Consider the following 54,915-nt stretch of genomic DNA (forward strand, 5'->3'; position numbering starts at 1 on the left):
GTCCAGCACCACGGCGCCAAAGGGGTGTTGCAGTAGGTGGTCCCAGTCGTTGCGCAACGCGGCGTACGACATGATCGCGTAGTCGGGGTTGGTCAGGCCGGCGTACTCCCACTGCCGGGCGCGTTGCGAGGCGTCACCATTGACCACCATGCACATCTCCTCGATCGGCACGGTGATCTCGACTCCGCGCAGGTCGAGTCGGCGCGTGTCGACATCGGTGAACCGGGCAAGGGACTGCGCCCACTGCCACTTCAGTGAGGCCGGCACAACGATGAGCGCGTTGTTGATCGCGCCGGTGCCGAGCATCTCCTCCAGGGCGGCGATGGTGAGGACCGTCTTGCCGGTGCCCATGGAGTATGCGACCAGGACTCTTCTTCGGGCGAGGACGTCGGCTACCGCTTCCTCTTGGTAGGGGTAGAGCTTTCCGGTGAACACGCGAGCTCCTTGTGTCTGGTGAAGGGGAGGTAGGCGTTGTCGACGGCGCGTCTGATCTCTTCGTCGGCCATGTCGCCGGGGTCCTTGGCGGTGATGCCGGCGTAGTCGAGGAACCGCATGCGGACTCCCCGGGGGCGCCAGATGCGGTAGATCTGGTCGCGGGCCTTGCGGCCGGTGGTGTCGTTGTCGAGGGCGAGGATCAGAACGCCGGGGCGCCGCCGTAGAAGGCGCATCTGCGCGGCGGAGACGTACGCGCCGTAGGAGGCCACCGCGCCGGTGATGCCGAGCGAGGCCAGGCGCACCGCATCGAGGGGGGACTCCACGAGGATGCTGGTGTGCGCGTGGGGGGTGTGGTAGCCGAACAGCGTGGTGGACTTGGCAACGCCGTCCGGGTAGTTGAGGAAGTGGTGGCCGCCCTTCTCCTGCCAGCCGAGGAGGGTGCCGGTGTCCGGGTCGCGGATCGGGATGATCCAGCGCTTCTCGCGGGGGCTCCACAAGACCCCGTACGCCGCTGCCGCCTCGGCCGTCAGGTGCCTGGTGGCGAGGGCGTCGGCCGGCGGTTCGGTGAACAGCGCCAGCGACGCCTCGGTGACCGTCACCGGCTCCGGCGCGGGTTCGCTCGGCGGCTCTTCGGCCGCGCGTAGCCGGTAGAGGCCCTGCCGGGCGATCCAGCGCAGGGCCTCCTCCCGGGTGGAGGCCTGAACGTCGGCCACCAGCTGGACGAAGAGCCCGCTATAGCCGCAGGAGAAGCACAGGAAGCGCCCGGTCGACGCGTTGACCCAGAAGCTCGGGTGCCGGTCGGGGCGGCCGGTGTTGGCCAGGTGCATGGGGCAGCGGGTCTGGAGCTCGTCGCCGGCATCGCGCAGGAGGTCGAGGCCGAGTCGCCGCAGCGCTTCGGGGACGTCGGCGGGGACCGGGTTCGAGTAGGCCGCGAGGAAGTCCCAGTTGCTACCCATCGCGCTTCTGCTTGCGCTTGTAGTACTCGCGCAGCTTCTGCGCCCGGCTCTTCTCGGGGTCCTTCCAGTACGCGTCGCGGCTCTTCTTGTTGAGCCTCTCGCGGTTCTGCTCGCGGTACCTCTGATCCTGCTCCTTGCGCTTCTTCGGATTCCGGAGCCAGTAGCCCCGCATGTACGCGGCGCAGCATTCCCTGCAACGGCTGTCGAGCCCGTCGCGGGCACTGGGCTTTCGGTAGAAGGCTGTGAGCGGCTTGACCTCCTGGCACAGCCGGCAGGCCTTCGTCCGGGGCTCCTGGGCGCCCTCCGGTGGCTCAGTAGGGGAGGGCATACGCGGTCTCTTCCGGTGCTTCCTCGAACCTCGGCGGGTCGTAGTGCACGGCCAGGAGCGTCTCCTGGGGGAAGGGGGCATGGCGGGCGATGAGCAGCTTCATGCGGGAGGCGGACTCGTCCTCGGTGGGCTCCAGGCCGATCAGGAAGTCGGCGTCCATGGCCCACGCGCTCGTGTATCCCAGTGAGTACGGGCCCAGGCCGTCTTTGCCCAGTTTGTGGGGAAGGCTCTGTGTCGTGTACACCACGGGAAGGTCGTTGTTGAGCGCCAGCGACTTGAGGCCGTGGGAGATGTTGGTCAGCGCCAGCGGTGTGTTGCTCTCCCGGGTGATCTCATCGAAGAGGAAGTACGCGCCGTCCAGGAAGACGATGTCCGGACCTATCTTGTCGATCTTGGCCTGGATTCCCGAGAGTGTCATGGAGCCGGCGCGGTCCTCGGTGAGGATCAGGGATTTCTCGCCCTGATCGGCGAGCAGCGCCCTCTCCAGGCGGCGCCAGTCCCTGTCCGAGGTCTGGCCGGTCAACAGGTCCTGGGGATTGATCTGGACCGTGAAGCCGTCCAGCCGCCTGGCGATCTCCTGGTGCGGCATCTCGAAGCTCAACACGATCGGCTTGGCGCCGAACTCGAACGCGGTCCGCGCCATGCCGAGCATCACCGTCGTCTTGTAGCTCTTGGCCAGCCCCGTGAGCCCGAGTACGCGACCGCGCTGGTGGCCCTGGGTGATCCTGTCGAGGAAGCGGAAGCCGGTCGGGATACCGAGGAGCTGGGACGGGTTCTCGCGCGCCTGCCGGTAGACCTCAAGGCGCTGCGGGCCGGTCTTCGCGAAGTCGATCTCCTGGGAGGTGGCGGTGGCCAAGGTTGCCTGGGTCTGCACCACCCGCAGGACGTCGAGGGCAGCTTGCGGTCCGCTCTCCTCCAGGGCGTCTCCGGCAGCACCCAGGCCCAGCTCGACCATCAGCCGGGCCCGTTCCGTGTGCAGCTCACGGATCAGGTACTCGATGGGTCCCGAACTCTCCTCGGTGAAGGTGAAGTTGGGGTGGTCGCGCAGGATGACGTCGGCGGTGGGTGCCTCGCCGAAATCGGTCCGGAAGGCCAGGATGGTCGTGAAGACGTTCTTCGTGTCCGGGTCGAGGAAATGGTCCGGGGTGATCCCGCTGTCGATGACGGTGGCGAGGTCGCCGGTGGCGGCGATGTAGGAGATGACCTCCTCCTCGATGGTGCTCACAGCACCTCCAGCAGGCTCAGCGCCTCGCCTTCGGCCAGCAGGTCGCCGAGGGCTATCGGGCCGTGGCAGTCGTCCTCCACGACCGGCTCGATGGTCAGCTGCGGAAACGGCGTCTCGCCGATGGTCAGGACGACGGCCCAGCCGATGATGGGCAGTGCCTGGTTCTCGCCCGCGTACTCGATCAGGGCCTGGTGGTCGACGGTGGAGGGGTGGAGCTGGACGGTGATGCGCTCGGGCATGCGTGTTCTCCCTGCGATCAGCGGTTCTTGCGGCCCGCTCGTTTCAGTGCGCGCCGGGCGGCGCGGTTGGGCTTGGCGGCGACCTCGGGCTCGGGGGTGTCGTCCGGGACGACCCGCTCGGCGGTGACGACGCGCGTGTGCCAGGTGACGCCGGGGCCGGGCGCGTGCTCGGGCCTGACGCTCACAGGAGGCGTCCGATGAGGGCGGCGTCGTGCGCGGCGATGTAGCGGCCCATGGAGCCGTAGGTGAGGCGGCGCAGCGGTTCGGGGTCCACGACGTGCAGCACGTCCGGCTCGCTCGCGACGTGGGAGGCGAGGTGGCTGACGGTGGTGGCGATCAGGCGTGCGCAGGGCACCGCGTCATCGGCCAGGCGCTCGGCCAGGGCGGGTGCGACACGTTCGCCGAGGAAGGTGACGACGGCGACCTGCTGGTCCTCCGCCCACAGGCGCCAGAGCTGGTCCACGGCCAGGTCGTTGGTCTTGTACAGCTCCAGGGCCCGGGTGGGGTTGCGGAACCGCAGGCGCCGCCGGAACCGCGTGGCGGTGTACCGCTCGGTGGGGACCGCGAGAAGTCCCTCCCACACCACGTAGATCAGCTTGCCCTCGGGGATGTTGGAGATGTCGCCGTCACGCATGGCCGCCGCCTCGCAGGTCGTCGCCGAGGAATCCGATGAGCCGGGTGGCCTCGGTGATGAAGGACCGGAGGGCGGCGCTGTACCGGCCGCGCCACTGGTCGCCGCTCAGGTTGGTCGTGATGATGGTCGGCAGGCCGGTGGAGAAACGATTCCGCAGGATGCTCTCCAGGGTGTCCTCCGCGAAGCGGCTGCCGGCGGCCAGGTGCTCGTGGCCGACGTCGTCCAGGACGAGGAGGGTGGCGTCCTCGGCGCGGGAGATGGTGCTGTGGGCCCGTGCTATGTAGGCCTGGTCGGCGTCCTCGCCGACGCGTTTCACGAGGCGCTCGGCGTCCACGTAGTTGGGGTATCGGACGAAGAAGATCCGGTAGCCGAGGCGCCGGATGTCGCATGCCACGGCGGCGGCCAAGGTCGTCTTACCGGTGCCCGGCGCGCCGGCCAGCAGCAGGCCCTGGCCGTGGATGCGCGGGTGGGCCGGCAGACCGTCGGGCGTCTTGCGCTGCCGTTCGGTGAAGCCCTTCACCCACTCGATCGCGGCGCGGACTTCGTCGGTGTTGCGCTCGGAGAACATCGGGTGGGCCAGGCTCAGCGCGCGGTGGCGCGGGTCGAGCCCGGTGCCTGCCCACAGGGCGCGCTCGGGGTCCATGTCCGTCGTGATCCGCATCAGGACTCCGGGGTGGGGGGCAGGCCCCAGGAGGCGGCGAAGGCCTCGCGCTCGCTCTGCGAGGCCTGGGGCTGGCTGGACCAGTCCGCGTAGTCGGCCGGGGTGGTGGTGGCGCCGGTGTCGGTGAGCGAGCGCAACAGTTCGTGGCGCTGCCACTTGAAGTCCCAGCAGTACGCCTTGTTCGGGGTGCGGCCGTCCAGGCGCTGGAAGTAGAGCCGGGTCATGGCGCGGCAGACATCAGGGGTGACGCCCACGCGCAGCAACTCACTGAAGATCCCGACGATCGAGGTGAAGTTGCTGAGCTCCAGGCCGCCGGTCCACGAGTAGGTCGGGCACTGGCCGAGGAAGTCGTTGGCCAGCCCGGTCGCCGAGTCCGGGCGCGGGGTGCGGCCCTTGGTGAGGCGCTGGCGGACCTGATAGGCGCTCAGGCGGCGCGGAGTGCGCGCGTTGTCGTCCGCGTCGGCTGAGGGGCTGTCCTGGTCGCCTGCGGGGCGGCCCATGAGGGAGTGGGCGATGGCGGTCTGGTCGAGTCCGGCGTCGGGGTCCTCGAAATTCCTGCGCTTCACGATCTTTCCTCGCGGGTCTCGGGTCTGCTTTTGATCTGCAACCGTCAAGGTTGCAGGATGTAAAGAGACGTAGTCTCTTTACTCCCCAAGCTCTAGCTAGAGCTTGTGCTTTAGCGCGGGCGCTCGAAGGGCCAGTTGAGGTGCCAGTTGCGGTGACACCCGTGCTGTGGCCTCAGTCGTCGGATCGACCTCGAAGGAGTTCCGCGTCGAATTCGGCCCACTGGTCGCGCAGCAACTGCACCGCGAACGTGTCGAGTTGCTCGGGCGGAAGGGACGCGAGAAACGCCTGCATAGGGCCGAAAACGGAGTCGACGCGGACGTCCGTCACCCGCACCACGACTTCCGTCGTGGCCCCGGCCCACGCCAACACCTTCGCTACGCCGAGCTCTTGAAGGTCGGCGACGGCGCGTTTCACGGTGCGCAGTGAACAGCCCATTTCCACGGCGAGGGCGTCCTGGGTGATGTACGCGCAGGAGCAGCCGGTGAGGGGGTCGAATTTGGAGGCGGGATGGGTGATCAGGGTGGTGTAGGCCAGGCGCGCGCGTTCGGGCACGCGGGCCAGGATCCGGTGTACGGGCACCTCGTAGGGCATGCCGCCTCACCGTTCAGTTGTGGGGGACGAGCCGGGTCTGGACGCCCTTGCGGGGTCGGCCGCGTCCGGCCGGCTTCCAGGTGCCGGTCTCGGGGTCGAAGACCTCCAGGTGCGCTTTCCCGGGGCGCTTTTCGACCGGCTCGGGCTTGGGCGCGAGGGCCGCCCGAGCGGCCAGGACGGCTCTGGAGACCTCGTTCGCGTAGGCCAGCACGTCGGTCGTGATCAGTCCGAGGAGGGAGTCCGTGATGGTGAGGGCCTGCTGGACGGCCTGGACGTCCTGGGCGGTGAGCGTCACCTCGGGGCCCGGATCGAGGACGAGTCCGAGCTGGCCGCCGGTGTCCTCCGCGATCTCGGCGGGCGCCGAGTGGTTGGGCAGGTCGCGCCAGTCCAGCTCCAGCAGCGCGCGGGACAGGTCCAGGACCGGAATGCCGGCCTGGAGCGCCCCGGCCGCGACCTCCTGGGCCTCGTCGTCCAGCTCGCCCTCGGCGCTGAGGACCAGGAGCAGGGGGTTCTCCGCGCCGGCGAGGGTCTCGATGAGTTCCTCGGCGATGCCGGAGACGGTACGGACGTCCTCGGGCTCCAGGACGCTGTCCAGGATGTCCTGGGTGCGCTCGCCCACCGTCTCGTCGTGAAGGGCCGTGAAATGCAGGTCCGCCCGCATCGCCCAGTCCCAGACCTCGATCAGGGACTCGGTCTCGTACCGCTCGCCGACAGGCAGGACGGGGCGGATCTCGTAGCGGGCGGAGGGGGCGTAGCAGCCCTCCTCGTCGGCCGGCCCGAGGTCGAAATGGTCGCACAACGCGTCATGGATGAGTGCGCCGTTGGCGGTGCCGGTGCCTATGACGCCGATGGTGACGTGACGCAGTCCGGTCATCTGATCCTCCAATGTGCTCGGCGGGTCGTGGCTCTGATCGTGGCCCGTTTGAGGGCCGGGAAATCGCACGGCGCGCGACGAGTTCTCGATTCACTCGAATGGCCTAGCGGCCCGGATTGTGGGCCATTCGTGTCACCGGCCAGGCGCCCCTAGGGCCGGGGGAAGGGCGGGGTCGATCGAACGGCGGTACGCCGCAGCTGAACGGCCTGGGCTTCGCGTTCACTCGAATGGCGCAACGCGCTGACCGTGTGCTCGATCACGCCGACGACGGCGCCGAGCGCGAGAGGGACAGCGAGTGCGACGGGCAGGTAGTGGTAGCCGGCCCAGGCCAGCGCGAAGACGCCCGCGCAGCGGACCGGGGCCTTGGCCGGATCGGGAATGTAGAGCGTGGCCATGGCCAGGAGCATCCGGCCGAGGGAATCCCAGACGAAGAACACGGCGAGCCCGAGGACGAGAAACTGCGGCATCAGCACAACACCTGTCTAGGGTGCGGGCGTGTACACGAGCTGGTACTGGGCGCCCAGGGGAAGCGACCGCTGCACGGCGGTGTCCAGACGGTATTGGGTGACGGTTTTCCCCCGGTAATAGTGGCTGCGGGTGTCGCCGACGGCCGTGCCGGCGGGCACCGGCTCCCACATGTAGTCCAGGCTCGGGGAGTTCCCGTCGAAGTAGGGCATGAGCTGCCGGCTGGTCTCCACCAGGACGTTGTCGACGTAGAACTCCAACGGGCCGACACTCGCCCACGTCCCGTTCTGGACGGCCGCCTGGTAGTTCAGCCCGTCGGTGTACGTGACGATGTCCCCGGCGCTGTAGCCCGTGGTGGCGCTCCAGGCGCCGCGTGTGGCCGCCGAGGTGGTCACGGACCATACCGTCGGGTTGGCGGCCGGTGGGACGCCTCCGGAGGGCGGGAAAAGCGCGCCGAGATCGCTGGCGGCGTAGCCGAAGTTCAGCACGGTCGTGCCGCCGTAGATCTCGTTCGTCAGCATGGTGACGGACAGCCGGGTGTACGGCGCGGTGCCGGTGAGCATGGGGGTGGAGGTTCCCCGTACGAGGTAGTCGCCGTTGTGCGCCCAGATCGTGACGGGAACGGGCCCCTGGACGGGACGGACGTACGCGCTGAGGGTCACCCAGGTATTGGCCGGGATGCCCGTGATGGCGACGCCCTGGAACGCGTCCGTGCCCACCCCGCACCAGGTGGGCGCGCCGGAGCCGGTGAGCGCGGCCGTGGGCAGGCTCGGGATGAGGAGGTCGCCGCAGGCGCCTCCGTTGAAGCCGCCGGTGAGGTTGCGTGTGAAGGTCGCGCTGACGCTCAAGGGCATGCGCGTGTAGTAGCCCCAGGCGCTGTTGTAGAACCCGGGGTTCTGGCAGTAGTTGAGCCTGGTCGCACGCAGTTTGATGATCAGTTGCTTCGGTGGCTGCCAGGGGCGGGCGGGGGTGGTGCCGGGTGCGGACTGGGCCAGGGCACTGGGGACGTAGATTCGGTGTTCGTCCGCGAAGAAGGTCATGGTGTTGACGGCGGTGGCGGTGGTGACGACCGGCGCGACGGCGGCCCACACGGTGGTGGATCCGAGGACGGTGTGAAAGCGCAGCGTCGTGAAGGTGCCGGTGCCCAGCAGTGTGGTGGCCGGCCCCGTGGTGGTCCGGATGAGGTTGTAGCTGGAGTCGTACTCGTACAGGCGCACCGCGCCCTGGGCGTTGGTGGGACCGGCGATCGCGATGCTGGTGACGACCGTCGTGCCGGAGCTGACCGAGGTGTAGGCCTGGGGGATGGGCAGGACCGCGAAGGTGGAGTAGCCGCTGCCGGCGGCGGCCGGTGCGCCGGGCGGGGCGTTGTAGGCGAGGTCGGCGTAGGTGGCTCGCTGGGTGGCGGCGATCCGGTAGGTGCCCCAGTACTGGACGGTCTGGTAGGTGTTGGTCGGTGGGGTGTTGTAGACGTACATGCCGCTGTAGAGGCCGCAGGAGGCGGTCTCGTTGGTGCGGGTGTAGGTGGCGCCGACCGGGATGGCCGAGAAGTCGGGCGTGTAGAAGACGCGGCCCTCGTAGCTGCTCTGCTCGATGTCCAGCAGGTTGATGCCGGGGCGGTCCACGTTGATGTCGTAGGAGCCGCCCGGTGGGGTTTTCTCCAGCTGGGCGTAGGCGATCTGCTGGGTGGAGTTGGTGGGCATCGCATCCGAGATGACCCGTATACCCGCGTACGCGGCGCGGTTGTAGAGGGTGCCTCCCTGGGCCGGGTAGGTCCGGGGGGCGGAGGCGGTGACCGACAGGCGGACCCACTGGTTCACCGGGTCGCTGGGCGCGTTGCGGATGATGGTGCCGGTGACGTGGGTGAGGGCGGGGTCGGCGTAGCCGGCGCCGCTGGTCAGCCAGGGCGTGACGGCGAAGTCGGCTATCGCTCCGGCGACCGAGCTCGTGGTGAGGGTGATGGTGCCGCTGGAGGTCGAGTTCCCCGATACCGACAGTGGGGAGATCTGGAGCTCGGTCGGGTTGAGGGTCCCGCTGGAGGTCGAATTCCCCGTCAGGGTCAGCGGGGTGTAGGAGGTGGGGGTGCTCACGCCCGGATCCTTTCGAGGAAGCCGATGCCGTTGTTGGTGTTGTTGGTCGTGTTCCCGGTGATGTTGGCGAGTTGGGTCCAGGTGCCGGGCGCGGCGCTGGTCATGGCCTCCACGATGATGGTGGCGGTGTTGACCCTCACGCGCATGCGCGAGCCGTTGGCGAGCGGGGTCCAGGTCGCCAGGGTCGAGAAGTTGGCGCCGCTCAGGGTGCCGGTCGGCTGGTTGTTGGCGTCGTAGGTGAGCTTGGCCCAGGTGAGCCGGTCGCGGGAGGCGAGGAAGTACTGGCCGCCGCCGTAGCGGAAGACGATCCCGTGCTCCATCGTGTACGGGCCGCCGCTCGCGCCGCTGGTGTCGACGGGCTGGCTGGCGAAGGTGACGTAGATCGAGTCGGCGTTGGCACCCGAGTAGACCCAGTTCCGTTGGAAGAACACGGCGCGGCCGGCGCGCATGATGGAGACGTTGGTGGCGGTCGAGGTGCCGGTGGCCACCGTCCAGCCGGTGGGCATGGCGAGGCCGTCGAGTGCGTTCCAGCTGCCCCAGTCGCAGACCCAGGGGATGCCGGTGCCCTGCTGCCAGGCGGCGGGAGTGGACCAGCCGGTCGGCGCGCTGCCGGTGTTCGCCGGGTAGGAGATGCCGTCGATCTCGAAGCGGTCGAGGAGGAGCTGGCGGCTGTCCGCGACGACCGCGTTGGTGATGTAGGCGCCGCTCTGGTCGAACCAGTCGATCTCCATGCGCACGTACTGGTTCGCGGCCGTGGCGGTCCGGTAGTGGTAGACCGTGAACGTGTAGCTGGTGGTGTCCGGGCCGAGCCAGCGCCACCAGGCGTTGTCGGTGTCGTAGCCCGTCGGCGCGTTGTACTGCGTGGGCTGGGCGGCCTGGTAGATGTGGCCGTTCCAGGCGACGACGTCCAGGAACGCGTAGCTGGCGAACGGGTAGTAGACCTGGGGGCGCGTGAGCGGGACGCATTGGCGCTGGACCACGCTGGGCTCGGGAACGGTGTTGGCCAGCGACGTCTGCTGCCATTTCGTCGGGGAGCTCAGGGGGTAGTCGTCGCGCGTGTAGGTCAGCGCGGTGAACACGGCGTTCGGCTCGCCGTAGTACTCGCCGAGTGACGCGGGCTGGCCCGCCTGGTAGCTCTGGGCGATGGCCGGCCCGGAGCCGCTGTCCCATTCGGTGGCCTGGATTCCGCCGCCGGTGTACAGCTGGACGGAGGCCGAGCCGGTGGCCCCGCTCGGGAGGGTGTAGGCGCTGGAGTTGCCGGGGCCTGGGCTGGTGGATCCGCCGAGCGTGGCGCCGAAGGGGACGGTGCCCCAGAGCATCGAGGTCGCGGAACCTCGCGGGTTGTCGGGGCGCGCGTTGATGACTCCCGAGGGGTCCTGCAAGTTCCAGTTGGCCTGCCCGTCGGTGAGCATGTTGCGCAGGGTGTCGCCGTCGGTGAGGGAGCCGACGGTGATCGGCGTCCAGAACTTCGTTGAAGTGCCGGGCGTGATACCGAGGTTGACGCCGTCGCCGGGCACGACGAGGAAGTGGGCGAGGAAGACGTCGTAGCCCGTGGACACCCCGTCCCTACCCGTGACGGTCAGGGCGATGGTCTGCCCGGTACCGGCCCCGAGGAGTACGGGGACCTCGATGAGGGGGCTGAGCTGACGGGTCGGCGAGTACAGGTCGATGGTGAAGTCGGGGACCGGCGTGCCGCCGACCGACATCGTCACACTGCCGCTGGACGGGTCGGTGTAGAACTGCATGAGGAGGGTCGCGGTCCAGGCCACGAGCGGACCGAATCCGCCGCCGGACGGCGGCTGCGTCACGTTGAAGGTGATGGTCTGCGTGTCGCCGACGCTCGGGTTCTGCCACCAGGCGTACCCCACGTCCGTATGGCCCAGGGCCGGGTCACGCACGTAGAGCATCGTGCCCGAGCCGGTGATGGCCACCGAGGACTGCATGTTGTACAGGGAGTACTGCACGGTCCCGTTGGTGGCCTCGTAGAGGACCCCGTTGTAGGTGACCAGGTCCCCGACCCCGACATATGCCGAGAAGTACTGCACGCCCGCATTCCAGGGCAGCGCGCGGGTGCTGCTGAACGCGGCCGTGTCGATGTTCCCCAGTTCGTTGTAGCCCACACTGACATCGGCGTGCCAGCCGGAGACATCGGTGACCAGCTCGGCGACGGTGGCGGCACTCCCCGAGCCTCGCTGGATCGCCATGGCGTCGCGCACGTAGGCCCGGCGCAGCTCCGGCAGTCCGGGAAGGCGGTCCAAAATGCCCACCTGCTGCGCGATCAAAGCGAGTTGCCGATCGGAGCAGCCCAGGATGTCGTTCAGGCGCAGCAGCGCGTCGTTCTCCGACTTCATGACGTCGAAGTGGAACCCGAAGATCGACACGAAGTTGTAGAGGTCATCGTTGAGTGGGACCGAGGTGGCGGTGGTCTCCACCACGGCGACCTTGTACGGCCTGGGGATCAGGTCGTAGATCGTCTGGGTGTACTGGGCGTTCGCCACGGCCAGGCCCACGACGCCGGATCCGCACCGGTACCAGGGTGTCGTGATCGATGTCAGCTCCCACTGCGCCACACCGGCCCCCGGGGTGACTCCGAGCGTGTTCGCGCCCAGGCACTCCCACGTCTGTCCGCCGGAGCTGGCGAGGTCGCCGGGCTGGTAGACCGTCGTCGCCGAATACGCGGCGACGGTAGCGGCCACGAACACCGCGTAGTAGTAGAGATGGCCCGGCTGAACGGTCGCGTCCAGGAAGGAGTTGGTGAGCTGCGGGGGGTTCGTCGTCGTCCCGTCGCCCGCGCTCAGGTCCAGGCATATCCAGCCGTCGTCCTCCGCGCCCGGCACGCCCCATGAGTTGCGCACCAGCCGCAGCCGGGACCAGGTGAGCGGGGTGCTGCCGCTGAAGGCCTGCTGCGGGGTCGACCAGGTCACCTGGAGGGCCCCGTAGCCGGTCTGGGAGGCGAGCATGGGGCTCGCGTCGAAGACGACTTGCCCCGGTGCGCCGTACAGGGTCTTGCCGTAGAGGTCGAGTCCGTAGATCGCCATGCGCGGGCCTCAGTTGACGGGGCGCTGGTAGGTCAGCGAGATGGACGCGCTGATCAGCACCTGGTCGTTGTTCGCGTCGGCCGGGGCCTGCACGAAGTGGGCCTGGATCGTCTGGCCGGCGGTCCAGGCTCCCGACCAGGAGACGTTGATCCGGTGGGCGTCGACCACCCCGGGCTGGACCTGTGAGCCGGCGCCAGCGACCTCGGTTCCGCTGACCATCAGGCGCGCCATGGCGTGGTGGATGCCGGTGACCGGAGCGATGGCCGAGATGATCGAGATCGACACGACGTACCAGCCCGACTGCGGGCACAGCAGGTCGGCGCCGCCCTGGAACATGCCGTTGCTGTCGTAGGAGGCGCCGCCCCACAGGATGGGCTGCCAGTTCTGGAAGCCCGGGGCCATCATCTGCCCGGGGCACTGGACGGAGGCGGCCGGCTGCTGCGGGGCGTTGACCGGGTAGGCCCAGGCGTTGGCCACCTGCGTCAGGTTCGCGACCTGGGTCTGAATCGCGGTGAGCCGGTCGGCGACGGAGGCGTACGTGGCGGCCTGCATGGGGGTCGTGGTCGCCAGCGCCGCCGACGGGGGTACACCCCCGGCCGGGTAGATCGGCACCCCGGCCCAGGACTGCGGGTTCACCCCCAGCGTGGCCTCGATCGATGCGACCTCGTACTGAAGATCGTTGACGTTGCTCGCGTACACCGTGTCGACGGTGTCGGTGCGGACGACGAAGCTCTTGACGGCGACCGGGTAGACGGCGGGCATCGGGATTCTCCTTAGACTCCGCCGCTCGCGGCAATGTAGATGTTTCCGAAAACGGGGATCTCCCAGTCGCGGCACAGGATGTCGGCCGTGCCGGACTGCGGCAGGTCGTAGCGCGCCATGATGTTGATCTGCACCCAGTCGACGCCGGGGGTGGACTGGATGATCTCGTAGATCTGGGACAGCGAGACGCGAGAGCCGAACCCCACAATGCCCGGGGCGAACGCGTTCTGGACGTTCTGCGTGACGGCCAGGACCACGTTCTGACGCCGGTAGCGCTGGAGCACCCCGAGCTGGATCGGCGTCGTCTGCCCCCCGATGTTGATGGGGACCAACGTGCCGTTGAACACCGACACCACGGCGCCGGCCAGCGAGAGCGGCTGCACGTACGCGGCGACCTGGTCCCGCTGGAACTCGGACAACGGCGTGTAGTTCGGCCCGATGACATAGACGGACACGGCCGCGTTCGACACACCGACCGCCATGGCGTCGGCGACGCCCTGGACGTTCAGCGCCAGGTCCGCGTAGTCCTGGAGGTTGACCGCCCTACCCTGCGTCCGGAAAGCCCTGGGAGCGTTCGCCCGGATCTGGTCCAGGCTCTCCGCGTCCGCGCCGCCCGTCATGTCCGAGGATCCGCCCGGGGCGGCTATCTGGATACCCGGCACGGCAGCCGCCAGGTCCACGATCGACCCGGCCGGCATGTTGCCGTACGTGCCCCCACCGATCCGGTAGGACGCGGTGACCTTCATCCCGGTCGCAGGGATCGCCCCGTTGATCCCGTCGCCGAACGTGACGTGGCTGGTCCCCGCGTTGTCGGTGTAGACGGTGAAAATCTGGTCTGTCGGCAGGGCGAGGAGGAAGTCCGTTGCTACCGTCCACTCGGTGCCGCCCGTTCCGTCGTCCAGGATCACGCGCACGGTATCGAGCAGTGCCGGCGTCTTCGCCAGCGTGAAGTCCTGGGACTGCGCCCCGGACGAGACGCCGAGATCCTCCACGTTCACCGTGACGGCCGCACTGGTCGGGGTCGGGGGGTAGAGCGTGACCGGACGGCTGCCCTGGGTGCGGCCCTCCACGACGGTCACCGCCACGGTCGGCACCGGCGTGGTGTACGCCGGCACCGTGATGTCGTCCTGGGTCTCGTAGAAGACCGGCGCATCGAGGTTCTGCTGGAATGCCGTGATGACCTGGGTCCCGGCCGGCAGCACCGTGGGCGCGGTGAGCGAGGACGTCGGAGAGAACGCGACAGAACCCTGTGCGGGCTGCGCCGTGTAGGGCACGTATCCGAGCTGTTGGGCGATGGCCATCACGGAGGATGGCAGGGTGGCGGTGGCCAGAAAACTCTCGTCCTGGATCCGGTCCTGGTAGAAGCTCACGATGTCGCCGAGGTAGCTGAAGATCTCGACCATCAGCACACCGAAGTCCGCCGGGGACCGGGAGGTCCAGGTCGGCAGAACCTGCGTCGCGTAGTTCAGCAGTGACGTGCGGTAGCCGACGTAGTCGCGCGACGTGTAGTCGATCTGCGTGACGGCGTTATCGTCAGCCAACGGGCACACTCCTCCGGTACCGCCAGCGGTACCGGATCTGAAACGTGTGCTGGCTAACTACAGGAATTCTAGGAAATAAGCAGAGGCGCCGGTAATCAGACACCGAGCGAGCTGACAGTGCCTCCGACCGCGACGTTGACGACCCGGCTGTTCGCGCTCTCCAGGCCCGGCACGTCGTTGCGGGCGACCTGCACTTGGAGGCTGACCAGACCCAGCGAGTCGTTGGTGCTCGCGCTCACGCTGGTGATGCGGGCCGAGGGCTCGTAGGCGGCGACCGCGTCCTTCACCGCGAGCTGGAGGCGCACGCTGGCCATCTGGTCGGGATTGAAGAGCACGCTCGCGGTATCCACGCCGTAGGTCGCGCGCATCACCCGCTCGCCGGGCTGTGTGCCCACCAGGGCCTGGATCCGGTCCAGGAGTTGGCGCTGGAGATCGTCAGTGCTCGCCACGGCCCCGGTGGGGTCGATGGCGAAGGGGATGGTCACAACGACGCTCATGTCACACCGTCCTCATGGTGCAGCTCTCGAAGGAGACCCAGCTGATGGCGAGGGTCTGCGGGATCAGGATCTGAACGGCGGCCGACCCGCTGGTGATCTTGCATCGTGCGGCCGAGAAGCTCTGGCCGGAGGACCAGGACACCGCCACGGGCGCGTTGAAGGAGAAGCCCGGGATCATCGAGCGCGGGAGGCTGGCCACAGTGTAGTAGGTACCTGCGGTCAGGGCGGTGCCGGCGGTGTAGGTCGCGACACCGGTGAGCTGCACGTCCGTGCCGACCCAGCGCGCGGCGACGACCGGATCGGGGGTGCCGTTGGAGGCCCAGCCGCTCGCCATGGTCAACGGCGCCCAGGGGCCCGGCGCGACGGCCGCTCCGATCTCCGCCGGGGTCGGCAGAGCGGGCACGACCGGCCTGGAGGGCCAGTAGAGGGGCCAGTTGGGGTCTCCGCCGTCGTAGGCGGCGTACACCCGGTCCCCGGGCAGTACCTGGCCGGCCGCCGCCGGCCTGGCCCAGCCGGTGATCGCCGTACCGTGGATTTGCGGTATGAGCAGGCGCACGCGGCCCTGACCGGCGGGGTCGTTGGTGTCGACCACGGTGGCGGTGTACGTGCCGTCGGTGGAGGCCATCAGCTGTTCACCGTGCTCTGCGCCTGCCACGTGTCGCTCACCAGCACGGTGGGAGTGGTCTGCCCGTAGGTGGTCTGGACCGGGATCGTCAGCGCCTGGGCGTCATCCCGCCCGACCACGACGGTGGCGGTGTAGTCGGTGCGCCGGGGATCGGCGTGGTTGATCGTCAGGCGGTGGGTGGCTGCGCGTACCATCCACAGCCCCGTGTACTGGTTGCCCAGGCCGTCGCCCTCCAGGTCGACCAGGGTCCCCGGCCGTAGCCTCGGGTCGCCGTTCAGGACCGCGCGGCACTCCACCCACAGATACACCGTGTCGCCCGCGAGCAAGGTCTGGGCGTCCGTGTAGGAGCGCGCCGGCCGAGCGTCGTACTGCTGGCGGATCAGCGGCTGGACGCTGGCGCCGCGCACATCGGTGCGGGGCACCTGGAATTGCGCCTGGGCCAGGACGCCCGAGGTGTCGTTCGACGCGGCGGTCTGGTAAGTGGCCCGCACCCCTCCGGCGGGGTCGGTGTCGCCCGTCACCGCGCTGAAGCTGCGGATCGAGCTAATAAGGCCCGGCTTCTTGTAACTCCAGAACTGCGGGATCGAGTTGTCCGCCGTCGGCATCACGGTGGGGCGGCTCACGAACCACAACTGCGTTCCGTTGAGGAACAGCCTGTAGCCGATCTGGTTGGCCAGGTCCGTCAGGAACACCCAGTCCGATGCGGTCTGCATGCGGCTCGCGTAGTGGACCGTGCTGGTCTCCACGGCCGCCTGCATGTTGTAGCTCTGCGCGATGTCCCGCGCGATCCAGGACGGCGACACGTCCGACCACAGCTTGTTCTGCCGGGACTGCATCGGCATGCTCGCCCCGACCAGGGTGTACACCACCGGCAGCACGACCGCGTAGTTGTACGACGGATCACTCTCCTCCGCCAGCACCCTGGAGGACGCGACGTAGCCGTAGAAATCGCCGTTGTCGTCGGCCCACCACCCCCAGACGACGTGCACGGGTGAGTTCTCCGCCCACACCGGCCCCAGGGGGGTGCGCAGGGCCTGGGCGCCCGCACCCGAGGGCAGCACATGCCGGACCGTCAGCTCCATTACCTGGTGCGCGCCCTCGGCCTGCCAGAGCACCAGCTCCGAGACCCACGCGGAGCTCTCCAGCGTCGGCAGCAGCACCTGGGCATGCGGCTGGTAGACGCTACGCCAGGCCACTGGGCACCATCACCGGTGTTCCCGCCGCCGGCCGCGTCCAGTCCAGGACGGCCGGGTTCGCAAGACCGATCAGCCACCAGGCGTCCTCCACCTGGTAGTAGCGGTAGGCCACCGTGTCCACCCGGTCCGAGTCCTTCCACAGGTAGTCCTGGACGACCAGGCGCTGCGGCGTGGGTGCCTGATGGACGATGCCCAGCTGCGGGTTGCCGTCGCGGTCGGTGAAGGTGGCCAACTGGTTGCCCTGGTAACGGGAGGTGCGGGAGATCATCGGGCCCTCACTGGTATCCGGCCGACGCCATGAGCTGGACGCTGAGGTCCACCGCGCAGCGGAACGGGATCAGGTTCTGGGTGAAGTGCGTGTAGGTGATGCCGATGGAGGCGATGTAGCCGAAGTAGCGCATGACCGCGATGTCCGGGAGGGTCATCCACGAGGGGCTGTTGGCACCGCCTCGGAACATGCTGTTCAGGGCGAACACGGTCCAGACCGGGTACATCTGCATGGTGCCGGTCACCGCGTTCGGGGTGATGCTCAACGCGTTCTGGAGGTTCGACTGGTCGGAACTGGAAGAGGATGACGATGTCGCGTCGGAGCTCGACTGGCCGGCCGCACTGGTCTGCTGGGTGGCCGACAAGGGCGTGACGATGCCGGTCAGTCCGTACAGCGCGTAGATGTCCACCAGGACGCCGAGGTCGTGTGCGAGGTTGCCGGTCGTCCCGTCCCAGACTTCGTACGTCCTGTCGAACAAGAGGCTGAACGAGAGTGTGCCACCCGAGGTCGTCAACGGAACGCCCGTGTCGGAGCTGTCCCGCAGGTAGGGCGGGACCATCTGTGTGCTGGCGTCCAGCGTGTGGCTCACGGACACCGTCGAGGGGTTGAACATGAAATTGAGGGTGAAAGACCCCTGCGGGTTGGTCGGGGATTTCTGGCCGTTCTGTGTCGTGCTGGCTGACGTGATGTAGCCAGTGGTCAGACCCCCGTATCCCGGGTCGTTCACCAGTGCGATCGGGGGATAGTTGAAAATCCGCCCGTCGTTGAAGCTGTTGGAAGTCAAGAAGTCGCCTGACGTGGCGGGCGACGATGTGATACTGAAGTCGGTCATCCCGTCCCCTCGCGCGATCAGCTCCTATCGCAAGAGTGTCGAGATGTACTTTTCTCCGAGTAATTTCCAGAGTCGGGGCTACCTGCCGCCCATCAGCGCCTTGATCCTGTCGTCGGCCGAGACAAAATCGACGAAACTCTTCGCCGCAGCCTTCGCGCCGTCCGCAGACGTCGAGGGCATCTGCACCGTGATGCTGCCGGGGCTGAAGTTGATCGTCACCGCGCCGCTCGTCGGCTTCGTGCCCAGGGTGGAGCCCATCAGGGCCTGACGCATGGACTGCGCCGCTCCCTGAGGGAGCACCATCTCGCCCGGGTGCAGCTGTGCGGTCTGCGTCGTCGGCACATCCCAGGCCCCCGCCGAGTATCCCTTCGGCGGCAGATCAGGATTGGCCTGCTGGACATTCTGGATCCCGTTGTAGCGCTTTTTGATGTAGTTGATCGCGGCGGCGGCATCCGCCTCCGGATTGAATATGTCGTCGGGTAGCGACGAGACCCGGTTCGCCTCAAATGTGCTCTTGATCGTCTGGAAGAGGCCACGGCTGGGGTCGCCGGCAGCGGCATTGGAATCCCAATCGTTCTCCGAATTCGGGTTGTACCCGGACTCCCGAAAGGCGATGGTCGTCAGGCCTCTGGCCCAGTCCGCACCCGACACTCCGGTCAGCGCCATCGCGGCGGCGATGGCGTCCTTGATACTCGCGGGAGGCGCCGGAATCGTCTGGTTCTTGCCCGTGATGGCGCCCCAGTCGTAATCGCCCGAGGAGGCGCCGGCCGGGTCCCCCGGGGAGTTCGCGGCCGTGGCGTTCTGTGCGGGCGGGGAGTCCCCGGCGCTGCCCGACCAGGCCCCGCCACCGGCCAGCGCCGCCGCCAGGGCATCAATCTCGGCGTGACCGTCCAGGGCCGTGAACCCGGCACCGACGCTGTCGCCACCCTGCGTCGTCTGCGCATTCCCGGGCACCCCGCCACCGAGGAGGTTCGACGTGACGGGCTGTCCGCCCGCCGCCACACGGCGCGCGAACTTCCAACTCGGATCCTGGCTGATCTTCTCGTACTTGACCACGGTGCCCGTGTGTGGAGCCTCCACCACCGTGTCCGGGCCCGTCACCATACCGACATGACCGGCGTTCCCCGGACTGCCGTAGAAGATCAAGTCACCGGGCTGGGCGTCAGCGACCGAGCCCAGCAGCGCCCCGACCGTGGACTGCTCCTCACTCGTACGCGGCAGACTGACCCCGCCAGCCTTCCACGCCGCCTGGACGAAACTGGAGCAGTCCCACGAGTCCGGACCATTGGAGCCGTACACATACGGCTTGCCGAGCTGCTGCTCCGCGAACGAGAGAGCCGCCGAGGCGCTCCCACTCACCGGACCCGACCCCACCGACGACGCGGGCCCCGAGCTCTGACCCGGCCCGGACGTACTGGACCCCTGCGCACCCTTGCCCTTCGCGCTCTGCTTGGGCGGCCCGAAGATCTGGTTGATCAGCGGCTCGTACAGCTTGGCCGGCGCCTGGCCGACCGCGCTGATCCCGTTCATCACCTGCCCGAGGATGCTCGGGTTCTTACTGGTGTCGACCTTGTCCGCGCCCCCCAGCGCGTAGCCGGCCACACCGGCCGCACCGCCCTGCTGGTAGGCGCCCGCGATGCCGGCGAACGGGCCGAGCACCTTCGACAGGAGCCCGTAGATGTCCGTCAGCGTGTTCGCCGAGGACTTCGCCGCGTCCAGGTAGTCCGCCGAATCCGACAGATAACCGTTGGCCTGCTTGCCCTGCATCAAGTTCTTGGCCGCCGACAGGGTGTCCCCGAAGCCGTACTGCGTCAGCGTCTTCAGCGCAGCCTGCCCCGCCGAGCTGTCCGGCGAGGTCGAGGCCGTGTTCAACAGGTTCTGCGCCTGCGACATCGTCATCTTCGCCAGCCCCGAACCGGAGGGCGAGGTGAGTTTGTTCTCCGCAGCCCAATAGTTCCCGATCGCCTGCTGCTGCTGACCCGACAGCCCGATCTGCGCACCGAACGTGGCCAGCGACGTGGCCAGGGTGCCGCCCTGCGCCATCTCCGCCTTGAACCCCGTCTGGGACAGGTTCTGGAAGCCGCCGATGTTCGCATTCACCTTGTTCGCCAAGGAGTTCATGGTGTCCATCGGGGTCCGCTGCCCACCACCGGCGAACCTCGGGGTGGCCAAGCCGTACATCTGCGACGTGTAGAAGGCCTGCGCGGTGCCGAACGTCCCCTGGAGCCGCGCCATGTCCTGCATGGTCATGCCCGGGTTGACCATCGCCATGCTGGAGGCGGCGGTCATCATCGTCCCGTAATTGCGCTGGTACGCCTGCTGGTTGATGGTCAGCGCCGCACCGAACAGGTCGGACGGCCCACTGGCCCAATACTGGCCGCCGTACTGCTGCACCGTCCCGCCGTACGCGGCGGCCAGCCGACCACCCGACAGACCGTTCGTCGGGTTCCACAGCGCCGCCTGCCGCGTGTAGGCGTCCAGGCTCGTGCTGTAGTCGGCCTGGCTGCCCATGTAGCTCGTGGCCATCGAACCGACCACCTGGGCTCCGGCTCGCACGAGCTGGCCCCCGACCTGCGCCAGGCGCCCCCGCGACAGCGGGCCGGCACCGGGACCAGGCGCCGTCGGCCGGTTGATCAGGTTCCCGCCGAACGCCCCGTAGGCGAACTGGTGCAGGTTCGAGCTGCCCCGGCTCTGCGTGGTCAGGTTCGACGTGGCGGTGCGCAGCGCGGCCGGCGCCCGGAGCTGGGCCTGCGCACTCGCCGAGGAGCCCATCGTGGCCTGGCCACCGGCCCCACCACTGCCAGCAGTGGCACCCCCGTACCCGGGCGCCGACCCTGAACGCGTGGCGCCCTGCTTGATGGCGTCGGCGGCCTGCTTGAAGGCGTCCACCGCCGTCTTGAACTGATCAACCGCGCTCTGGAAGGCGTTGGTTCCAAGGACCGTCCCGGCCGCGAGGCTGGGCGTCCCCGCGCTCGAAGAGCCGCCGGGCGGCGGTGTGGTCACTACGTCCTCCGTGCCTCAGAGCGGACGACCGGGCGAGAGGCGGCGTTCGCGAGCGCCGCGTGGTGGGCCTTGCCGACCAGATGCAGCATGTGCGTTCCGATCGCGGCGATCCGCTTACGGGTGTGCTCCTCATGCCGCACCGCCTCCCGGTGCTGCTTCTCGGACTCCCGGTGCACCTTGTCGGCATGCCGTTGCAGGAGCCGGGCCGAGCGTTCCAGCTCCCGCCGGGTCGACCTCTTGGCCTTCAAACGGTCCTGGTGAGCGCGCGTCGCCTTCCGCTCCGCACTGTTCGCCTGGCTTACGGCCTTCTTCGCGGACTGCGCCTTCTTGGTCGCGGACTTGACACGCTTGGCGGAGGTCGCCGTGGTCTTCGAGGCGCGAGCCTTGGCCGCTTCGTCCGCAACCTGCGCCTTCTTCTTGGCCGCCTCGACCTGAGCCTTCCCCTTCGCCGCCTCCTGGGCGTGCGTCCTCTTCGCGGCGTCCAGGGCGACGCCGGACCGCTCGGTCTGCGAGCCGGACTTGGCCATCTCGGCGGAGGTCTTCAGGACACGGCGGTCGGCTGCCTTCTTCGCGCGCCCGGCCGCTCGCGCCGCCCGCGAATTCGGGTTCTTGGCCTTCTCGTCCTGATGGACAGCCTTGGCCACCCGCTGATGATGGAGCGCCTTCTGGTGCTCGGCCCTGTTGATCCGGTGCTCAGCCCTGTTGGTCGTGTGGGCCGCTTCCGCCTTCTCCTTGGCCGCCGCAGCAGCCCTCATCTCGGGGCGCGAGGCCGCACTCTTCTCGGCCTCAGCGACCTTCTTACGGCCGGCCTCCCGCTGCGCCGCCACGTGCTCGCGGCCCTGCTCCTGAAGGTACGCGTGGTGGCCCTGCACCCGTTCACGCTCGGCCTGCGTAGCCGCGTGGTGTGCCCGAGCGCTCTCAGCGGTGTGCGAGGCCTGCCCAGCAGCCAGGTGGGAGGTGGCACCCTGCATGAAGTGCGCCATCCGGCCGGTCGGCGCCGCGCTCGGCGTGAAGCGCGGCTTGGACGGCGGAGTGCTCATGTCCGCTGCGCCTCCGAGACCGGCGCGGCGTTGGACTGCGCGGATGTGCTGGAGCCCGACTTGCCCGAGCCACCGAACTGCATGCTGTTCATGATGCGACCGAGAAATCCGCTGCCGTCAGCGGCTGCCTCCGCCGACGCGCTCTCAGCTGCCGCACCGCCGGCCGCATCCGCAGCCCCAGCCTCAGCCAGAGGAGCCAGGAACGCCATGGTCACCACCCCATTCTGATAGCCCTAAAAGAAGTGTAGAAAGGCCGAAAAAACTCAGCGCTGCCAATACCAGAGCGCTTTTCTCACCCAGTGCCGCCGCTCCCGTATCGACAACTTCCGGCTCTCCCAGGGCGGCCACGCGTAGCGCTGGGCAAGAATCTCGAAGTCGCGGTAGGCGGAGGCGTAATCAGAGTCCACGAAACAGGAGCGGCAGCCTCAGCGCCAGCGGGACCTCCTGCCCGCACGGCTCATGTACGAAGGAGGCCTGGTCGAAGCGCGGCCCTGGCTGGGTCGCGCTCATGAACTCCAGGATCGTCTGCCGGTCAGCCATCGACATCGACCGCACCAGGGCGGTCGACCCCCGCTGGACGTCCCCGTCCGGGTACTCGACCCGCAGGATGCAGCGCCGGAGTATCTCGCTGTTCTGCTGCGCGGCGTTGGCGTCCTTGAGGGCGAGCACCGCGTTCTGATCCTTGCCGGCCGGCAGGCGCACATGGGCCGTGGCGCCCTTGCGCAGGCTGACCGCGTACTCGGTGCGTGTCGGGTCTTCGAGGTGGACGACCGGTACGTCATCCAGGGACAGCGACAGGTCGGTGGTCTCGCCGCAGTGCGGACACGGCAGGCCCTGGAACTCCACCGTGTCACCGAAGGAGGCCCGGCGGATCGCGAGGATCAGCGCCTCACGGTCGCCCATGAGCAGCTCGTCGCAGACCTGCCGGCTCATGAACTGCTCGCCGACGGTGCGCACTCCGCGCATCACGATGGTGTCGAGTTTGCGGGGCCAGTTGTTCCCGAGGCGGGCCAGGGCCTCCTCGTCCTCTCCGTTGAGCTCGCGGACCTCGGCGGTGCGCAGCCACTCACCATCGCGCTGGATCCCCTGCTCCAGCTCCACGTAGGTGTCCGGGGGCGGGCCGATGACCGGCTCGTCGCTAAGCCGGTCGGCGGCGAGTACGGCCTTGCTCGCAGCCACCGCCTGTTCGGGGTTGTGGTGGCCGCTGATCGCGGGGGCGCCGAATGTGTCGAAGTCGGGGAGCTGGGGGGCCATGTCTTGTCCCTGTTCGTGTCGATTTACTGGAAGGGCTGGATGGTGCCGTCGGGGCCGTAGGTGGATGCAATCCGGAAATCCCATCCTTCGTGTGCCAACGTGATTTGCTGGAGTTCGACCCCGTTGGCTCCGGCGTCCAGGTCGCCAAAGGCGAGGGACGTCGGCCAGGCGTTGTAGATGCGCCATCCGGCCTTGTAGGTGACGGTTTGAGAGGTGACCGGATGGTCCAGTAGGTAAATGTCGATATTGGCCCGGAATTCGTCCCGGCCAGTGGATCCACCCGAACCCTGCTGGACCATGAAAATCTGCTGGACCCAGCCGAAGATGTCACTGTCTCCGCAGATCAGGCCACGTGACAGCGTGATCGGGGCAAAGTCAGACTGCCCCGGCATCTTCTGGGTGGTCGTATTCATGCCGCCCTGCCTGTACACCACCACGTCGGTGGTGATGCTCAGGCCGGATATGCTCATGAACCCCATCTGGGGCGTGCGGTCGTCCAGGTCCGAGTAGTGAATGAATGCCTGGAACTTGAAATTCCTGAGCGGATCCGTTTGTACATGAGAGAACGACGGCTGCTGGCTGGTGGTCGAGTTAACCATGGCTCACACCTTTAGCCGGTCGGGAGGTTACTGACGGCGGTGGATACGCCGCCCTGGTACTGCGAGATCTGAATGACGATGTACTCGGCGGGAGACTGGAGTGCCACGCCGACAGTCAAATGGACTTCGCCATTCGCCACCGTCGAAGGCGTATTGTTGGTGTCATCGCAGACCACGAAGAACGCCTGCGACGGAATGGTCCCGGCAAGCTGCCCGCTCATCATGATGGTGGTGAGCTGCTGGGTGACGATGCCCGAGATCTTCTGCCACAGCTGAGGGCCGTTGGGCTTGAACGCCGCGAAGCGCGTGGTGCTGACCAGAATGTTTTCCAGGTAGGTGAGCATGCGCCGGATCGGAATGTACCGGTCGGGCATCCCAGCCTTGATCGTGCGGACGCCCATGATGCAGTACCCGGCCTGCGGGACCGGCCGGATCACGTTGAACCCCGCGACATTCAGGGTGTCGAGCTGATCGTTCGTGAAGAGCTGCTCGACACCGACCGCGCCGACGATGGCGTAGTCCGTCCCGGCCGGCGCCTGGTTGGGGCCGACGTTCGAGTCTGCCTGCGCGAACTGCCCCATGACACTGCCCCCCGGCGCGAGCATCCGCGTCGAGGAGACCGAGGTACCGGCCGGATCCGACACCTGCACCCACGGTCCGTACATCGCCGCGTACGAGGTCGCCGGCTGATAATTGCCGGGCGGCGTCGCAGCGGGGAGCAGCAGCAGGTAGCTGGAGGTGGCGGTGCCGGAGTCCGCCGGGGCCGGGACAGAGGGCGCGTCCAGGACGAGGAACGCGGAGCCGCGTTGCGTCACCCAGGCCATGGCGGCGCTGATCACCGACTGGTCGGGGATGCCGCCGGTGCTGGCGCTGTTGCCGCACAGGTTGATCAACAGGACGTCTTCGATCGCGGCGAAGCCGTTGGCCAGGGTGGTGGCGAGGTTGATGGCCTGGACCCCGTCGGATCCGCCCGCGAGCTGGACGCCCGTGGCCAGGACCGGAGTCCAGCTGGCGTCGGGCGTCTGCCCCGTCCCCTGTGAGGTGCCTGTGGGGGGCAGCAGGTTGGCGACCGTGATGTAACTGGACCCGGACAGTGAGGAGTTGACCATCGACACGACGTAGCGCGGGTCGGTGGGGACCAGTGATACGTCCTGCCAGCTCTCGACCAGGGAACCCTGTGCGGTCGATCCGCTCTTGACGAACAGGTGGAACCGCCCCGGGTTCCAGCTCTGCACCAGGTCCACGTAGATGCTGTTGCCGTACGCCCCCACGCCCTTGGAGGTGATCTGAAGAGCCGGGACCGCAGTGTAGGGGGCGAGAGTTGAGAAGGTCGGCGGTGTGGCGATGCTCGGGCCGGCCGACGTCCCCTTGTAGGGAACAACCTGGAAGGTGTAGGTGGTGCCGGGAACGAGGCCGGTGAACGTCGCGGTGAGGTTGCCGCTGCCCTGCGCCACCCACACCGACTGGGCGACGGCGCCGGGAGTGTTGGCCGTGCAGGTGACCTGGTAGGCGTCCACGGAGTTCGCCGGCGTCAGTGCGGGCCACTGAATGCCGATCGCGGCCTGCTCCGGGTTGATCACGGGGGCCGTGACCGTGGCCAGGACCACGCCGGTCACCGCGCTGCTCGGAGCCGTGCCCGTGCCGGTCGGCGCCGAGCCGGCAGGAGTAGGGGTCTGCGTGGTTCGCGCCGGGATCGGCACGTTGAGGATCGTCGTGCTCGCCGCGACCGCGTCCGCCGCCGTGGCCCGCTGCACCCACGCCTGGGTGCCCCCGTTGCTGAAGTACTGATAGACCTGGTAAGGTAAATAATCGAGCCCGGTACCGAACCCCGCGTAGAGGCTCATGAACTGAGCCCAGGACGTGACCTTGATGGGGGCGCTGGGGCCCGCATTGTGCGTACCGACGAATGCCGCAATCGCGGTTCCTGGAGCCGTCGTGGGCTGCGGAAGCGGCAGCAGGGTTTCCGATATGTAGACACCCGGCCGCTTGTACGGGTAGGCCGGAGTAGGTGTGCTCATTTCAGCTCCCGGATATCGCGAGTGCGAGGGTCTGCTGGGTGACCTGTGGTGGCGTGTCGGAATCCGAGAGGCCGAGAGAGAATGACGGGGGCGGGGTGGGCGTCGTGACCGACGGCGTCCCGAAGACGACACCGGTCTCGCTCACCGCCAGGCCAGCCGGCAGCGCGCCGGAGCGGAGCGTCCAGTTGTAGGGCGCGATGCCGCCGGTGGCGGCGAGCGAGTACAGGTAGGGCACGCCGACGATGCCCGGCGGCAGAGCGTTCGCGGCCGGAGTGAGCATCGCCGGGGCCGAGACGATGACGGGATCCAGGGGTACGACCTGCCCGTCCCGGTAGGCGCCCGCGTCCACCAGGCCCAGCAGGACGCGCTGGACAGGCGGCAGCTGGTCGACCTCGGACAGGAAAATCTCGGCGGACACCCTGACCGACCACGCAGCAACGAAGAGCCTCTTGCCGAGCTCGTCCTTGGACTCGGTGCTCTCGGGACCCCCCAGGATGTCCAACCGCCTGGTGGTGCCGTCCTGAGGGACCGACAGGTAGCCGAACCGGGGAGGCAGACAGTCGAACTGGAGCAACTGGCCCAGCAGTTCAGTCATGTGGGCCTGCTTCCGCGCGTACACCTCGATCTGGTAGTCGAGATTCAGCGGGATCGGCGTCTGCGCGGAGTACGGCGACTGGGACGGATCGTTGATGTCGGCCCACGGCGCATAGCCCTCGGGCGCGTAGCCGAGCCGCACGTACCCGCGTGACTCGCGTTCCTGCGCCCGGCTAATTCCCGCGTGCGAGATGAGGATGAGTGGGAATCCGGCGTCCGCCAATTCGTATTCGGGATTCTTGAATCGGACGGTCACGGTGCGCCCTTGTGGTCCCGTTGTCGCGTCATGGACGGACAGGCCCTCAAGCTTCTGCTTCAGGGCTCCGTCTTCGTTCATGAGCAGCGGCACAGGGGGCTCCGGTTCGGCTGATGTCGGTCGCACTGCCAGCGTCCCCGTTTGGAAATACCGCCGGTTAATACTGCAACCGCATCTGGGGGTTGTGGTCTCGGCGTCAGTAGGTGTTGGCGAAGGGCCCGGTACCAGCTGTGTAGGTGGTGCCGGGGGTGATGGTCGGCAGTGTCCCGAAGACGCCCGTCGTGGAGCCGGTGACGAAGCCCTCGGAGCCGCTGCCGAACGCCAGGAACTTGGCGGTGGTGCCGTTGGATTGGAGTGCGATGTGGTAGACGGCGGGGCCGAGGACGGTCGCAGTCGACGTGAAAGGCAGTTTGAGCTTGGTGTTCGCCGAGCCCGCTGTCGTCCCGGAGAGGGTCGAGTTGGCGACCACGCTGCCGGTCGAGTTGTAGAGAACGCCGATCCAGGAGTCGGTTCCGCCGGTTGTGCCGACGCTGACCATGACGCCGGTCAATGTGACCGTGAAGGGGATGAGGACGGCCGCCCAGTAGATGGTGCCGGCGACCATGGTGACGGAGGTCCCGGAGGACACGTTCAGAGTGTTGATCATTCCGCCGGTGCCGAACGCCGTGAACCCCGTGTGCACCGGTGTGATGCCGTTGACCCCGGCGGCCTGCCACGTCACGTTGCCCGCACTGTCGGAGGTCGCCACATAGCCCGAGGTTGGCGAGGTGGTCAGGGCCAGCCCGGTCGCGGTGACCGTCCCGGCGACGTCGAGCGTGCTCCCGGGGCCGTTCTTTCCGATGCCCACGCGCACGTTGCTCGTGTCGACACTGAGGGCGGTGCTGGTCTGGGCGGCATTGTTGAGCTGGACCGCCGTGGTGCTGTCGCTACCGGGGTGGTAGACGAGCGCCCCAGTGCCCTGCGTCTTGATCGTCAGCCCGACATTGGTGTCCGAGCCACCCGCGACCAGGGCTGGCCTGTTGCCCGTGCTGTTGTTCTGCACGCTCATGTAGTTCACGGCACTGCTGGTTTCCGTGATCCCCAACACGGTGTTGCCGTTGGAGTCCAGGACCCCGGGGAGCCGTGGCGAGCTGCTGAAAGTCTTCGCCCCGCCGACTGTCTGGGTACTCGTCAGATCCACCCAGTTCTGCGTCGCCGACCCCGTGCCACCGGACCCGATGGGCAGCGGGGTGGACAGGGTGACGGCGCCGGTGGCCCGGGTGACGGTGATCGGCGAGAACAGGAAGACACCGGTGTCCGAGTACGAGTTCAGTACCCAGTTCGTGCCCGCGTTGGAGCCGGTCTCGGCGTCACCGGTGCCGCCGGCTGCCCACCGGGCGACGCTGCCGGTCAGGATCTGGTGGCGGCGGGAACTGCCCGCTGCGCCGTTGATGTCGAACCCGGAGATCGTGCCAGTGCCGCCGCTCGTTCCGGCGGTCGCGCCCCCGGCAAACTTGGCATTCGCGTCGAACCTGACCGTCGAGGAGATCTCCCGCGTGTTCGGGTCGTGTTCCAGCAAGTTGTAGCTATTGCGGAGCCCGGCACCCATCTGGTTGAACCAGTAGGTGTAGGTCGACGGCGGGGACTGCGGCACCAGAGCGTAGTTGCAGTACGGAGTGGCGCGCATGTCGAACACGTTGTTGTTGGTGACCACGATGTTGGTGTTCGTGGACGTGTTGTCGAGCAGGATCCCGACGTTGTTCGTGGCGTCCGTGCTGCTGATCGCAGTGATTCCGTCAGCGAGGTACTCGGTGCCGCACGCGAAGATCTGGTTTCCGATGATCGTCACGCCCTGAGCACCGGTGAGGTACACGCCGGCACGGGCGCACTGGTACAAGGTGTTGCTGGAGATGACGAGGTCGGTGGCGTATGCGGTCGGGGCGTTGCGGGCGCTGGTGGGGTAGCCGCCGATGTAGATCCCGGCCCCGTTGGCGTCTGAGGGCTGGTCGGAGGCGCCCCGGTAGTAGCCCTGGTCGACGGTGTTTCCGACCACGCTGCCGTGAGACGGGGCTTGATCCAACATGATGCCGTTGAACCCCACGTTGATCACCGTGTTGCCAGTGCACGAGAAGTAGGTCGGGCCGATGTCGGTGAGACTGTGGCTGCCGTCGTCAAAGCCGCTCAACCAGATGCCGTTGTAGCAGACCGTGTCGATGGTGTTCCCGACGCACGTCACCTTGCTGTTGCCACGCGAGATGCTGACGCCGTTGTCCGCCGACCCGTACACGTAGTTGCCGAGGAACTGGACGTCCTGGCAGTAAATGAACCCCACGTCTTGGTTGTTGATGAACGAACAGTCCTCAACAACGACCTTGCCGCGCACGCCACCGATCCGCAGTGGAAGGGCGGAGCAGTTCTGCACGGTGCAGCGACGCATGGTGAAGTTCATCAACTGCGCCTGGCCGGAGCCGGTCAGGTCGAGGTCGCCGGACAGGTAGACGGCGGTCTGCGCCCCGGCGCCGGACGTGGTCCGCGCGCGAGTGGGGACGGTCGGGGAGCTGCTGACCGGACCGAGGAAGGTCAAATCTTCGATCACGAAGTTGGTGAAGGCGACTGTCTTCCCGAAGACAATATCCCCGGAAAAGTTGATCGACACCGTGGTGCCTGGCTGCCCGCACAGGACCACGTTGGACTGTGGGGTGATGCTGGTCGACAAAACCCATGCGCCGTTGCCGAGCCTCACCCGGCCGCCGCCGGCTGCCGACACAGCGGAGATCGCCGTGTTGATTGCCGCAGCGTCCGTGGCCGGTGCCCCGGACGCCACGCAGAGCGTTTCGGGTGCGAGCGCGTTGTACGCCGCCGGCACCGAAGCCTGCCCCGTCCCGCCCTGATCGATCGGCAGCGCCGAGGCGAGGTGCGTAGAAGTGACCTGCGGATCTGCTGCCGTGCCACCACCCAGATCGCCCGCGAGCTGAACGAGGCCCTGCGTGCTGCTGGTTGCTGGGGTGGGGAGTTGCCCGACGACCGCCGCATCAGTGCTGGCGATACCCGCCGACACGGTTGTGATTCGCTGGCTGTTCAGACTGACGGGTGCGGTGGGCGGCAGGACCTGGTCCAGGCGCGGCATCGCGTGAACGTGGCCCGCATCGGCGGCCCGTCCCACGGTCCCGGCGGCCTGGACACCGAGCGGCGCGATGTCCGTTGCGGTGCCGTCCAGCTGGAGCAGGCCGGGGTTGGTCGTCGTGCCCGACGGAAGCTGGGACCAGGCGGCCGAGGCCGGGCCGCCGGCCGTCAGCACGTCACCGGCCGCAGCTGTCCCGCTGACCGCCACGCCCTGGATTTTGCTGACGGACGGTGCTGGATAACTGCCTTCGAGGTCGCCGGACGAGGGGCCAGTGGGCGGCCGGCTGTTGGTGACGGCTGGGTCCGTGCTGAGGAGGTAGGCGGCATTGGCCCGCGCGACCTCGCTCGTGATGCGGGAGTCCGTGTAGGCCTGGGCGGCGGCCTGGGCGTTGGTGGCCGCGCCGGCGGGGTCGGCGGTGACGTCCGTGTAGGTCAGGGTGATGCTCTGCCCGGAGTGCCCGTTGACTGTGGTGGGCGGCCCTGGGGGGCCCGGCGGTCCGGGCACGGGCAGGTACTGCCCGCTGTAGGGGGAGCGCGGGGCTATCTGGGAGATGTCGACGGCACCGGGGTTGGACGGCAGGAGGATGTTGTAGGTGCGCGTCTGCGCGGGCGGGGGAGGCCCGGTGTAGGTGGTGATCGCTGCGGAGGCCGGCACCACCGCCGACAGCGACTCCTGGACTTGGTACGTCCAGCCGGCGGGCGACATAGCGCTGTTGTCGGTCGCGATCAGGAAGATGTTGAACTCGCCGTTGGCGTCGAGGGTCACCGTGGCCGGGAGCGCGGAGATCGTCGTCGAGTTCGGAAGCGTCAGCGTGGCCGGCGGGGTGAAGACGAGCGTTCCCTGGAGAGGGTTCCCCTCCGGGTCCACGTACCGCCCGGTGAGGTTCACGCTGGCGATTCCGGCCGGAAGCGCGTGGGGGGTCGTCATGACCTGTCCGTTCGTTCGGAGGATCAGGAGAACATCGCCCGCTGCATGGTCTCCGGGCTGACGAAGCTGTACGTGTGTGTCGAGGTGTCGAGGTGAACGGTCAGCCCGTAGTCCGGCCGCTGAATGATGGTCCACGCGCTGTTGATCGTGTACGGCTCCGACAGGTACAGCTGCGGGAACGCCCACGTGTAGATGAGATTCGTCGCCACCACGTTCGCGTTCGGGGCGATCGAGGAGTAGTTCGTCGGACTGATCCCGTCGTACCCGTCCAGCGCGTAGATCAGCGCCAAACTTTCGACCATCTTGAAGTACATATTCATCTGCGTCTGCGTGGCCGTGGAGAAGTCCACCTGGTTCGCGGTGAAAATCTTCACCCCGAGGGATTTCCGGTAGGCCACCGCGCTGTCGGCACGCGACTTGATGGAGAACATCCCCGCATACCCGTCCACGTAGCCGACCGCCGGGGTCGTGTTGACCACCCAGGACTCCAGCAGATAGAAATCTGCCGTCCCCATGTGCGTCGGCAACCCCTCGGGGTTGTACGTCGGATCGATGTTCGGCGACATCACGTCATCCGGGTTGAAGGCGTTGACGATCGCCCCCATCCCCTTGCTGTGGATGTAGTCCAGTACCGCGTTCAGCCGGGCACGGGGAACCTGGAAGTCGTAGCCGGAGCAGTCGAGGAAAATCTGATCCGCCCCCGCCGTGAACCACTGATCCGTGAACGCTTGAATCTGGGCGACCGTGAAATTGTCCGTGCTCACGCCCAGATCGATATAGCCGAAGATCTTGATGCCCGGATTCAGCACGCGCATCTGCGCCATGATCGCCATGGTCGAGGCGTAATAGGTGTTTGTCGGCTCCTCCAGGCCGGCGCCGAACACCACGTAGTCCCACCGAGAAAAGAGCTGGCTGGCGTAGTCGTTAGAGTAGGTGCCGTTGACGGCCTGCGGGACACCGTAATAGATCATTAGCCTGTGCGGTGGGCCGTCGTTGCGCGGCCCCACCGGGCCGACCGCGCCTTGCGGGCCCGGAAGCCCCGCAGGCCCTGTCGGACCCACACCACCAGTTGGTCCCGGAACCCCCGGCACGCCCTGAGGCCCAGCCGGTCCAACCGGCCCGATAGCACCCGCAGGCCCGGCCGGCCCTGACGGGCCGACCACCGGCAGATACCGCCCGGCATACGGCGTCGCGGGCACCAGCTCCGAGAGGTCCACCGTCGGCGGATCCTGCGGCAGGAGAATGTGGTACTCCCGCAACGGCGAACGCCGCCCCGGAGTCGGCACAGCCGTCGGCGACGTGATCCGCTCCGTGACACGGTACGTCCAACCGACCGGCGACATACCACTGTTGTCATTGGCGATCAGCCCCACCGCGAACTGCCCGTTCGCATCCAACACCACCGTGGCCGGCTGCTGCGCCATGGCGTGCGCACCGGAGAGCGTCAGGGCGTCGGGCGGGGTGAACGTGACACTGCCCTGGAGAGGGTTCCCCTGCGGGTCCACATAGCGGCCCGTGAGGACAGTGCTCGCGACCCCCGGCGGAAATGGCGGCGACGGCGTCGTCATGAGTCAGCTCCCCCTGCGCGCAGACGTCAGGCTTGCGCCGGCACCCGCAGGACCACCGACCACGCCGGCTCCTGGGGGACACTGCCCACGCTCGGCTTGCCGACGGCCACCCACACCGCCGGGCCCGCCTCATCCGCCCAGTTGACAATGTCCCCGCGCGCATACGTCGCCCCGGCCATCCACGCGCCTCGCCAGGCCGCCAGGAAGGTGCCCGCCGGACCCTTCGGCCCGGCCGGACCCTGCGGCCCGGCGCCAGCGCTGTGGTGCGCCACCGCCTCCTTCAGCCAGTGCAGGTTCTCCCGGACCGAGCTGTAGAAGGTGGCCGCGCCGACCTCCGGCGTGGCCGGCGGCTCGGAGATCATCGAGGACTCAGCTCTGGTCGTGGTAGATCTGTCCATGCGTCAATTCCTCCGGAGCACCTTCCAAAGCGTCCGCGAAAGTCGCCTGGGTGTACTCGTTATCGAAGCTCGGATCCACCAGGTAATCGCGGAAGATCGGATCATTGACAAGCTCGTCATTCATGATCTGCACCGCTGAAATCGTCACAATAATGTCGCGCCGCCTGATCTGCCCATGGATATCCACGTGTCGGACACCGAACACGATGTTGTCGTACGTGATCCGGTCACGCTGGAAAACCCCGTGCTTGAGGTCGACCTCGGTGAGGCCCGCCTTGGCGAGCTGGTCGAACTCGCAGGTCACCGTGAGCGTATCCATGATGTACAGACCCGCATCGCGCGGCTCCAGATTCGCCGCCTCATTGTGGTCCACGTGCAGTGCGGGAATCTGCCAAGCCCCGTAAAAGGCCTTGCCCGTTCCGGAGCCCTCGTCGTACACCGGATGCATCTCGCTGGCGTTATAGTCGAAACGCCAGTAGGTGAACGAGTCACCAGCATTACGCTGCCACGCCCGCAGACCGCGATGAATCATCGTCGTCTGCGTGTTGACGTTCCACCGGCCCCGCTTCCAGCCAATCCTTCCGCGCACAGCCCCTACCCCCAAACACCCGGCAGCCACGGCGACGGAATCCCCGACTCGTCCGCGTACTCCTCGCCATCGACTGGCGGCAGCAGCCGCTGCGGCAGCGCCGTATCGTCGTACTCGCGCTCCTTGAACAGCGGAACAAGACGCCCCGTGGTCTTCGACACCCGGCGCAGCGTGAACATCTCGATGCGGTTCAGCCCGACGTTCAACTGCTCACACAGCTGGTTGTACCGTCCAGTCAGGCCCGTCGTGGCTGTGCCGATGTGCTGCATGAGCTGCTGGTACACCTGTGCTCGGTGGACGTTGGTCCCCTCCGCCGTCGCAATGTCGGGATCGGTCGAAGCGTCCGTCGCCATCGTCCACAGCACGTTGATGGCCGCCAGGTAGGCCACCAGCGGCTCCTCCACCGCAGGCAGAGACGCCAGCGTGATCGGCTGGTTGTCGTAGCGAATGAACCCGTGCTCGTCTCGATACCGCGTGGTGATCGTCCGACCGTACGTGTGCTGGTTCAACGCGTCCGTGATGTACATGGTCAAGTCGGCGTCGGAGAACAGCCCCTGGCTCCGCCCCTCCACCCGCAGGCTCTGCCCGTGATGCAGAGGCGCGTAGGCCGGATTGATCAGGACAATCCGGCCCTCCCCCACGTCCAGGACGTAGTCCGTCCCGGGCACCAGCAGAACCCCCACCGGCGGCGTGCCGGCCGTCACCGTCACCGTGGCGTTCGCCACGCCGATCTCGGACAGGTCATAGCTGGACAGCTCGTCGCCGCCCAGGAAGGTGTCCACGAAAGGGCTGCCGAAGTCCCCGACCTCGGACCTGATCCGCTTGATGAGCGCCGCAGTCGTCGTCATCGTCAGCTCGTGGAAAGGCTCATCGACAGCGACCCAACCGCGATCTGAAGCGCCTGGTTCTGCACCGTCGTCAACGGCGACGCCAGATTCCAGGTCATCAGGCACAACCCGTTGGAGCCCGTCATCCGCGTCACCATCGCCGCCGCCTGCACCGACGTGTTCAGCCCCGACGGGTCAGCAAAAGGCCCGAACTGGATCAACACGCTGTTAGAGATCGACCTGGACCCTGAGTCCGGCGCAGCCCACGGAATCGGCTGCCGGGCATACCCCGTCCCCGACACCTCCAGGCTCGCCAGCGTCGCCATCGCCGTCTGCCCGTCCACCACCGTGCTACCCAGCAGCATCAGGTACGACGTCTTCGGCTGCGCATCCCCACCCTGCGACTTCGCCGCCCACTCCGCGTCCAACAGGCTCGACTGGCCGGCCAGGTAGGCCAGATCACTCAGCGCACCACTCAGCGCTATGAACCCTGACACTGCCTACCCCCCAGTGCTCTGCGCGAGATACTGCTCCCACTCCGGCGGCTCCTCACCGACACCGAAGAACTCCAGGAACTGCTGCATACGGAACTGCACATGGTGCGCCCCGACCACCCCGTCCCCGGTCCTCTCCAGCCACAAGAGCACCGGCGACTCCTCGTCCAACGCCCCGATCCCCGGCGTCCCACCCTCGAAGACATCGAGCAGCCGGAACTGACGCACGACCTCGCCGCCGTCGACCGCAACCGAGGCCGTCAGCATCCCCACCCCGGACCCGTAGTCCTGAAGCAGCTGATACCACCCGCCCCGCTCCGGAGCGACGCCGGCCTCCGCCAGGGAGACCGGACCCGCCTCAACGTCCGCCACGACACTGCCCCCTTAGAGCCACTGCCCGACGTAACCGAGGTTGTGCAGGTGCAGCGCATGCGCCAGCGGCAGCCGGTAGGCCTGCCCCTCCTTCAACTCCTCGTAGACGTTGCCCTGCCCGATCGTCACATGCTCCAAATCGCACACGAGACGAACCGTCGCGAAATCAGGCGCGATCTGCACCGGAGCCGCCACATCGTCATCCCCCTCCGCAGCCGGCGGCACTGCCTCCCCACCAGCAGTCAGATCCACCGGAACATCAAGATTCGCGGCGGCAATCGCATTCCGCAGCGAAACCTCCTGCTGCTTCGCAAGAAGCTCCTCCTTGTGCTGCTCCATGAGCTGCGCCTTGCGTCGGCCGGTCATGTCCTTCGGGCTGGTCCGAGTGCGGGCCTGTGCGACCACGTTCTTCTCCTAGCTCTGGGTGCCTGGGGCGAAGACGAAGACACTGCCTTCGCCCCGTGAGGTGTTCCGTCAGTTGGTGACGCACTGGACTACGGCGTAGTCCGTGATGAGGCCGAGGCCCCAAATCGAATACCATGCCAAGGCGTGTTCGCGCGATCTGTTACCCCTCCGAATTGCTCCGGAGTGGGCTGGTCATTTCTGCCAGCCTCTGCATGTCTCCATGCAGACCCGAGCACATCTTCGCCCACGTGGGGCGTCCCGTGCATGCTCTGTGAACCTTCCCGTCGGCTTTCGCCAGGCGGGCTCGGCTGCTGATTTTCCCTACCCTCGTCTTCTCAAGCCGTCGCGCTCGGGCTTTCGCCCCACGCTGTGGCGCCGAGGTCTAGCAGGAGGTCCCAGCAATTCTCGGGATTGTCACTGACGGATTGCTCCGTCAGGCGGCCAATGAAAAACCGAAGTCGAGCACGCCGCCGTCTCGGAGCTCCACCGGGAGGGAGATGGCGTGTCCGGCGGCATTATCCCCGATTACTAGAGCCCTGAAAAGGCTATTCGTCGGGGCGTTCGGGTTGGCTGGAGTGGAGGTAACCGCCGGTATGGCGGGGACGCTGCCACTGGCGGTTCGGGCGGGCTGACCCTGCCAGGCCTGGGAGTTCCCGACCGGGATGGTCGTGCCCAGCTGAGTGGTCGGAGGCGGAGGGTTGATGTTGCCCTGGAATACCTGCGTGGTCTCGATGAAGACGACGTCGTTAAGACGCCCGATTTCGCCGAGCATGAAGTTCCCGGGAGCCGCATATTTTGTTACTTCTATGAACTCGGGATCATCACGGAGACGGCGCGACTGGTGAGGATGTACGAATGCCACGTACGTTTCCCCGAGGCGCGGAACATTCTTCGTGGCCAGGGTTTCCACGGCATCCTTGACGAGCGCCGCCGTGAAGTAAAACCCGCCGTTCGCCGACATGGTCGCCTCGCTGTCAGCGAAGTAACCACGGTCGTACGGGCTGAGCTGCGTGCGCGGGAGCGTGCCCGACCAGTTGGCCAGCTTGTCGTACCCGTACAGCACCGAGGGTGCACCGAGCAGAACGTCACGGCACTGCGAGTCGAGGTACTGCGCCATATTGCGTCCGAGGAGGCGGGCAGCCGACGCCATGACGTCGTCGAACGAGCTATTGAGGAGCAGCTCGGTGACGGCGACAGCGAAGCCTTGCTCGGCGACTGTGATGGTGATCTGCTCGGCAGTCAGGGCGTGGGTCTCCATGCGGACACCCTCGACCAGCTGCTGAGCACCGTCCAGCGACCGGTACCTCATGAACGCGACCGTCAAGCCAGGCGCGGTTCCGAGTTCGGTCTTCTTGCAGTCTGTTACCCCTCCGGATTTCTCCGGAGTGGCCAGGTCATTTCTGCCTGGCTCTGCATGTCTCCATGCAGTTCGGAACTATATCTTCACCCCAGTAGGGTGGCCCGTACATAGTCTCTGAACCTTCCCGTCGGCCTTGGCCAGGCGGGCTCGGCTGCTGATTTTCCCTACCCTCAACTTTTCAAGCCGTCACGCTTGGACTTTGGTCCTACGTTGTGGCGCCGAGGTCTAGCAGGAGGTCCCAGCAATTCTCGGGCTGTACTCTGACGGATTGCTCCGTCAGGCGGCCAAGTCGACCATGAACTGTTCGAACCGAAGAATCGGCATCGCCTGGAACAGAATTTCCTTGCTCCAGATTTGCTGAATGCCCGGCGTGAGCATCGAGGACGACGACGCGGTATACGCCGTCGGAGTGGGGGACAGAAGTGGCGTCCCGGTTATGCCACTTGCCATTGTCTACCTTCCTAGGTAGGGGTTGGACGGTCAGTCGAAAAGACCGCGATTTCCTGCCTCGCTCGCGGCCCCGAGGAGCTGGGAGCGGTACTTCTTGAACTCGGACATGGGCATGTTCTTGATCTGCTCCGGCGTGTACTGTCGAGCGCCGCCGTCGCTATCAAGAGGTCCGTGTGCGGTGAACCCGGTCGGTGCCGTTCCGCGCATCTGGGAGCGCTGGGCAACCTGCGCCTGCTGGACCGATTGGAGAATGGCCTCCGTCTTCGCCTTGAGAGTCGCAATGGAGGCGTCGATCTCCTCCCGGGAGTTGCCGTTGACCAGGTCGACCAGCTCGGGCGCGATGGTCGAACGCTCCTGGGCCAGGCGCTCCTGGGTGTAGGCCGCGAGCTGTGCGAACTCCGCCTCCTTGGCCAGGGCGGCCCGCTCGACCTCCCTCTCGCGCTGCAAGGTCTCGAACCTGCTCTCCCACTCCTTGCTACGGGCTTCGAGAAGCTCGCGCGCCGTCAGCTCGGCCTCCTGCTCAGCCTTCTGGCGCTGCGCCTGCTCCTCGGCCTGGCGGGCCCGGTCGGCTTCCGCTGCGGTCTCCCGTGTGGCGGCGTCGTTCCGGATCTGCTTCAGCTCGGCCTCGACGGCAGCTGCTCGTTCGTCCGCCTTGGTGATGCGGGCGTAGAGCTTGGCCTTCTCCTCCTGGCGCACTCGCTCCAGGTCGGCGGTGGTGAACCGCTGCTCGCCGGCCGACGGGGATGGCGGGGTCAGGACAAACGTTTCCTCGGCAGCGGGTTCGGCAGCCGGGGTTTGGGAGTTCGGGTCCTGCACTACGGGGTTGTTCATGGGACTTCCACTTCGGTGTTAGTCCGTGTCTGCGTCCGGGTTTCTCCTCTGGGCGAGTTTCGTCCCTTTGGAGAGCGTCACGAGTTCGTTCAATATCGACTGACTGTCCTTGCCGCCTCCGAGGCCCGGAAGTCCGGGCAGCGGGCCGGCGGGTCCTGCGCTTTCCGAGGCACTGCCTTCGGCGCTCGCAGGTGCGGGGGCTTCAACCCCTTCCGGTGTGATGCCCGTGGCTCGCATAATGGCACCGTTGATTTGGGCGCGGATATATTCGAGCGCGCCGTCCTCCTTGGCCTCGGTGAGCTGCTCGTCGTAGATCTCCTGCATCTTGGCGTCCGGGTACATCTCGCCGAGGTCGCGGAGTGCGCCGCGCTTGGATTCCAACCCGAGTGAGAGCTTTACCTGAATCTCGTTCAACTTGACCAGCGCGTCGACCGGCAATGGAGGGGGCCAGTCAACGGTGATGTCGTAGACCGTCGGGTCGGTCGGATCGAGCAGCATGGGCTGCTCGTCACTGGTGCGGACGCCCTCGGTGTCGGGGTTGTATCGCAGCGTCTCCGGCTCGTACAGGAAGAGCGTGCGGAGGACGAGCTCATTGATCTTCCGGAAGCCGAGTGTGTAATTTACCTGCTTCAAGCTGTACCGGGACATCATGCTTTGGAAGGTCGTTGCCAAAGCGACCCCCGATGTATTCGAGATAGGCTGGACTTGGCCTAGCGCTGTCTCGGGTACACCGGTCAGCTCGTGCATCGAGCGTTTGATCAGCTCAAGGTAGGCGAGCGGCCCGTTGAGGTCGACACCATTCTCCAAATTGAAGACATTGGCGTCCTTGGGAAGTCCGCCCCAGACCTTGCGGGCCCCTTTCTCCAGGTTGCTCGCCTTGGCCCCTGTGATGATGGTAACCGGGGCGGCATGGTAATTGATGATGTCGGAGATTTCCGTGCACTTCTCGTTGTACTCGCGGTTCAACGGGATGATGTCCACGATGTCCGAGAGGCCCCAAGGGGAGCCGGAGATCGCGATGTTCCGGATGTGGACGATGGGGATCATCCCGAGTGGGTTCTCCCGGGCATCGAGGAGCTCGTCATTGACGTACTCTTCGATGTACTCGTCGGTAATAATCTCCGTGTAGGTGAATATCTGGCGCGAGCCTTCCAGGGAGGTCGCATAAAACTTGTACTTGATCTTAAAGCGAAGCAAGCGGTTTGATCACCCCGAGGGGTAATCGGTCCCGGTCGTGCGGGTGGAACTCCGGAAAACACTGTGCAGCGTTTAGCGGGAGTATCCTCACGCGACCGGGATGCTCATTTCCTGCCGGGTCAGACCACGGCGCCTCGTAGGCAATTTTGACAAAGCAGTCGCCAGCGACCCCGCCGTTCTCGCCCATCTGCCAGAGCGTCGACTTCTTGTCATTGTCGATAGACCAGACGCGTTCGAGCAGCGCGGGGATGATGTGCTCGAATTTCTTGTCGCTCTGGAAGTTGACGCCGCGTCCGAACGTGAAGTTCGTGATGTACCTGGAAAGCGCGGCCACATAGTTCACGGTGATGTTGGGCTCGCCGGGCTCACGCTTATACGCCCAGTGGTATCCCAGGTAGAAAGCCCAGTGATTCGAGTAGCGGTTCAGACGGGGGCCGTGGACTTCGAATTCCCCGGTAACTCGTCCGCCAGCTCAACCAGGCCGAGCGGTGAGATAGAGATCGTGAGGTCACTTGCTGCGGCGCGCATACTGGGCGAGACAAAGGCTATGGACATGAGGCATCACCTCCCTTCTGTGTTGGCCTGCATTACGTCGGCAGGGGGAGTGCGGCGCCAGACCACGGGATCGTGACGGCGTAGATCCGCGTGGGGTTGGAAGGGTGGTCGTCATCGTCGTTGTAGATGACGCTTCCGGAGGGGAAGTGGTAGACCTCCGGGCAGTTGACGTACTGGCGGATCACGTTTGTCGCGTTGGCCGGAATGGTCTCCATGAACACGAGCGAAAATGTGAAGTCGACTGACCACACGGCACTGTAGGCGCGGTTGGCGAATGTCGCCCCGCCGTCAGTGCTCATGTCCAGGCTCATCGCGAGCGGCACCACGTTGGCGATGGGTGGATTAGTGCCCGGAATGGTGTCGGGCTCCACATTCCAGGTCCCGGTCCCGTACGCGATGAGCAGCCGCTGGTAGTTCTGCGGCGGGATGGTGAGGGATTGGATGAGGTGCGCGGTGCCGGCCTGGCTGGCGTTGAAGGAGATCAGCGGGTCGTACTGCGCGGTGTAGGCGTAGGGGACGTGCTGGAGCGCGGCAATCTGGGCCTGGAGCGCGGCGATCTGGCTCGTGTGCGTGGCCAAGGTGGAGGTGAGGCCGGCGACCTGGCCGTTGACGTTCAGCAGGTTCTGGCCGGTGGTGGGGGCCGGGGTGGTGCTGCTCGACCCTGAGGTGAGGATGAGCTTGAGGAAGCTGTCGATGGCGTCGGCCAGGCGGGCGACGTCCGACGGCACGTCAGGAAGGTCTCCCTCCGCTGGGAGAGGGAGACCGGCCCACGGCGTCGGAGAGGCGGGCATCAGTCGACGCGGGCGTAGTTGTTGCGGGCGTGGTGGCCGTCGCCACGGTCGACTTGGAGGTAGCTCTGCTCGGTCTCACTGGCTCCGGCTGCCATCTGGCTGATGAAGGTGGGCGCCTCGGGCCAGCTGGCACTGCCCGCGTGGGCGCGCTCGCGCAGGGTCTCCTCGGGCGACTTCTCGAAGACATTTGCGTTGTGGTTCGCGCGGCCGGGCGGGGTCTGGTAACCCTGCATGGCACCTCGGGCGAACTCGGAGGGCACCGCACTGTCGGTTGCGAGGCCTTCCTGGAACCGCAGGGGGCCGCGTCGTGCGCTGTTTTGGGCCTGCTTGGTTTCGAAATACCGGTCGGCGGACTCCCTGAATTCGGGGTCCGGCGCGAGGGGGCTTTGCGCCACGGCTCCTCCTGTGATGAGACGGCTCACTGGGAAGCCTGATCCGGGGGTATTTGAGCTGGGTAATTACCAGAGGGAGTGGGTCATCTCGGCCTCGGGCATCGTCATCTCGGCGGTGAGATAGAGGGCATTGGAGAGCGAGTCCACGTAGTCGTCGTGGGCGGCGTCGACTTCGGGTGCCGCGACGATAATGTGGGGGCCCGAGTAGTTGAGCTCGGCGTCCTCCATCTGCTGCCGGAAATTGCGCCAGACGCGGAGTTGGCGCGTCCGCGCGTGTGCCGGCCAGGCGAGCAGGCCCTTGTTCATCAGGTCCATCATGTGGCTCCAGCGTTTGGTCTGGCTGGTGCGGTCGCTCTTGAGGTCGCGTATGTCTGCGTAGGGCATGAGCACCCTGAGGCGCTGTGCGACGACGTCGCCCAGGCCGCCGACGTCGATGCCTATGGCCATGACGCTGTAGTGGCTGAGGAAGTCCACGATGCGGAAGTACTGGGTTTCCCAGTCCTGGCCTTGCAGGTCGAGCCAGTTGAGGATCCTGTGCTCGAATTGACCGTGCTCGTTGGGGTAGTCCCAGTTCACCCAGACCACGGTGACGATGGTGCTGTCGGTCTTTCTGGCGGGGTCGATGCCGACGACCAGGGGGGACTTGTGCCAGTCGGTGACGACGCGCATTCCTGTGTCGCCGAGGGCGTCGAACCGATCGCTCGTGACAAGCATTCCCTTGTCGAGGAGCCAGATGAGCCGGTAGCTCAACTTAAATTCGTCGCTGTCCTCGCCGAGGCGTGCCATCTCGGAGCGGACGAATTTGCCGTAGCGGGGGAAGTGCTTGGCGACTTCCTTCCATTCGACCTGGAAGTGGTCCTGGCGCTGCCCCTTGCGTGCGGCGTTCCGCTTGTTGATCTGGATCTGGGTGTAAAATCCGGACTTCTGGTACGTGGGGGTACCAGTCATCACAATGGAGCCCGCAGTGCTGGTCAACATGGGGGCAATTGACTTATTCACTACCTTGTCATCGGCTGCCTGGCATTCATCGATGACGCACAGGTGGTAGGTCTGACCCTCGATCGCGGCTTTCGGATGTGCAGTTTGCTTCCGGATGAGGCTGCCGCACTTCTTCAGCTTGATGACCTTGCCCCGGCCTTCGAGCTTGTCGTCAATCTCAGGGTCGGCGAGGATTTCCTGGGCGCGCTCGGAAGTGAGGCGGGAGACGATGCGAGAGAACAGGGTCTCCGACATTTCATCAGTGGGCGCAAAAACACCGACCCACAGGCCCTCGCTGAACTTTCCGAGCAAGTCCGGGAAGACCTTGGCGAGGCGCGGGAGCATGATGACGGCGCCGGCCACGGTGTCCGCGATCGTCTCGCTCTTGCCACTCTGGCGGGACCACAGCGCGGTGATCTTGGCACTGTCCTCGATGATGAGCGACTCCAGTACCCGTGCTGCGAACGGGCGTTGATAGGGCCGCAAGGGATGGCCGCTGAGCTCATCGATGACCAGGAGCACCTTCTGGACGATCGTCGCCACGAGCTCGGACCGGCCCGCCGGCAGCGGGCCGGGGCCGTCCACGGAGTCGGTAGGGGTCGCCATGCGGCGACGCTAAAACCGGGCAAAATCGGGCAAATAATCTGTGACGTGGCTCTCAACTGCCGATTAATGCGGCGAGCATTCGGCAGTTGGCTCTAGGCTCAGACCGTGTCCGACACCACCACCAGCTTCGACCCGGCGCAGTACTCCTACGGCCGGCCCGTGGTCGACACCCTCGGCCGCGACCTGCGCACGCCTGACGACCTGCGCATCGCCTTCCTCAAGCGCTACAACAGCGAGGACAGCAAGAGCGACTACGACCTCGCCGTCCGGCAGTTCTTCCTGTTCATGCGCGTCTTCCAACCGGACACCCCGGTCTTCTCAACCACCCCCGGCCACGTCGAAGCGTTCCGCGACTTCCTCAGCAGCCCGCACCCCGACGGCCACCCGGAGTGCAACCCGAGGTGCGCACGGTCCTTCCCCAACACCACCCGCTCCAGCGACGTGAAGATCTCTCGCCTGTCCTCCTACTTCCGGTACTGCATCGGCCAGAAGAAGATGAAGGAGAACCCCGTCGTCTCCACCCCCGGCAGCCGAGACCGCGAGCCCCAGGGCGCCAAGGAGATCCTCCTGCCCGCGCAGATCGAGGAGATGCTGGCCGCCGCGCGCAAGGAGAGCGACCGCTCTCTCGTGATCGTCGCCGTGCTCGTCGGCATGGGCCTGCGCATCAGCGAGCTGCACCTGGCGCGCATCGAACACATCCGCCGCTACAAGGCCGGCTGGACGCTCGACGTCCACCGGAAGGGCGCCAAGATCGAGAACGGCGCCAAGATCGACACCGACATGCAGACGCTCGACATCCCCCACGCGCTCGTGCCCATCTTGGAGCCGTACCTGGAAGGGGTCACCGAGGGCCCACTCATCCCCGCAGGCCGCTTCGACAGAGCCAGGAGCACCAGGAGCCCGAAGATGCTCAGCGTCCGCGCGATCTTCGACACGGTCGTACGCCTCGGCGCCATCGTCGCCGCGCACCTCAAGTTCCATCCCCATCTGCTGCGGCACACCGCGATCACGCTCGCCCTCACCGATCCCGCCGCCAAGTCCGAACGGGTCGCCGCCTACTTCGGCCACGCCAACACCGCGACCCTGCGCAAGTACGACCACCACCCACGCCTGCCCGACGCCGGCCACCACAAGAACCCCGTCGGCCTGGACTGGGCAACCCAGAAGGGCACCACCACGAGCCCCGCACTCGCGTCCTAGCAAATATCGGCGAAAAGCCCTCCCCTCCTACCGTGAGGTATTCGGTACGAGAGGAGGGCTTTCGCTGTGGCACGCCGCAAGATAGGCCTGGGCCCCCAGAAACCCACCAAGGGCACCAACCCCGCCCGCGCGAACGGCAAGGGCATCAACGCCCTCTTCAAGAACACCACCCAGGCGCAGCCGCCGAAGCGTCGGCCGCTCGGCCATGGCGGTCTCACATACCCGCAGCCCGAGACCCGGGCGCAGCGCGCGGAGCGATTGAAGAACCAGGGCGTCACCCCGAGGCGCTCGCAAGCCGAGCGGGCCCTGGAGGAGCGCGGGATCATCGGCCCGGCAGGCCGGCCCACCAACATCGACTCGTTCAACAAGCCGTCCAGCAAGTCCGAGCACTCCCAGGAGGAGATCCGCCGTGCGGTCGACCGGGCCTCAGCGGCACTGAGCCTGGAGACCCAGGAGGCGCTGCGCAGAGCGGATTGGTACTCGGATACCTCGGCGCTGCTGCCAGTGCGGCCCACCAACACGTCCGACCCGGGCCGGCCGCGAACGTTGGCGGCCGGGTTTGATGCTCGCTCTGGGACGCTGTTCGTCCGGTTCCGTGGTCGGGAGCTCGCGCCCGGGGTCTACGCGGAAGGCGTCGGCTACGAGTACTACAGCGTCTCTCAGGGGGAGTGGGACGCGTTCCGGAACGCCGAGTCCCCGGGCGACTACATCAACAAGATCCTCAACTCGAAGCCCTACACCCCGGCGACGTGGTGAGGCGCATGCTGATCCGACTCACCCGCTGTCAGCGAGACTGGCCGCGTCGGTACAGGACGTTCCACCAGGAGCTCGCGCCGCCGTTCCGGCGAGCAGAGTCCGTCCTGGTCCTGCGCCTGGGCACCAGGGGGCTCGTGCTGGGCCGCTGGACGTCCAGGAGCGCCGACTTCGAGCAGGCTGCCACACAGGCCCTGGGCGCGCGTGAGGTGCCCCTCGAAGAACTGTCATTCGAGCACTTGCGGAGGCGCTGATGTGGGACGTCATGGGGATCTTTCTGATCCTGGGTGTGGCCGTTGCTGCCCGTTGGGCCGGGAGCCGGCCGACGAGACGCCAAGGCAGTGATGCGGCTGTTCCGTATTGCCAACACCCGCTCTGGGCACAGACGGTGGAGCGTACGGCTAAGCTGTCCACCTCACAGCTGGCCGACTGGGGAACGGCGATCAGCGGGCACGCCATGCGGCTCTTGGAGCAGGGTAGTAGCGAGCAGGAGAACCAGGACCAGGCGGACGAGCTTGTGCTTGCCGGCGTCAGCCTGACGGCCATCGGTCAGGAGCAGAAGCGCCGGCTGACCAAGCAGGGGTAAGCCCCGCCCACGTGGCCTTTCGGCGCTTGAAGGGCGGGGCTCAAGGGGGGCACAGGCAAGGCATTTGGCCGTTAAGCGTTCATCGTGATTTGAGACCTAGTGTCTTACGAGAAACGCAACGGGCCCGTACCCCGGGGTCAGCCTACCCGGTGCGCTGATGGGGTGAGGAGGCGTGTGCCTGGGCGAGATCGCGGTAGCGCGCAGAGTGCCGAAAAGATTGCGGACGCCGAGGTGCGGCGCACTCTACAGCCTCGTGCTGGACGGGGCTGCGTGTTTGCCGATGTTAGCTGCAAACGCCTGAAAGCGGGCAGTTGCTCAGTTACTGTGGGTTCTGTGTTTGCAGCAGAACGTCGCCAACTGATCATGGAGATGGTGCGCGCCAACGGAGCCGTGTCGCTCCGAGAGCTGGCCCGCGTCGTCCAGACCTCCGAAGTCACCGTCCGCCGAGATGTCCGATCCCTGGAAGCTGAAGGGCTGCTCGACCGCCGGCACGGCGGTGCGGTGCTCCCCGGCGGCTACAGCCGGGAGCCCAGCTACCCGCAGAAGACCCTCCTCGCCGCCGCCGAGAAGACCGCCATCGCCGATCTCGCCGCCGGGCTGGTCGAGGAGGGTGACACCATCATGGTCGGCGCCGGGACCACCACCCAGGAATTCGCTCGGCGCCTCGCCCGCATCCCCAGGCTTACGGTCGTCACCAACTCCCTGTTGGTCGCGCAGGCTTTGGCGCACGCCAACCGGGTCGAGGTGGTGATGACCGGAGGCACCCTTTGCGCTCCCGCCTACGCACTGGTCGGCAGTGAGGCTGAGCAGGCGATTGCCGAGCTGCGCGCCAGCAAGGCATTCCTATCCGGTGGCGGTCTCAGCGCCGAACGCGGACTCTCTACCGCCAACATGCTCTGTGCGAGCGTGGATCGAGTGCTGGTTCAGTCGACCGCCGAGATCATTATCCTCGCCGACCACACCAAGATCGGCACGGACTCGATGTTCCAGACCGCGCCGACGGAGACGATCACACGGCTCGTCACCGACGGGCACGCAGCCGCCGAGGAACCAGTGGCTCGCGAGCTGGACCTACTCGCCCAACGGGGCGTCCAGATCGCCCTCGCCCCGGTCGGGCCGCCAGCCGAACCCCCCATCCACGACCGAGTGCCCCCTGTGGCCAAACGCCGCCTGGGCTTACCTCTTCCCGCCCCGCGTCGCCCCGGCCTGCCGGATCGCCTCAATTAGGCCCCGGCTCACCGCAGGCGGTGACACCGCCGCGCCCCTTGCCGGAGGAGCGCGGCGGCTGTGTGATGTCAGAGGAGCGACGAAAGGACGTCCTCCGGGAAATGGCCGAGCCAGAACGCGCCCGTGGACGCCTCCTCGAACCCTTCGAGGGAGCCATCGTGGACCAGCAGCTCGGTGGGGGCGATGTACCCCTCGCCCGGATCGATCCGCACCCGGATGACGCTGAGCTGGTCGCCGCGTGCGACGTACGCACGCCCGTAGTCGGTATGTGGGGACCTGTCCTCGGCGTAGGCGTCCGGGTCGACCTCCCGCAGCACCTCGACGCCGTCCAGGCTAGCAACCAGCAGCCAGCGCGGGCCGGGCCCGAGGTTGACCATCAACCTGGGGCGCGATTCGAGACGTTCCGAAGACGACATCCGGTCCCAGTTGTCGACGTGCAACCCGATGTACTTCTCGATTTGCCGGTTCACCGTCGTGGTCAGCGTGCCCCCGTCCTTGCGGACCCGGCCCAGATAGTGAGCCCCTGCGGTGTACGGCGCCAGCGCATCCGTGGTCAGCTCCGTCAGGTGCCCGAATGAGAGGATGCGCACGCGTCGGCGCACGTCCGGCTCACCGCACAGGCCGCGCGCCTCATCCGGCGTCAGGTCCCGCCAGGAACCGTCCGGGAGGATCGCCCCGGGCTCGTGATCCATATCGACCCCCTCTACGGCCAGCCGTGTACCACCGAGCTGGCACCGGCCGAGAACCACTTCGACTGTGGCCTCGCTGGAGAACAACTTCACTGCTCTGCCCTCTCTCATGGATAGACGTGCGGCGGCCCGCCTTCTGGCAGAAGACGGGCCGCCACGAACATCGACTACTCGGTCACAACACGCGGCGCAGCGGAGCGGCCGAAGCTGCCCCAGTTGTTCCAGAAGGTGTTGGCCGGGGTGAGGTCGGACTGCGTGGCGTTGACGAGGTCACGCACCGCCGGCACCTCGCGGGTCAGGTCGTCCAGGACGATGGTCGCGGTCATGCTGTCTTCTCCTTCGTAATTGTGGTGGCAAGCGCCTTCACCAGGGCTTGCTCGCTGACTCGGCAGCACTGCGTCTCCGAAGGCACGAAGGAACCGTGTTCGAAGTAACGCGGTGATGCCTGCGCTCCCAGGCAGTAGCTGTAGAACGCGCACCTGGACTCGCAATTGTCCAGGGACTCCAGGTACTCCTGAACGTAGCGGAGTTCATGGGCGCTGCCCAGGATCGACGGAATATCCTTCTTCAGGATATTCCCCGCCAGGAAATCACCGTAGGTTTCCGATGAGATCCCGGCAAGCTCAGGGGAGAGGAGCACAACGTCGCCGTTAATGGCGACAGTTGGAATCGGGTTGATGCGGAACTTGGACAGCATCCCCCGTCGCTCCTCGGGGTTGTAGGCCAGGAACTTACCCAGCCGGTCGGTCTCGCGCACCGGAACCCCTGCGGAACCGGCCGCGCGAACCCAGGCCAGCACGTCCTGCCAGAAGACGCGGGCTTGATCAGGGGAGATGGCCACGTCGGTGGTGTTCGCCCCCTCCTTCTCCTCGATGCTCAAAGCGATGAGCTGAGGCCCGAGGCCGGCGATGAAGTCGAGGAGTTCCGTCGCCCGCGCGGGCGCGGACGCGGTAACGACCGCGATCACCGTGAAGGGGAAGTCGCGCGCCCGCAGGCGTTCGATTCCGCGCATGATGCGATCGAAGGCCGGCCGGCCGCGTCGGTCCACGCGGTCCTGGTTCAGATCCGCTGGCCCGTCGATGCTGACGCCCACCTGCATTTCCCGCGCTTCGAACAAGTCGACCCAGGCGTCGTTGATGAGGGTGGCGTTGGTCTGGAGAGAGTGGCGCACCAGACCCCGAAGCCGCAACTCCTCGAAGATGTCGAGGATAGCCGTAAACCGCTCCACACCCATTGCGAGGGGTTCCCCGGCGTGCCAGATCAGCGTGATGGGTCCTGCACCGAGAAGGGGCTCCATCTTCCAAATGGAATCGGCAACCGCCTTGGCGACCTCGGCCGACATCGGCCTCTTGTCGTCCTTGTCGGGCAGATAGCAGTATCGGCACGCCAGATTGCAGAAGCCGATCATCTGCATAACGATCGACTCGGGAATCCGGGCGATCCGCCTGTCGTACCTTTTGAGCGTCAACGTGGACATAGAGGAACCCTCCTGAGCAAGTCGGAACTACTGGCGGCTCTGGAAATTAGTTCTTTGGCCCGGGGCGCCTGTCAGCTTGGACCAACGCGCCCTCCGCGCTCATTTCTTGCCGCCCCACCGGCCGCTGCTGCGACTCCGGAGCTTCACTCCGGAAGCGGTCAGCATGCGGTGCACGAAGCCGTACGAGCGGCCGGTCTCCTCCGCCAGCGCGCGAATGCTCGCCCCGGAGTCGTACTTCTTCTTCAGATCGGCCGCGAGCTTCTCACGCGCGGCACCAGTCACCCGGCTGCCCTTTTTCAGAGCAGACGGGATCGTCGCCGTCACCGCGAGCCAGCCGCGCGTCCCGGAGGAAGCCCTACCATCGGACCGGCCTTCCGAGCACCAACTCCCCGACGGTGCCCTCGCGTAGCGCCTTCACCGCCTGCTCGAAGCGGCGGAGCTGGTGGCCCTTCAGCCACTCCTGTGCCTCCATGACCGTCACGAACCGGTGCTCGGTGTAGCCGCCGGCCAGGGTCAGCAGTCGGTGCTCGGGAACGACCCCGTGGAAGACCTCGTTGTGCCCCTCGAACGACGTGTTGCTCACCGGCACGTAGTCCGTCAGCAGCCGCCTGGCGGCCGACAGGCGGAGGCCCAGCTTCTCCTCGGTCACGCGCACCAGCGTGTCGCGCGGCAGCTCGTTCGGCGCCGCCGCGCCGCCCGGCAGTCCCCACGCCCCGTCACCGTACGCCCGGCAGACGATCAGGAACTTGCTGGGGTCCGTGTCCAACTCGAACAGCCCCAGCACCCCCAAGCGGCGCTGCGGTGGGTCCGCGAACCAGTCCCGTGCAGCAGCATCCACGGTCTTCTTCTCCGACATGTCCCCTCCTTCTCTCACCCTCCCCACATTGGGGAGGAGGTCTGTGAGTGGCGGGAGCGCCGACTGCCGGGGGGGTGCCGGCGCTCCCGCGATCATCCGCGCCAGCCTCTTCCCCGAGGCCAGCGGCGGGAATTCCCCCATGCACGGGGGCGGTGAGCCGCTATGCGGCGGTCTTCAGGCCGGCGCCGACGCTGCTGCGACGATTGCGCAGGACGGCGTGGCGACGGCGACGCGCTGCACTGCGGCGAGCCTGTTCGGTCTGGACGCGCAGACGCGCCAGACCCCACTTGAGCTCCGCGTCGATGCGCCGCTTTACGCGCTGCATCTGCCGGAGCGTCCAGTCCAACTCCTGGACCGAGGCGCCCTCCTTGGCCTGCGTGTCGAGCTGACCGCCGAGCCGGCGCAGCTCGGCAGTCGCTGTGCGAAGGTCGAACGGCTCGGGCAGTGGCGCGTCCAGGACGTCGTTGGTCGCCGGGCCGTGGCCAATCGGGATGACTTTCATGCGGCTGCTCCTTCGATGGGTTTGGCGGCGGCGTGGGGGCGCCGACTGACGCAGGGCCCTCAAGTCGGCGCCCCCGCAATTTCTGCGCGCCCCGGGGGGTTAGGCGCGCGGCCCTGCCCGGAAGAGCAGGGCGCCTAGGAGGCCTCCGGTTCAGCACGCGGAGGCCAGTTTTTTCCAGGTTGTCGAATCGGAAACACCGCCGTGGTCCCGGCGGTCGTTTCAGGCTTGTCGCCCGGTAGCTTGGCGATACCGTCGCGTACCCGAAGAAGGAGCTCGACCTCGGGCGTACCCCAGTTCACGACAGCACCGACGCGCTCGCCGATCTCCTCCAGGAGCAGCTTCAACTGTGCCTCGTCCAGCGCCGGCAGTAGCGTTCGGATTGTCACCGCTGCTACCGAGCTGTCCACCAGGACGTCGAACGGCAGTCGCACTGGAACGCTCACGTCGACACTGCCTTCACGGTCGGCGCACTACGCCACGGAGGGTTTGAACCGAGCGGATGGGCAGCCGTTGCCGCCCCGTGCTGGTGCATGGAGCTCCTCCTTGAGGGTGACGCAGATTGCCTTCCCGACGTCACGCTCTTCCGGGTGCCACTCCTCGGACAGGGTTGACACCAGGGGCAACCCGCGTCCGCGTTCGGGCGGCACTCGTCCGGTGACGACCAGCGGCATCGACTGCTTCTTGGCCGGCAGCGTCTTGCAGTCGTCAACCACCTCGACGAGCAGGTAGCGGCAGCTTTCGTCCTCGTACGGGTCGAAGACAATCACCGTGAACAGCACGGCGTTTGCCTCTACCGCATTGGTAGCCAGCTCACTGACCACGAGCCCCAACGTGAAGTCGTCCCGCCAGCCATTCGATTGGGCGACATCCACGGCGAACCGCCGCGCAAGCCCTACGAACCCTGGTACAGCAGAGAAGGTGCTGGCCTTGCTGAGCCCTACGTCGTGCCGGTGGTCCGTGCCCACAGCTCCTCCAAACTGCACGGAAGAGTGGCCGACCGCGCATGATCTTGGAACGCACCGTAGTGAGGTAGTGCCGGTGCGTGGCAGGAACGAGTGTGGACCTAACGAACCGTCATTTGCAACCAAGATGCACCGACATTTTCAATGATCATGAAAGGAGGGGGTTGCCTGAAGCCCGAGCCGCCAACGAGACTGAACGTCGAACAGGAAGGAGTCCCATGCCGTCCATCCGGGAACACGTGTCCGAGGTCCGCGCCATCGAACTCGCCTCGGAGCTCAAGGCGTTGCGGAAGGTGGCCGGCCAGACTCTGGAGCAAGTGCACCGCGCCACCGGGCTCAACATCGGCTCGATCAGCAAGATGGAGCGCAACCTGATCACCGTCACGCCCAGGAGCCTGAAGGCGCTCCTCGACCACTACGAGGTCCACGGGGCGCGGCGCATCGCTCTGGAGAACCTGCTCACCAGCACCAGCGGTACTCGGCCGTGGTGGCTCGACTACGCGGATCTTCTGGAGCCGGCGACCGTCTCGCAGATCGCGCTTGAGGCCGAGGCTGCGCTCCTCGAAGAGCACAGCGGGAACGTGTTCTCCCTCTACGCGCAGGTGGAGTCCTACGCTCGTCAGATCATGGCCAACACGTGGGAGGTACCGTCCGAGGACGATGCCTACCTGCTGGTGAATGTGCGACGTCTCCGCCAGCAGCGCCTGTACGACACACCGCCGTTGGCCCTGCACAGCATCTTCAACGAGGCTGCGCTCTACAGCGCGGAGGAGCCGAAGATCCTTGCTGAGCAGCTGCGCCACGTGATCGATTTGGCGAAGCTCGGCACCGTAAAGTTCCAGATGACGCCGCTCTCCACCGGACGTCGCGGTCTCGTGACCGTCAACGTGGCGCGGGTCAGCTTCAACGAGGCGGGCGTGTCGAGCTTCGTGTTCTCCGAGAGCCTCGGAACTACGACCGTGCGGGAGTCCGAGCTCGCCAACATCCGCTTCGAGCGTGCCTTCGCCAGGTGCCTGGACGCTTCCCTGTCACCAGATGATACGGTCGCCGCACTCGAAGCCCGTCTCAAGGAAATCGCGTGAGCATGACTCAAGACCCCTACGCCTTTGACCAGTCAGAGGCCCTGCACGCGCCGGCCAAGTCCCCGACGTCGGGCCAAAACGCCCAGTGCGTGACAGTGCAGAGCTACCCCCGGGGAGTCGTCCACCTCGGCGACGACAAGCGTCCTGACCTGGCGAAGCTCGCCTTCACCCCCGGCGAATGGAACCGGTTCCGTGAGTGGATGCGCAGCGCGCCCGATGACGATCCGATTGTCGGCTACCGACCCGAGCTTTAGCAGGTACTCCGCATACTAAGAGGGAAGCTGTTGTCGAATATTCGACAACAGCTTCCCTCTTAGTATGCGGACTGCATGAAGATCGAGCTGCGGCTGGCGCCCATCGAGGGCTCACCGGTCGGGGCGACGCCCGGCTCCTCCAGGCCGAGCTGCTCGGGCTTCGGCCGGCCGCGCACCGGAGAGGTGCCGGGCTGGGCCGAGAGCCGGGGGAGGCTAGCGGCCTGGACAGCCGGCGTGGTCTGAGGGTCTGGCAGCTCAGACGGCCAGCCGCGCGTGAGGTTGCCGGACGCGGAGTGCGGAGCCGCTTCGGCCAGAGCGTCCTGCCAGCCGTACGCCGGGCGTTGGATGAGCGGCACAGCGCCTCCTCGCAGTCGTCTCCCACCACGATGGCCGAGGACAGGGAAGGCCCGATAATCGAGCTACCAGCGGCAGTCGCAGCCGGCCGCGAGGTGCGGTTCGACGTGGTCCACCCGGAAGCAGGGGCACTCGTCGTACTGGTGCCAGCAGGAGCAGAACCCCTTGCTGTGCGCCCACCAGGGGTCGCTGCTCGCCTCCGGGTACGGGTTTGGCCCACACGGCGGTGCAGGCTCGGATCGGGGGAGGGTGGCACGGGGTCCTCGCGGCTGACGGTGGGGCATCTTGCGCGGTCTCATTACCACTTCCGTTCGGCAGGACGGCTACCGGCTGATGTAGGCGATGAGGTCGTCTCGGGTCCAGCCCTGGGGACAGTCCCGCGTGCCGCCGGCCAGCGCGAGCGTTGTGAGGACCGCCCCCTCCGGGTTCGGTTCCGGATGCTGCATCAGCAGATCGGGCCACTCCTGGCCCGGTACTGCACGGCTCCATTCGCGGCCGGAGAACAAGGTGGAGCCGTGGGGGGCCAACGGGACCCATCCGTGGTCGACGGGCACGAATCCGGCGAGCCAGAGTGAGGTGAACATCAGGGCCGTCCGAAGATGTACAGGAGGGTCTCCACGATGGCGGCGGCGGCCTTGCTGTCGTCGGCGGCCTGGTGCTCAAGGTCGTAGCGGCCCAGGTCGCGCCACGCACCGCGTATCTGCTCCAGCAGGTCTTCAGGGAAGCCGTATTCGCCGGGGTAGACGAAGCCCTTGAGGCGCTGTTCCTCAGTGGGAGCGTGGTGGAGGAGGGGGTTGTCGGCCGGCGCTTCGGCGGAGGCCGTGAATGCGGGCGTCATGAGCCGACGATAGTCCTTGGGGTCACCCGAACAGCTTAGCGACATCGCACATTAGACCGAACGGGCGAAGGCGCCAGCACAGGGCCGGCGCCTTCGAGGTCCGTCTTGGGCGAAACGTCAGTTCGCCGTCGGCGGGTTGGTGGTGTTGGTCGGGGCCGGAGCGGGCGAGCTGGCCGCCGGCCGGAGAGCGTCCAGGACGTGCAGGCGTGCCGCGACCGCAGCCCACGGGATGGTCGGGGCCCACTGCCGGTAGGCGGCCTCGATGGCGCCCACGGCCGCGCCGGCGACGGCCTTCCAGCCGAGGTGGTCGGTGCCGAGCGTGACGAGCTGGGCGCCGAAGGCGACCGTGGTCAGCCGCACCACGCGGCCGGCCTGCTCCTGGAGGTGCGCCGACTTGAGGTCGGCCTTGACCTGGTCAACGAGGGTCATGATGATCTCCGATCTGATGCATTCGTGGTGGGTGCGTCAGCTGACGGGGCGGTTCCAAAGAGCGGCCCAGGTGGCCGGGCCGACGATGCCGTCCGCAGTGAGCGGCCAGCCGTGGGCCGAGCTGTCCTTCTGGAAGGCGACGACCACGGCCTTCGTCTTCGGCCCGAAGACGCCGTCGACCGTGACGGTCCAGCCGCGATCGTGGAGCCGCTGCTGGACCTCGCGGACGTACGTCCCGGTGCTGCCCTGCGCGAGATCAACCCCCGGCCACTTCGGCCCCTGAGCCGGGGCGGGCTGAACCGGGGCCGGGGCGAAGTTCATGGCCCAGGTGTGCAGTTCGGCGGTGCTGCCGAGGCGGCAGTAGTCCTGGTCCACGCCGCCGCTGTCGGAGTACTGGTGGAACATCCAGGCGCCGCTGATGCCAGGCTGGCCGGCGGGCCGACCCGACGTGGCGATCCACAAGTAGTCCTGGAAGTACTTGGTGGTGTCGATCGTCGTCCAGTAGTCGGTGTTGCAGTACAGGCCAACGGGGCTGTGCGGGAGGCGTCCCTTCACGTACCGCAGCCAGGCCTCCTTGTAGGCCAGCTGGGTCGCCTTGGGCACGTTCGCGTTCTCCGCGTCGTATCCCTCCCAGTCCAGGCAGACCAGCTCCCCGCTCTGCGGCTGAGCGATGGAGAGAAACCGGTCGGCCTCCTGCTGGGGAGAATTCCCCATCTCCGGGTAGTGGTAGTAGCCAACCACCAGACCGTTGGCCCGTGCGTGGTCGCGCTGCTGCGTCCAGAGTGGGTTGGTGTAGGTCATGCCCTGGGTCACCTTGATGAAGGCGAAGCTCAGGCCGGCGGTGTTCGGTGCGGCCGACTGGTAGGAGGCCCAGTCCTGCCCGTTGATTCCCAATTTATTTCTCCTGAGATGGGGCCGACGCGGGGTTAAGCGCGGCGACGAGAGAACGGAGCGTGGCCAGTTCGGAGAGGACGGTTTCATTGACCTGGCGGAGGAGGCCCATCTCCTCCATGACCGCGTCGTGCGTCTCACGGAGGAGGCGTTCCATCAGGGTTTGTGTGCCGCGCGTGAGAACGGCGGAGCCCACTAGCAATAGCGGCAAACTCCACAACTGGACGGTGTTGCTCCAGTACAAAAGCGCGGTCATCCAGGATGGGAAGATGACCGGCAGGAACCCATACGCGAAGAAGGTGTAGGTGGTCCACATGGAGCCGAACACCCGCGTGGCGGCAACCGCGATGGACTCGTTGATCCGGGTGACGAGGCTCACCGCTCCAC

At 66.8% G+C, this 54,915-nt stretch carries 65 protein-coding genes (2 of these 65 only partly in view); 6 read left to right on the forward strand and 59 right to left on the reverse strand.

The window, feature by feature from the left end; all coding sequences use genetic code 11:
* From ACIGXM_RS14175 to ACIGXM_RS14390, 44 genes are all read right to left on the reverse strand, one after another.
* Positions 1-435: the start of a DEAD/DEAH box helicase gene (locus ACIGXM_RS14175; RefSeq protein WP_396560441.1), read on the reverse strand. It extends 1,161 nt beyond the left edge of the window; the window shows 435 of its 1,596 coding nt (coding positions 1-435); its start codon is at positions 433-435; the stop codon falls past the left edge of the window.
* On the reverse strand, positions 393-1,391 hold the full coding sequence (locus ACIGXM_RS14180; RefSeq protein ID WP_396560443.1) for a toprim domain-containing protein: 999 nt from the start codon (positions 1,389-1,391) through the stop codon (positions 393-395). Before ACIGXM_RS14180 ends, ACIGXM_RS14175 begins: the two co-directional genes overlap by 43 nt.
* Entirely contained in the window at positions 1,384-1,719 is a 336-nt protein-coding gene (locus ACIGXM_RS14185; protein ID WP_396560445.1) for a hypothetical protein, read from the reverse strand. Before ACIGXM_RS14185 ends, ACIGXM_RS14180 begins: the two co-directional genes overlap by 8 nt.
* Positions 1,703-2,944, reverse strand: coding sequence for a DnaB-like helicase C-terminal domain-containing protein (locus tag ACIGXM_RS14190; RefSeq protein WP_396560447.1), 1,242 nt, complete (start codon positions 2,942-2,944; stop codon positions 1,703-1,705). The genes ACIGXM_RS14185 and ACIGXM_RS14190 overlap by 17 nt, the downstream gene beginning before the upstream one ends.
* Positions 2,941-3,183 carry a hypothetical protein gene (locus ACIGXM_RS14195; protein WP_396560449.1) on the reverse strand — a complete coding sequence of 81 codons (243 nt, stop codon included), beginning with the start codon at positions 3,181-3,183 and terminating at the stop codon, positions 2,941-2,943. The genes ACIGXM_RS14190 and ACIGXM_RS14195 overlap by 4 nt, the downstream gene beginning before the upstream one ends.
* Positions 3,184-3,200: 17 nt before the next feature.
* Positions 3,201-3,368: a hypothetical protein gene (locus ACIGXM_RS14200; RefSeq protein WP_396560451.1), complete on the reverse strand. Its 168-nt coding sequence runs from the start codon at positions 3,366-3,368 to the stop codon at positions 3,201-3,203.
* Positions 3,365-3,817: a hypothetical protein gene (locus ACIGXM_RS14205; RefSeq protein WP_396560453.1), complete on the reverse strand. Its 453-nt coding sequence runs from the start codon at positions 3,815-3,817 to the stop codon at positions 3,365-3,367. Before ACIGXM_RS14205 ends, ACIGXM_RS14200 begins: the two co-directional genes overlap by 4 nt.
* The gene (locus tag ACIGXM_RS14210; protein ID WP_396560455.1) at positions 3,810-4,478 is read right to left on the reverse strand and encodes an ATP-binding protein; all 669 of its coding nucleotides are present in this window, start codon (positions 4,476-4,478) and stop codon (positions 3,810-3,812) included. The genes ACIGXM_RS14205 and ACIGXM_RS14210 overlap by 8 nt, the downstream gene beginning before the upstream one ends.
* Positions 4,478-5,044 carry a hypothetical protein gene (locus ACIGXM_RS14215; protein ID WP_396560457.1) on the reverse strand — a complete coding sequence of 189 codons (567 nt, stop codon included), beginning with the start codon at positions 5,042-5,044 and terminating at the stop codon, positions 4,478-4,480. Before ACIGXM_RS14215 ends, ACIGXM_RS14210 begins: the two co-directional genes overlap by 1 nt.
* 172 nt (positions 5,045-5,216) lie before the next feature.
* The gene (locus ACIGXM_RS14220) at positions 5,217-5,636 is read right to left on the reverse strand and encodes a hypothetical protein (RefSeq protein ID WP_396560459.1); all 420 of its coding nucleotides are present in this window, start codon (positions 5,634-5,636) and stop codon (positions 5,217-5,219) included.
* A 13-nt stretch (positions 5,637-5,649) separates the two neighbouring features.
* Positions 5,650-6,510, reverse strand: coding sequence for a hypothetical protein (locus ACIGXM_RS14225; protein WP_396560461.1), 861 nt, complete (start codon positions 6,508-6,510; stop codon positions 5,650-5,652).
* Between the two features lie 149 nt (positions 6,511-6,659).
* Positions 6,660-6,977, reverse strand: coding sequence for a hypothetical protein (locus ACIGXM_RS14230; RefSeq protein WP_396560462.1), 318 nt, complete (start codon positions 6,975-6,977; stop codon positions 6,660-6,662).
* Positions 6,978-6,992: 15 nt separating this feature from the next.
* Complete coding sequence (locus ACIGXM_RS14235; protein ID WP_396560464.1) at positions 6,993-9,062, reverse strand: hypothetical protein; 2,070 nt, start codon at positions 9,060-9,062, stop codon at positions 6,993-6,995.
* Complete coding sequence (locus ACIGXM_RS14240) at positions 9,059-12,100, reverse strand: hypothetical protein (protein WP_396560466.1); 3,042 nt, start codon at positions 12,098-12,100, stop codon at positions 9,059-9,061. The genes ACIGXM_RS14235 and ACIGXM_RS14240 overlap by 4 nt, the downstream gene beginning before the upstream one ends.
* 9 nt (positions 12,101-12,109) lie before the next feature.
* Entirely contained in the window at positions 12,110-12,862 is a 753-nt protein-coding gene (locus ACIGXM_RS14245; protein ID WP_396560468.1) for a hypothetical protein, read from the reverse strand.
* 11 nt (positions 12,863-12,873) lie between these two features.
* Positions 12,874-14,403, reverse strand: coding sequence for a baseplate J/gp47 family protein (locus ACIGXM_RS14250; RefSeq protein ID WP_396560470.1), 1,530 nt, complete (start codon positions 14,401-14,403; stop codon positions 12,874-12,876).
* Positions 14,404-14,498: 95 nt separating this feature from the next.
* Complete coding sequence (locus ACIGXM_RS14255) at positions 14,499-14,900, reverse strand: GPW/gp25 family protein (protein WP_396560472.1); 402 nt, start codon at positions 14,898-14,900, stop codon at positions 14,499-14,501.
* A gap of 1 nt (position 14,901) precedes the next feature.
* Complete coding sequence (locus tag ACIGXM_RS14260) at positions 14,902-15,525, reverse strand: phage baseplate assembly protein V (RefSeq protein WP_396560474.1); 624 nt, start codon at positions 15,523-15,525, stop codon at positions 14,902-14,904.
* The gene (locus ACIGXM_RS14265; RefSeq protein WP_396560476.1) at positions 15,525-16,721 is read right to left on the reverse strand and encodes a hypothetical protein; all 1,197 of its coding nucleotides are present in this window, start codon (positions 16,719-16,721) and stop codon (positions 15,525-15,527) included. Before ACIGXM_RS14265 ends, ACIGXM_RS14260 begins: the two co-directional genes overlap by 1 nt.
* Positions 16,708-16,989, reverse strand: coding sequence for a hypothetical protein (locus ACIGXM_RS14270; RefSeq protein WP_396560478.1), 282 nt, complete (start codon positions 16,987-16,989; stop codon positions 16,708-16,710). The genes ACIGXM_RS14265 and ACIGXM_RS14270 overlap by 14 nt, the downstream gene beginning before the upstream one ends.
* 7 nt (positions 16,990-16,996) lie before the next feature.
* The gene (locus tag ACIGXM_RS14275) at positions 16,997-17,821 is read right to left on the reverse strand and encodes a hypothetical protein (RefSeq protein ID WP_396560480.1); all 825 of its coding nucleotides are present in this window, start codon (positions 17,819-17,821) and stop codon (positions 16,997-16,999) included.
* Between the two features lie 78 nt (positions 17,822-17,899).
* Positions 17,900-20,824 (reverse strand): NlpC/P60 family protein, encoded by a 2,925-nt coding sequence (locus ACIGXM_RS14280; RefSeq protein WP_396560482.1) that lies wholly within the window; start codon positions 20,822-20,824, stop codon positions 17,900-17,902.
* Positions 20,824-21,864 carry a hypothetical protein gene (locus ACIGXM_RS14285; protein ID WP_396560484.1) on the reverse strand — a complete coding sequence of 347 codons (1,041 nt, stop codon included), beginning with the start codon at positions 21,862-21,864 and terminating at the stop codon, positions 20,824-20,826. Before ACIGXM_RS14285 ends, ACIGXM_RS14280 begins: the two co-directional genes overlap by 1 nt.
* Positions 21,861-22,079, reverse strand: a complete 219-nt coding sequence (locus tag ACIGXM_RS14290; protein ID WP_396560486.1) for a hypothetical protein — start codon at positions 22,077-22,079, stop codon at positions 21,861-21,863. Before ACIGXM_RS14290 ends, ACIGXM_RS14285 begins: the two co-directional genes overlap by 4 nt.
* A gap of 181 nt (positions 22,080-22,260) precedes the next feature.
* Complete coding sequence (locus tag ACIGXM_RS14295; protein ID WP_396560488.1) at positions 22,261-23,118, reverse strand: hypothetical protein; 858 nt, start codon at positions 23,116-23,118, stop codon at positions 22,261-22,263.
* Positions 23,119-23,141: 23 nt separating this feature from the next.
* Complete coding sequence (locus tag ACIGXM_RS14300) at positions 23,142-23,717, reverse strand: phage tail protein (protein WP_396560490.1); 576 nt, start codon at positions 23,715-23,717, stop codon at positions 23,142-23,144.
* A gap of 11 nt (positions 23,718-23,728) precedes the next feature.
* On the reverse strand, positions 23,729-25,561 hold the full coding sequence (locus ACIGXM_RS14305; RefSeq protein WP_396560492.1) for a fibronectin type III domain-containing protein: 1,833 nt from the start codon (positions 25,559-25,561) through the stop codon (positions 23,729-23,731).
* A 175-nt stretch (positions 25,562-25,736) separates the two neighbouring features.
* Positions 25,737-26,678 (reverse strand): putative Ig domain-containing protein, encoded by a 942-nt coding sequence (locus tag ACIGXM_RS14310; protein ID WP_396560494.1) that lies wholly within the window; start codon positions 26,676-26,678, stop codon positions 25,737-25,739.
* Positions 26,679-26,781: 103 nt separating this feature from the next.
* Entirely contained in the window at positions 26,782-30,453 is a 3,672-nt protein-coding gene (locus ACIGXM_RS14315; protein ID WP_396560496.1) for a right-handed parallel beta-helix repeat-containing protein, read from the reverse strand.
* Positions 30,454-30,638: 185 nt separating this feature from the next.
* Positions 30,639-32,183 (reverse strand): hypothetical protein, encoded by a 1,545-nt coding sequence (locus tag ACIGXM_RS14320; RefSeq protein ID WP_396560498.1) that lies wholly within the window; start codon positions 32,181-32,183, stop codon positions 30,639-30,641.
* A gap of 26 nt (positions 32,184-32,209) precedes the next feature.
* A complete protein-coding gene (locus tag ACIGXM_RS14325) occupies positions 32,210-32,581 on the reverse strand; it encodes a hypothetical protein (protein ID WP_396560500.1) in 372 nt (123 codons plus the stop codon).
* Positions 32,553-33,170 (reverse strand): hypothetical protein, encoded by a 618-nt coding sequence (locus ACIGXM_RS14330; RefSeq protein WP_396560502.1) that lies wholly within the window; start codon positions 33,168-33,170, stop codon positions 32,553-32,555. Before ACIGXM_RS14330 ends, ACIGXM_RS14325 begins: the two co-directional genes overlap by 29 nt.
* Before the next feature lie 5 nt (positions 33,171-33,175).
* Positions 33,176-34,018 (reverse strand): hypothetical protein, encoded by an 843-nt coding sequence (locus ACIGXM_RS14335; RefSeq protein ID WP_396560504.1) that lies wholly within the window; start codon positions 34,016-34,018, stop codon positions 33,176-33,178.
* 2 nt (positions 34,019-34,020) lie between these two features.
* Positions 34,021-34,494, reverse strand: coding sequence for a hypothetical protein (locus ACIGXM_RS14340; protein WP_396560505.1), 474 nt, complete (start codon positions 34,492-34,494; stop codon positions 34,021-34,023).
* Between the two features lie 3 nt (positions 34,495-34,497).
* Positions 34,498-34,863, reverse strand: a complete 366-nt coding sequence (locus tag ACIGXM_RS14345; RefSeq protein ID WP_396560507.1) for a hypothetical protein — start codon at positions 34,861-34,863, stop codon at positions 34,498-34,500.
* A 12-nt stretch (positions 34,864-34,875) separates the two neighbouring features.
* Positions 34,876-35,268 (reverse strand): hypothetical protein, encoded by a 393-nt coding sequence (locus tag ACIGXM_RS14350; protein WP_396560509.1) that lies wholly within the window; start codon positions 35,266-35,268, stop codon positions 34,876-34,878.
* A gap of 433 nt (positions 35,269-35,701) precedes the next feature.
* Positions 35,702-36,661 carry a N4-gp56 family major capsid protein gene (locus ACIGXM_RS14355; protein WP_396560713.1) on the reverse strand — a complete coding sequence of 320 codons (960 nt, stop codon included), beginning with the start codon at positions 36,659-36,661 and terminating at the stop codon, positions 35,702-35,704.
* Between the two features lie 243 nt (positions 36,662-36,904).
* Entirely contained in the window at positions 36,905-37,078 is a 174-nt protein-coding gene (locus ACIGXM_RS14360) for a hypothetical protein (protein WP_396560511.1), read from the reverse strand.
* A 30-nt stretch (positions 37,079-37,108) separates the two neighbouring features.
* Positions 37,109-37,909 (reverse strand): hypothetical protein, encoded by an 801-nt coding sequence (locus tag ACIGXM_RS14365; protein ID WP_396560513.1) that lies wholly within the window; start codon positions 37,907-37,909, stop codon positions 37,109-37,111.
* Positions 37,910-37,927: 18 nt separating this feature from the next.
* Positions 37,928-39,106, reverse strand: coding sequence for a phage portal protein (locus tag ACIGXM_RS14370; protein WP_396560515.1), 1,179 nt, complete (start codon positions 39,104-39,106; stop codon positions 37,928-37,930).
* Positions 39,093-39,449, reverse strand: coding sequence for a hypothetical protein (locus tag ACIGXM_RS14375; protein WP_396560517.1), 357 nt, complete (start codon positions 39,447-39,449; stop codon positions 39,093-39,095). Before ACIGXM_RS14375 ends, ACIGXM_RS14370 begins: the two co-directional genes overlap by 14 nt.
* 244 nt (positions 39,450-39,693) lie before the next feature.
* On the reverse strand, positions 39,694-40,389 hold the full coding sequence (locus ACIGXM_RS14380) for a hypothetical protein (protein ID WP_396560519.1): 696 nt from the start codon (positions 40,387-40,389) through the stop codon (positions 39,694-39,696).
* Between the two features lie 62 nt (positions 40,390-40,451).
* A complete protein-coding gene (locus tag ACIGXM_RS14385) occupies positions 40,452-40,685 on the reverse strand; it encodes a hypothetical protein (protein ID WP_396560521.1) in 234 nt (77 codons plus the stop codon).
* Between the two features lie 225 nt (positions 40,686-40,910).
* Complete coding sequence (locus tag ACIGXM_RS14390; RefSeq protein WP_396560523.1) at positions 40,911-42,428, reverse strand: terminase large subunit domain-containing protein; 1,518 nt, start codon at positions 42,426-42,428, stop codon at positions 40,911-40,913.
* Between the two features lie 105 nt (positions 42,429-42,533).
* Between ACIGXM_RS14390 and ACIGXM_RS14395 the strand changes: the two genes are divergently transcribed.
* The 4 genes from ACIGXM_RS14395 to ACIGXM_RS14410 all read left to right on the forward strand — a co-directional run bounded on the left by ACIGXM_RS14395 (position 42,534) and on the right by ACIGXM_RS14410 (position 46,194).
* A complete protein-coding gene (locus tag ACIGXM_RS14395) occupies positions 42,534-43,628 on the forward strand; it encodes a tyrosine-type recombinase/integrase (RefSeq protein ID WP_396560525.1) in 1,095 nt (364 codons plus the stop codon).
* A gap of 66 nt (positions 43,629-43,694) precedes the next feature.
* Positions 43,695-44,384: a KTSC domain-containing protein gene (locus ACIGXM_RS14400; protein WP_396560527.1), complete on the forward strand. Its 690-nt coding sequence runs from the start codon at positions 43,695-43,697 to the stop codon at positions 44,382-44,384.
* Positions 44,385-44,634: 250 nt separating this feature from the next.
* Positions 44,635-44,967: a hypothetical protein gene (locus ACIGXM_RS14405; protein WP_396560528.1), complete on the forward strand. Its 333-nt coding sequence runs from the start codon at positions 44,635-44,637 to the stop codon at positions 44,965-44,967.
* 333 nt (positions 44,968-45,300) lie between these two features.
* Positions 45,301-46,194, forward strand: coding sequence for a DeoR/GlpR family DNA-binding transcription regulator (locus ACIGXM_RS14410; protein WP_396560530.1), 894 nt, complete (start codon positions 45,301-45,303; stop codon positions 46,192-46,194).
* Between the two features lie 68 nt (positions 46,195-46,262).
* Here ACIGXM_RS14410 and ACIGXM_RS14415 read toward each other — a convergent pair whose 3' ends face one another.
* The 8 genes from ACIGXM_RS14415 to ACIGXM_RS14450 form a co-directional block, all read right to left on the reverse strand.
* The gene (locus tag ACIGXM_RS14415) at positions 46,263-46,976 is read right to left on the reverse strand and encodes a hypothetical protein (protein ID WP_396560532.1); all 714 of its coding nucleotides are present in this window, start codon (positions 46,974-46,976) and stop codon (positions 46,263-46,265) included.
* Positions 46,977-47,050: 74 nt separating this feature from the next.
* The gene (locus ACIGXM_RS14420) at positions 47,051-47,209 is read right to left on the reverse strand and encodes a hypothetical protein (RefSeq protein ID WP_396560534.1); all 159 of its coding nucleotides are present in this window, start codon (positions 47,207-47,209) and stop codon (positions 47,051-47,053) included.
* Positions 47,206-48,360, reverse strand: coding sequence for a cyclophane-forming radical SAM peptide maturase AmcB (gene amcB / locus ACIGXM_RS14425; protein ID WP_396560536.1), 1,155 nt, complete (start codon positions 48,358-48,360; stop codon positions 47,206-47,208). Before amcB ends, ACIGXM_RS14420 begins: the two co-directional genes overlap by 4 nt.
* Before the next feature lie 99 nt (positions 48,361-48,459).
* Complete coding sequence (locus ACIGXM_RS14430) at positions 48,460-48,672, reverse strand: helix-turn-helix domain-containing protein (protein WP_396560715.1); 213 nt, start codon at positions 48,670-48,672, stop codon at positions 48,460-48,462.
* A 43-nt stretch (positions 48,673-48,715) separates the two neighbouring features.
* A complete protein-coding gene (locus ACIGXM_RS14435; protein ID WP_396560538.1) occupies positions 48,716-49,216 on the reverse strand; it encodes an NUDIX domain-containing protein in 501 nt (166 codons plus the stop codon).
* Between the two features lie 160 nt (positions 49,217-49,376).
* Positions 49,377-49,718, reverse strand: a complete 342-nt coding sequence (locus ACIGXM_RS14440; RefSeq protein ID WP_396560540.1) for a hypothetical protein — start codon at positions 49,716-49,718, stop codon at positions 49,377-49,379.
* Between the two features lie 134 nt (positions 49,719-49,852).
* Positions 49,853-50,161, reverse strand: a complete 309-nt coding sequence (locus ACIGXM_RS14445) for a hypothetical protein (RefSeq protein WP_396560541.1) — start codon at positions 50,159-50,161, stop codon at positions 49,853-49,855.
* Between the two features lie 27 nt (positions 50,162-50,188).
* A complete protein-coding gene (locus ACIGXM_RS14450; RefSeq protein WP_396560543.1) occupies positions 50,189-50,683 on the reverse strand; it encodes an ATP-binding protein in 495 nt (164 codons plus the stop codon).
* 215 nt (positions 50,684-50,898) lie between these two features.
* On the opposite strand from ACIGXM_RS14450, the gene ACIGXM_RS14455 reads away from it, so the two are divergent.
* Together ACIGXM_RS14455 and ACIGXM_RS14460 are read left to right on the forward strand one after the other, a co-directional pair.
* Positions 50,899-51,762, forward strand: a complete 864-nt coding sequence (locus ACIGXM_RS14455) for a Scr1 family TA system antitoxin-like transcriptional regulator (protein ID WP_396560545.1) — start codon at positions 50,899-50,901, stop codon at positions 51,760-51,762.
* A 2-nt stretch (positions 51,763-51,764) separates the two neighbouring features.
* The gene (locus ACIGXM_RS14460; protein ID WP_396560717.1) at positions 51,765-52,016 is read left to right on the forward strand and encodes a DUF397 domain-containing protein; all 252 of its coding nucleotides are present in this window, start codon (positions 51,765-51,767) and stop codon (positions 52,014-52,016) included.
* Between the two features lie 59 nt (positions 52,017-52,075).
* Here the strand turns inward: ACIGXM_RS14460 and ACIGXM_RS14465 are convergent, their stop codons facing one another.
* The 7 genes from ACIGXM_RS14465 to ACIGXM_RS14495 form a co-directional block, all read right to left on the reverse strand.
* Positions 52,076-52,372, reverse strand: a complete 297-nt coding sequence (locus ACIGXM_RS14465; RefSeq protein ID WP_396560547.1) for a hypothetical protein — start codon at positions 52,370-52,372, stop codon at positions 52,076-52,078.
* Between the two features lie 321 nt (positions 52,373-52,693).
* Entirely contained in the window at positions 52,694-52,954 is a 261-nt protein-coding gene (locus tag ACIGXM_RS14470; protein ID WP_396560549.1) for a hypothetical protein, read from the reverse strand.
* Positions 52,954-53,208: a hypothetical protein gene (locus ACIGXM_RS14475; RefSeq protein WP_396560551.1), complete on the reverse strand. Its 255-nt coding sequence runs from the start codon at positions 53,206-53,208 to the stop codon at positions 52,954-52,956. The genes ACIGXM_RS14470 and ACIGXM_RS14475 overlap by 1 nt, the downstream gene beginning before the upstream one ends.
* 117 nt (positions 53,209-53,325) lie before the next feature.
* On the reverse strand, positions 53,326-53,637 hold the full coding sequence (locus ACIGXM_RS14480) for a hypothetical protein (protein WP_396560553.1): 312 nt from the start codon (positions 53,635-53,637) through the stop codon (positions 53,326-53,328).
* Between the two features lie 36 nt (positions 53,638-53,673).
* The gene (locus ACIGXM_RS14485) at positions 53,674-54,531 is read right to left on the reverse strand and encodes a GH25 family lysozyme (RefSeq protein WP_396560555.1); all 858 of its coding nucleotides are present in this window, start codon (positions 54,529-54,531) and stop codon (positions 53,674-53,676) included.
* A 1-nt stretch (position 54,532) separates the two neighbouring features.
* Complete coding sequence (locus ACIGXM_RS14490) at positions 54,533-54,907, reverse strand: hypothetical protein (protein WP_396560557.1); 375 nt, start codon at positions 54,905-54,907, stop codon at positions 54,533-54,535.
* Positions 54,904-54,915, reverse strand: partial view of a hypothetical protein gene (locus tag ACIGXM_RS14495; protein ID WP_396560559.1) — the final stretch only. It continues 465 nt past the right edge of the window; only the last 12 of its 477 coding nucleotides appear in the window; its start codon lies beyond the right edge, outside the window; the stop codon is at positions 54,904-54,906. The genes ACIGXM_RS14490 and ACIGXM_RS14495 overlap by 4 nt, the downstream gene beginning before the upstream one ends.

The organism is Kitasatospora sp. NPDC052896 (assembly GCF_044547075.1).
Taxonomy (GTDB): Bacteria; Actinomycetota; Actinomycetes; order Streptomycetales; family Streptomycetaceae; genus Kitasatospora.

Excerpts from the sequence above, each read along its gene's own strand:
- ACIGXM_RS14180 (WP_396560443.1), bottom strand. The coding sequence starts at position 1,391 with ATGGGTAGCAACTGGGACTTCCTCGCGGCCTACTCGAACCCGGTCCCC.
- ACIGXM_RS14185 (WP_396560445.1), bottom strand. The coding sequence starts at position 1,719 with ATGCCCTCCCCTACTGAGCCACCGGAGGGCGCCCAGGAGCCCCGGACG.
- ACIGXM_RS14195 (WP_396560449.1), bottom strand. The coding sequence starts at position 3,183 with ATGCCCGAGCGCATCACCGTCCAGCTCCACCCCTCCACCGTCGACCAC.
- ACIGXM_RS14205 (WP_396560453.1), bottom strand. The coding sequence starts at position 3,817 with ATGCGTGACGGCGACATCTCCAACATCCCCGAGGGCAAGCTGATCTAC.
- ACIGXM_RS14210 (WP_396560455.1), bottom strand. The coding sequence starts at position 4,478 with ATGCGGATCACGACGGACATGGACCCCGAGCGCGCCCTGTGGGCAGGC.
- ACIGXM_RS14220 (WP_396560459.1), bottom strand. The coding sequence starts at position 5,636 with ATGCCCTACGAGGTGCCCGTACACCGGATCCTGGCCCGCGTGCCCGAA.
- ACIGXM_RS14225 (WP_396560461.1), bottom strand. The coding sequence starts at position 6,510 with ATGACCGGACTGCGTCACGTCACCATCGGCGTCATAGGCACCGGCACC.
- ACIGXM_RS14230 (WP_396560462.1), bottom strand. The coding sequence starts at position 6,977 with ATGCCGCAGTTTCTCGTCCTCGGGCTCGCCGTGTTCTTCGTCTGGGAT.
- ACIGXM_RS14240 (WP_396560466.1), bottom strand. The coding sequence starts at position 12,100 with ATGGCGATCTACGGACTCGACCTCTACGGCAAGACCCTGTACGGCGCA.
- ACIGXM_RS14245 (WP_396560468.1), bottom strand. The coding sequence starts at position 12,862 with ATGCCCGCCGTCTACCCGGTCGCCGTCAAGAGCTTCGTCGTCCGCACC.
- ACIGXM_RS14255 (WP_396560472.1), bottom strand. The coding sequence starts at position 14,900 with ATGAGCGTCGTTGTGACCATCCCCTTCGCCATCGACCCCACCGGGGCC.
- ACIGXM_RS14260 (WP_396560474.1), bottom strand. The coding sequence starts at position 15,525 with ATGGCCTCCACCGACGGCACGTACACCGCCACCGTGGTCGACACCAAC.
- ACIGXM_RS14270 (WP_396560478.1), bottom strand. The coding sequence starts at position 16,989 with ATGATCTCCCGCACCTCCCGTTACCAGGGCAACCAGTTGGCCACCTTC.
- ACIGXM_RS14275 (WP_396560480.1), bottom strand. The coding sequence starts at position 17,821 with ATGACCGACTTCAGTATCACATCGTCGCCCGCCACGTCAGGCGACTTC.
- ACIGXM_RS14285 (WP_396560484.1), bottom strand. The coding sequence starts at position 21,864 with ATGAGCACTCCGCCGTCCAAGCCGCGCTTCACGCCGAGCGCGGCGCCG.
- ACIGXM_RS14295 (WP_396560488.1), bottom strand. The coding sequence starts at position 23,118 with ATGGCCCCCCAGCTCCCCGACTTCGACACATTCGGCGCCCCCGCGATC.
- ACIGXM_RS14300 (WP_396560490.1), bottom strand. The coding sequence starts at position 23,717 with ATGGTTAACTCGACCACCAGCCAGCAGCCGTCGTTCTCTCATGTACAA.
- ACIGXM_RS14305 (WP_396560492.1), bottom strand. The coding sequence starts at position 25,561 with ATGAGCCTCTACGCGGGGTTCGGTACCGGGCTCGATTATTTACCTTAC.
- ACIGXM_RS14320 (WP_396560498.1), bottom strand. The coding sequence starts at position 32,183 with ATGACGACGCCGTCGCCGCCATTTCCGCCGGGGGTCGCGAGCACTGTC.
- ACIGXM_RS14325 (WP_396560500.1), bottom strand. The coding sequence starts at position 32,581 with ATGGACAGATCTACCACGACCAGAGCTGAGTCCTCGATGATCTCCGAG.
- ACIGXM_RS14335 (WP_396560504.1), bottom strand. The coding sequence starts at position 34,018 with ATGACGACGACTGCGGCGCTCATCAAGCGGATCAGGTCCGAGGTCGGG.
- ACIGXM_RS14360 (WP_396560511.1), bottom strand. The coding sequence starts at position 37,078 with ATGGCAAGTGGCATAACCGGGACGCCACTTCTGTCCCCCACTCCGACG.
- ACIGXM_RS14365 (WP_396560513.1), bottom strand. The coding sequence starts at position 37,909 with ATGAACAACCCCGTAGTGCAGGACCCGAACTCCCAAACCCCGGCTGCC.
- ACIGXM_RS14385 (WP_396560521.1), bottom strand. The coding sequence starts at position 40,685 with ATGCAGGGTTACCAGACCCCGCCCGGCCGCGCGAACCACAACGCAAAT.
- ACIGXM_RS14390 (WP_396560523.1), bottom strand. The coding sequence starts at position 42,428 with ATGGCGACCCCTACCGACTCCGTGGACGGCCCCGGCCCGCTGCCGGCG.
- ACIGXM_RS14405 (WP_396560528.1), top strand. The coding sequence starts at position 44,635 with ATGTGGGACGTCATGGGGATCTTTCTGATCCTGGGTGTGGCCGTTGCT.
- ACIGXM_RS14420 (WP_396560534.1), bottom strand. The coding sequence starts at position 47,209 with ATGACCGCGACCATCGTCCTGGACGACCTGACCCGCGAGGTGCCGGCG.
- amcB (WP_396560536.1), bottom strand. The coding sequence starts at position 48,360 with ATGTCCACGTTGACGCTCAAAAGGTACGACAGGCGGATCGCCCGGATT.
- ACIGXM_RS14435 (WP_396560538.1), bottom strand. The coding sequence starts at position 49,216 with ATGTCGGAGAAGAAGACCGTGGATGCTGCTGCACGGGACTGGTTCGCG.
- ACIGXM_RS14440 (WP_396560540.1), bottom strand. The coding sequence starts at position 49,718 with ATGAAAGTCATCCCGATTGGCCACGGCCCGGCGACCAACGACGTCCTG.
- ACIGXM_RS14455 (WP_396560545.1), top strand. The coding sequence starts at position 50,899 with ATGCCGTCCATCCGGGAACACGTGTCCGAGGTCCGCGCCATCGAACTC.
- ACIGXM_RS14460 (WP_396560717.1), top strand. The coding sequence starts at position 51,765 with ATGACTCAAGACCCCTACGCCTTTGACCAGTCAGAGGCCCTGCACGCG.
- ACIGXM_RS14470 (WP_396560549.1), bottom strand. The coding sequence starts at position 52,954 with ATGTTCACCTCACTCTGGCTCGCCGGATTCGTGCCCGTCGACCACGGA.
- ACIGXM_RS14475 (WP_396560551.1), bottom strand. The coding sequence starts at position 53,208 with ATGACGCCCGCATTCACGGCCTCCGCCGAAGCGCCGGCCGACAACCCC.
- ACIGXM_RS14480 (WP_396560553.1), bottom strand. The coding sequence starts at position 53,637 with ATGACCCTCGTTGACCAGGTCAAGGCCGACCTCAAGTCGGCGCACCTC.